This window comes from Roseomonas gilardii subsp. gilardii (genome assembly GCF_023078375.1).
GTDB classification, from domain to species: domain Bacteria; phylum Pseudomonadota; class Alphaproteobacteria; order Acetobacterales; family Acetobacteraceae; genus Roseomonas; species Roseomonas gilardii.
Map to the genome: position 1 here is coordinate 487318 of NZ_CP095554.1, position 55397 is coordinate 542714.

53 protein-coding genes, 1 tRNA gene and 3 pseudogenes (2 of these 57 only partly in view) are annotated in these 55397 nt (G+C 70.9%); 17 read left to right on the top strand and 40 right to left on the bottom strand.

Annotation, left to right across the window (positions count from 1 at the left end; genetic code table 11):
• The 9 genes in view from coxB to MVG78_RS02330 are tightly spaced (each overlapping or abutting the next) and all read right to left on the bottom strand, a layout consistent with a single transcriptional unit that may run on beyond the window.
• A protein-coding gene (gene coxB / locus MVG78_RS02290; protein WP_247557851.1) for a cytochrome c oxidase subunit II crosses the window boundary here: on the bottom strand, positions 1–694 show its 5' portion. The gene continues 251 nt to the left of window position 1, outside the view; only the first 694 of its 945 coding nucleotides appear in the window; the start codon lies at positions 692–694; the stop codon falls past the left edge of the window.
• Positions 691–1530, bottom strand: a complete 840-nt coding sequence (locus MVG78_RS02295; RefSeq protein ID WP_247557853.1) for a thioredoxin domain-containing protein — start codon at positions 1528–1530, stop codon at positions 691–693. The genes coxB and MVG78_RS02295 overlap by 4 nt, the downstream gene beginning before the upstream one ends.
• Positions 1527–1943, bottom strand: coding sequence for a hypothetical protein (locus tag MVG78_RS02300; RefSeq protein WP_247557854.1), 417 nt, complete (start codon positions 1941–1943; stop codon positions 1527–1529). Before MVG78_RS02300 ends, MVG78_RS02295 begins: the two co-directional genes overlap by 4 nt.
• On the bottom strand, positions 1936–3012 hold the full coding sequence (locus MVG78_RS02305; RefSeq protein ID WP_247557856.1) for a hypothetical protein: 1077 nt from the start codon (positions 3010–3012) through the stop codon (positions 1936–1938). The genes MVG78_RS02300 and MVG78_RS02305 overlap by 8 nt, the downstream gene beginning before the upstream one ends.
• Positions 3009–3539 carry a c-type cytochrome gene (locus MVG78_RS02310; protein ID WP_247557858.1) on the bottom strand — a complete coding sequence of 177 codons (531 nt, stop codon included), beginning with the start codon at positions 3537–3539 and terminating at the stop codon, positions 3009–3011. The genes MVG78_RS02305 and MVG78_RS02310 overlap by 4 nt, the downstream gene beginning before the upstream one ends.
• Positions 3536–4060, bottom strand: coding sequence for a DUF3341 domain-containing protein (locus MVG78_RS02315; protein WP_247557859.1), 525 nt, complete (start codon positions 4058–4060; stop codon positions 3536–3538). Before MVG78_RS02315 ends, MVG78_RS02310 begins: the two co-directional genes overlap by 4 nt.
• Positions 4057–5406, bottom strand: a complete 1350-nt coding sequence (gene nrfD, locus MVG78_RS02320; protein ID WP_247557861.1) for an NrfD/PsrC family molybdoenzyme membrane anchor subunit — start codon at positions 5404–5406, stop codon at positions 4057–4059. The genes MVG78_RS02315 and nrfD overlap by 4 nt, the downstream gene beginning before the upstream one ends.
• Positions 5403–8285: a 4Fe-4S dicluster domain-containing protein gene (locus MVG78_RS02325; RefSeq protein WP_247557863.1), complete on the bottom strand. Its 2883-nt coding sequence runs from the start codon at positions 8283–8285 to the stop codon at positions 5403–5405. The genes nrfD and MVG78_RS02325 overlap by 4 nt, the downstream gene beginning before the upstream one ends.
• Positions 8264–8920: a cytochrome c3 family protein gene (locus MVG78_RS02330; protein WP_247557864.1), complete on the bottom strand. Its 657-nt coding sequence runs from the start codon at positions 8918–8920 to the stop codon at positions 8264–8266. The genes MVG78_RS02325 and MVG78_RS02330 overlap by 22 nt, the downstream gene beginning before the upstream one ends.
• Positions 8921–9344: 424 nt before the next feature.
• Between MVG78_RS02330 and purU the strand changes: the two genes are divergently transcribed.
• From purU to MVG78_RS02345, 3 genes are all read left to right on the top strand, one after another.
• Positions 9345–10208 carry a formyltetrahydrofolate deformylase gene (gene purU / locus MVG78_RS02335; protein ID WP_247557866.1) on the top strand — a complete coding sequence of 288 codons (864 nt, stop codon included), beginning with the start codon at positions 9345–9347 and terminating at the stop codon, positions 10206–10208.
• A gap of 104 nt (positions 10209–10312) precedes the next feature.
• Entirely contained in the window at positions 10313–11731 is a 1419-nt protein-coding gene (locus MVG78_RS02340; protein WP_247557868.1) for a GDSL-type esterase/lipase family protein, read from the top strand.
• 93 nt (positions 11732–11824) lie between these two features.
• On the top strand, positions 11825–12367 hold the full coding sequence (locus MVG78_RS02345) for an META domain-containing protein (protein ID WP_247557870.1): 543 nt from the start codon (positions 11825–11827) through the stop codon (positions 12365–12367).
• Between the two features lie 58 nt (positions 12368–12425).
• On the opposite strand, the gene dnaJ is transcribed toward MVG78_RS02345, so the two are convergent.
• The 4 genes and pseudogenes from dnaJ to MVG78_RS02365 form a co-directional block, all read right to left on the bottom strand.
• The gene (gene dnaJ / locus MVG78_RS02350; RefSeq protein WP_247557872.1) at positions 12426–13586 is read right to left on the bottom strand and encodes a molecular chaperone DnaJ; all 1161 of its coding nucleotides are present in this window, start codon (positions 13584–13586) and stop codon (positions 12426–12428) included.
• A gap of 197 nt (positions 13587–13783) precedes the next feature.
• Positions 13784–15738, bottom strand: a pseudogene (gene dnaK, locus MVG78_RS02355) (molecular chaperone DnaK).
• A 185-nt stretch (positions 15739–15923) separates the two neighbouring features.
• Positions 15924–16352 (bottom strand): GNAT family N-acetyltransferase, encoded by a 429-nt coding sequence (locus MVG78_RS02360; RefSeq protein WP_247557874.1) that lies wholly within the window; start codon positions 16350–16352, stop codon positions 15924–15926.
• Positions 16353–16489: 137 nt separating this feature from the next.
• Entirely contained in the window at positions 16490–17122 is a 633-nt protein-coding gene (locus MVG78_RS02365) for a nucleotide exchange factor GrpE (RefSeq protein ID WP_247557876.1), read from the bottom strand.
• A gap of 100 nt (positions 17123–17222) precedes the next feature.
• Between MVG78_RS02365 and MVG78_RS02370 the strand changes: the two genes are divergently transcribed.
• The gene (locus tag MVG78_RS02370) at positions 17223–17687 is read left to right on the top strand and encodes a hypothetical protein (RefSeq protein ID WP_247557878.1); all 465 of its coding nucleotides are present in this window, start codon (positions 17223–17225) and stop codon (positions 17685–17687) included.
• A gap of 41 nt (positions 17688–17728) precedes the next feature.
• On the opposite strand, the gene MVG78_RS02375 is transcribed toward MVG78_RS02370, so the two are convergent.
• The 6 genes from MVG78_RS02375 to MVG78_RS02400 all read right to left on the bottom strand — a co-directional run bounded on the left by MVG78_RS02375 (position 17729) and on the right by MVG78_RS02400 (position 21803).
• Complete coding sequence (locus tag MVG78_RS02375; RefSeq protein ID WP_247557880.1) at positions 17729–18649, bottom strand: protein-methionine-sulfoxide reductase heme-binding subunit MsrQ; 921 nt, start codon at positions 18647–18649, stop codon at positions 17729–17731.
• Between the two features lie 9 nt (positions 18650–18658).
• A complete protein-coding gene (locus MVG78_RS02380; protein WP_247557882.1) occupies positions 18659–19333 on the bottom strand; it encodes a hypothetical protein in 675 nt (224 codons plus the stop codon).
• 215 nt (positions 19334–19548) lie between these two features.
• Positions 19549–19980: a gamma-butyrobetaine hydroxylase family protein gene (locus MVG78_RS02385; RefSeq protein ID WP_247557884.1), complete on the bottom strand. Its 432-nt coding sequence runs from the start codon at positions 19978–19980 to the stop codon at positions 19549–19551.
• Positions 19977–20171 (bottom strand): Trm112 family protein, encoded by a 195-nt coding sequence (locus tag MVG78_RS02390; RefSeq protein WP_019459276.1) that lies wholly within the window; start codon positions 20169–20171, stop codon positions 19977–19979. The genes MVG78_RS02385 and MVG78_RS02390 overlap by 4 nt, the downstream gene beginning before the upstream one ends.
• 14 nt (positions 20172–20185) lie before the next feature.
• Positions 20186–20785, bottom strand: coding sequence for an LON peptidase substrate-binding domain-containing protein (locus MVG78_RS02395; RefSeq protein ID WP_247557886.1), 600 nt, complete (start codon positions 20783–20785; stop codon positions 20186–20188).
• Positions 20786–20864: 79 nt separating this feature from the next.
• Entirely contained in the window at positions 20865–21803 is a 939-nt protein-coding gene (locus tag MVG78_RS02400) for a tetratricopeptide repeat protein (protein ID WP_247557888.1), read from the bottom strand.
• Positions 21804–22014: 211 nt separating this feature from the next.
• On the opposite strand from MVG78_RS02400, the gene MVG78_RS02405 reads away from it, so the two are divergent.
• The 3 genes and pseudogenes from MVG78_RS02405 to dnaE2 form a co-directional block, all read left to right on the top strand.
• A tRNA-Gly gene (locus MVG78_RS02405) sits at positions 22015–22089 on the top strand.
• 196 nt (positions 22090–22285) lie between these two features.
• A complete protein-coding gene (locus tag MVG78_RS22160; protein ID WP_486969867.1) occupies positions 22286–23110 on the top strand; it encodes a DUF7986 domain-containing protein in 825 nt (274 codons plus the stop codon).
• Between the two features lie 87 nt (positions 23111–23197).
• Positions 23198–24009: pseudogene (gene dnaE2, locus MVG78_RS02415) on the top strand (error-prone DNA polymerase); the annotation flags it as partial.
• A gap of 18 nt (positions 24010–24027) precedes the next feature.
• Here dnaE2 and MVG78_RS02420 read toward each other — a convergent pair.
• From MVG78_RS02420 to MVG78_RS02455, 8 genes are all read right to left on the bottom strand, one after another.
• On the bottom strand, positions 24028–25185 hold the full coding sequence (locus MVG78_RS02420; protein ID WP_247557890.1) for a hypothetical protein: 1158 nt from the start codon (positions 25183–25185) through the stop codon (positions 24028–24030).
• Between the two features lie 205 nt (positions 25186–25390).
• Positions 25391–25699 carry a GyrI-like domain-containing protein gene (locus MVG78_RS02425; RefSeq protein ID WP_247557892.1) on the bottom strand — a complete coding sequence of 103 codons (309 nt, stop codon included), beginning with the start codon at positions 25697–25699 and terminating at the stop codon, positions 25391–25393.
• A 16-nt stretch (positions 25700–25715) separates the two neighbouring features.
• The gene (locus MVG78_RS02430; RefSeq protein WP_247557894.1) at positions 25716–26639 is read right to left on the bottom strand and encodes a CPBP family intramembrane glutamic endopeptidase; all 924 of its coding nucleotides are present in this window, start codon (positions 26637–26639) and stop codon (positions 25716–25718) included.
• Between the two features lie 266 nt (positions 26640–26905).
• Entirely contained in the window at positions 26906–29266 is a 2361-nt protein-coding gene (locus MVG78_RS02435; protein WP_247557896.1) for a glycoside hydrolase family 31 protein, read from the bottom strand.
• On the bottom strand, positions 29263–30360 hold the full coding sequence (locus MVG78_RS02440) for an ABC transporter ATP-binding protein (RefSeq protein WP_247557898.1): 1098 nt from the start codon (positions 30358–30360) through the stop codon (positions 29263–29265). The genes MVG78_RS02435 and MVG78_RS02440 overlap by 4 nt, the downstream gene beginning before the upstream one ends.
• 18 nt (positions 30361–30378) lie before the next feature.
• On the bottom strand, positions 30379–31440 hold the full coding sequence (locus tag MVG78_RS02445; RefSeq protein ID WP_247557899.1) for a carbohydrate ABC transporter permease: 1062 nt from the start codon (positions 31438–31440) through the stop codon (positions 30379–30381).
• A 2-nt stretch (positions 31441–31442) separates the two neighbouring features.
• Positions 31443–32498: a carbohydrate ABC transporter permease gene (locus MVG78_RS02450; RefSeq protein ID WP_247557901.1), complete on the bottom strand. Its 1056-nt coding sequence runs from the start codon at positions 32496–32498 to the stop codon at positions 31443–31445.
• A 26-nt stretch (positions 32499–32524) separates the two neighbouring features.
• Positions 32525–33805 carry an ABC transporter substrate-binding protein gene (locus MVG78_RS02455; RefSeq protein ID WP_247557903.1) on the bottom strand — a complete coding sequence of 427 codons (1281 nt, stop codon included), beginning with the start codon at positions 33803–33805 and terminating at the stop codon, positions 32525–32527.
• Positions 33806–33954: 149 nt separating this feature from the next.
• Here MVG78_RS02455 and MVG78_RS02460 point away from each other — a divergent pair, with 149 nt between their 5' ends.
• Positions 33955–34974, top strand: coding sequence for a LacI family DNA-binding transcriptional regulator (locus tag MVG78_RS02460; protein ID WP_247557905.1), 1020 nt, complete (start codon positions 33955–33957; stop codon positions 34972–34974).
• A 173-nt stretch (positions 34975–35147) separates the two neighbouring features.
• Positions 35148–35507: a CinA family protein gene (locus MVG78_RS02465; RefSeq protein WP_247560262.1), complete on the top strand. Its 360-nt coding sequence runs from the start codon at positions 35148–35150 to the stop codon at positions 35505–35507.
• A gap of 64 nt (positions 35508–35571) precedes the next feature.
• Here the strand turns inward: MVG78_RS02465 and MVG78_RS02470 are convergent, their stop codons facing one another.
• Both MVG78_RS02470 and MVG78_RS02475 read right to left on the bottom strand, forming a co-directional pair.
• The gene (locus MVG78_RS02470) at positions 35572–36012 is read right to left on the bottom strand and encodes a DUF3597 domain-containing protein (RefSeq protein ID WP_247557906.1); all 441 of its coding nucleotides are present in this window, start codon (positions 36010–36012) and stop codon (positions 35572–35574) included.
• Between the two features lie 209 nt (positions 36013–36221).
• Complete coding sequence (locus MVG78_RS02475) at positions 36222–36920, bottom strand: endonuclease III domain-containing protein (RefSeq protein WP_247557908.1); 699 nt, start codon at positions 36918–36920, stop codon at positions 36222–36224.
• A gap of 204 nt (positions 36921–37124) precedes the next feature.
• Here MVG78_RS02475 and htpG point away from each other — a divergent pair, with 204 nt between their 5' ends.
• Positions 37125–38951: a molecular chaperone HtpG gene (htpG, locus tag MVG78_RS02480; protein ID WP_247557910.1), complete on the top strand. Its 1827-nt coding sequence runs from the start codon at positions 37125–37127 to the stop codon at positions 38949–38951.
• 34 nt (positions 38952–38985) lie between these two features.
• Here the strand turns inward: htpG and MVG78_RS02485 are convergent, their stop codons facing one another.
• Positions 38986–39474 (bottom strand): MarR family winged helix-turn-helix transcriptional regulator, encoded by a 489-nt coding sequence (locus MVG78_RS02485; protein ID WP_247557912.1) that lies wholly within the window; start codon positions 39472–39474, stop codon positions 38986–38988.
• A gap of 144 nt (positions 39475–39618) precedes the next feature.
• On the opposite strand from MVG78_RS02485, the gene MVG78_RS02490 reads away from it, so the two are divergent.
• Positions 39619–40626, top strand: coding sequence for a Bug family tripartite tricarboxylate transporter substrate binding protein (locus MVG78_RS02490; RefSeq protein WP_247557914.1), 1008 nt, complete (start codon positions 39619–39621; stop codon positions 40624–40626).
• Between the two features lie 126 nt (positions 40627–40752).
• Here MVG78_RS02490 and MVG78_RS02495 read toward each other — a convergent pair whose 3' ends face one another.
• Together MVG78_RS02495 and MVG78_RS02500 are read right to left on the bottom strand one after the other, a co-directional pair.
• Positions 40753–42351, bottom strand: a complete 1599-nt coding sequence (locus MVG78_RS02495) for an ABC transporter substrate-binding protein (RefSeq protein WP_247557916.1) — start codon at positions 42349–42351, stop codon at positions 40753–40755.
• A gap of 98 nt (positions 42352–42449) precedes the next feature.
• A complete protein-coding gene (locus MVG78_RS02500; protein WP_247557918.1) occupies positions 42450–43382 on the bottom strand; it encodes a dihydrodipicolinate synthase family protein in 933 nt (310 codons plus the stop codon).
• 164 nt (positions 43383–43546) lie between these two features.
• On the opposite strand from MVG78_RS02500, the gene MVG78_RS02505 reads away from it, so the two are divergent.
• Positions 43547–44227, top strand: coding sequence for a GntR family transcriptional regulator (locus tag MVG78_RS02505; protein WP_247557920.1), 681 nt, complete (start codon positions 43547–43549; stop codon positions 44225–44227).
• Positions 44228–44281: 54 nt separating this feature from the next.
• Here MVG78_RS02505 and MVG78_RS02510 read toward each other — a convergent pair whose 3' ends face one another.
• The 8 genes and pseudogenes from MVG78_RS02510 to MVG78_RS02545 form a co-directional block, all read right to left on the bottom strand.
• Positions 44282–45622, bottom strand: coding sequence for a hypothetical protein (locus MVG78_RS02510; RefSeq protein ID WP_247557922.1), 1341 nt, complete (start codon positions 45620–45622; stop codon positions 44282–44284).
• A complete protein-coding gene (locus MVG78_RS02515) occupies positions 45622–46284 on the bottom strand; it encodes a hypothetical protein (protein ID WP_247557923.1) in 663 nt (220 codons plus the stop codon). Before MVG78_RS02515 ends, MVG78_RS02510 begins: the two co-directional genes overlap by 1 nt.
• Before the next feature lie 10 nt (positions 46285–46294).
• On the bottom strand, positions 46295–47059 hold the full coding sequence (locus tag MVG78_RS02520; protein ID WP_247557924.1) for an NADH-quinone oxidoreductase subunit H: 765 nt from the start codon (positions 47057–47059) through the stop codon (positions 46295–46297).
• Entirely contained in the window at positions 47056–47220 is a 165-nt protein-coding gene (locus MVG78_RS02525; RefSeq protein ID WP_247557926.1) for a hypothetical protein, read from the bottom strand. Before MVG78_RS02525 ends, MVG78_RS02520 begins: the two co-directional genes overlap by 4 nt.
• 10 nt (positions 47221–47230) lie before the next feature.
• Positions 47231–49288 (bottom strand): proton-conducting transporter transmembrane domain-containing protein, encoded by a 2058-nt coding sequence (locus tag MVG78_RS02530; RefSeq protein ID WP_247557928.1) that lies wholly within the window; start codon positions 49286–49288, stop codon positions 47231–47233.
• A gap of 85 nt (positions 49289–49373) precedes the next feature.
• Positions 49374–49631 carry a hypothetical protein gene (locus MVG78_RS02535; RefSeq protein ID WP_247557930.1) on the bottom strand — a complete coding sequence of 86 codons (258 nt, stop codon included), beginning with the start codon at positions 49629–49631 and terminating at the stop codon, positions 49374–49376.
• Between the two features lie 130 nt (positions 49632–49761).
• Positions 49762–50591, bottom strand: a pseudogene (locus MVG78_RS02540) (aldo/keto reductase).
• Positions 50592–50943: 352 nt separating this feature from the next.
• Positions 50944–51756 carry an IS5 family transposase gene (locus MVG78_RS02545; RefSeq protein WP_247557933.1) on the bottom strand — a complete coding sequence of 271 codons (813 nt, stop codon included), beginning with the start codon at positions 51754–51756 and terminating at the stop codon, positions 50944–50946.
• A gap of 116 nt (positions 51757–51872) precedes the next feature.
• On the opposite strand from MVG78_RS02545, the gene MVG78_RS02550 reads away from it, so the two are divergent.
• From MVG78_RS02550 to trmB, 5 genes are all read left to right on the top strand, one after another.
• On the top strand, positions 51873–52535 hold the full coding sequence (locus tag MVG78_RS02550; protein ID WP_247557935.1) for a hypothetical protein: 663 nt from the start codon (positions 51873–51875) through the stop codon (positions 52533–52535).
• Between the two features lie 90 nt (positions 52536–52625).
• The gene (locus MVG78_RS02555; protein ID WP_247557937.1) at positions 52626–53117 is read left to right on the top strand and encodes an Lrp/AsnC family transcriptional regulator; all 492 of its coding nucleotides are present in this window, start codon (positions 52626–52628) and stop codon (positions 53115–53117) included.
• Positions 53118–53442: 325 nt separating this feature from the next.
• Positions 53443–53943 carry a cysteine dioxygenase family protein gene (locus tag MVG78_RS02560; RefSeq protein WP_247557939.1) on the top strand — a complete coding sequence of 167 codons (501 nt, stop codon included), beginning with the start codon at positions 53443–53445 and terminating at the stop codon, positions 53941–53943.
• 256 nt (positions 53944–54199) lie between these two features.
• Positions 54200–55387, top strand: coding sequence for a methionine adenosyltransferase (gene metK, locus MVG78_RS02565; RefSeq protein WP_247557940.1), 1188 nt, complete (start codon positions 54200–54202; stop codon positions 55385–55387).
• 1 nt (position 55388) lies between these two features.
• A protein-coding gene (trmB, locus tag MVG78_RS02570; protein ID WP_247557942.1) for a tRNA (guanine(46)-N(7))-methyltransferase TrmB crosses the window boundary here: on the top strand, positions 55389–55397 show its beginning. 750 nt of this gene lie beyond the right edge of the window; 9 of the gene's 759 nt are visible here — the first part of the coding sequence; the start codon lies at positions 55389–55391; its stop codon lies beyond the right edge, outside the window.

The following is a 55397-nucleotide window of genomic DNA, read 5'->3' on the forward strand; positions in this document are numbered from 1 at the left end:
AACCGGAGCAGCCGAGCGCGGTGAAGAGCACCCTGCCCTCCCCGGCCAGGTCGTCGGCCTCCGGCTGCGCCGCCAGCCATTTCGCGAAGTCGCCCGGTTCCAGCACCGTGACCGTGCCGCCCATGCGGGCATGCAGCGTGCCGCAGTACTCGGCGCAGAACAGCTCGTAGGTGCCGGGCTTGGTGGGGGTGAAGCGCAGCTCGGTCAGGCGGCCGGGAAGCACGTCCTGCTTCACGCGGAAGGCCGGGACGAAGAAGGAATGGATCACGTCCTGCGCGGTCATGATCAGCCGCACCGGCTGGCCCAGGGGCAGGTGCAGCGCGTCGATCTCCTGCGCTCCGTTGGCGTGGCGCGTCTTCCACATCCATTGCTTGGCCTGGACATGGATCTCCACCGCGTCACCCTCTTCCGCGCGGCCGAAGGAGAGCATGGTGGCGCCACCCCAGGCGAAGAGCACGAGGGCCAGCAGCGCCGTGGCCACGGTCCAGCCGACCTCGACCTCCCGCTGCAGGATCTCCGGCAGCGGCCCGCGCGGGGCCTTCGAGCCGCGGCGGTAGCGGATGGCGAAGCCGAGCAGCAGGCCGGCCACCAGCAGCAGGATGGCCCCCGAGAGCACCAGCATGATCACCACGATCAGGTCGGTGCGCTGCGCGACGTCCGAGGCGGCATCGGGCCAGAGGCGGAAGCCGCTCATGGCCGTGTCCCACGCTGGGCTTGGCCACCCCGGGCTTGGCCACCCTGGGCCCGGCGGCGCGAGAGCAGGGGGAGGAACAGCCCCAGTCCGGCCAGGGTCAGCAGCGTGCCTACGGTCAGCGCCCGCTTCACCAGGCCGTTGTAGATCCCGTGCGCCGGATCGAGCCCGTAGCAGAGCAGGTGGAGACGGTCCCCCAGCGTGCCGATCCGGCCATCGGAGGCCTCCACCAGCGCCAGCCGCAGCACCGCCGGATCGGGCGCCAGCCCGTCCAGCAGGCGCGACACCCGCCCGTCGCCCGTCAGCACCAGGATGCCGGTGGGATGGGCATAGCGGCCGGCCTCCTCGTCGAACTGCGCCCGGTAGCCGAGGGCGGACTGCGCCCGGGCCAGCGCGGCGGCCGGGCCGGTCAGGACATGCGTGGCGGCCAGCAGCGCGGGCGGCAGTCCGTCCAGATGCGCCGCCTTCATCGCGCGCGCCTCGGCTGGCCCGTCCCGGGTCCCCAGGGCGATGGCCAGCGACACGACATCCCGCCCCGGCCGCAGCCCGGTTTCCGCCAGGGCATGGGCGGCGATGCCGAGAGCCGGGCCGCAAAGCGTGACGCAGGTGTAGTCGGCCAGCACCAGCACCGCCGGCAGGCCGTGCTGGAGGGCGGCGGGCGTGACGGCGCGCCCGTCCTCGTCCCACAGCGGCAGGCCGGGCGGCAGGCGCGCGCCCGGCGGGGGCGCCAGCTCCACCTCGGCCAGTTGCGCCTCGGTCAGGACCGCCCGGGCCGGCCCGGGAAGAGCGAGCAGCAGAGCGGCGGACAGGAGCCCCGGACGGAGCGGGAAACGCCTCATGGCCCCGCCTCCCCTCGGCGGGCCGCCTCGGGCCGCACCGGCAGCGGCACGCCCGGCTCCGGCGCCTCCAGCGGCGCATAGGCGTCCATGCCACGCCCGGCCTGGATCTCCATGGCCCGCCGCACGGGGATGCGGACCAGGCCCTGCGCCCGGTCCACCCAGCCATAGCCTTCCAGCCCCTCGCGCTGCTCCGCCAGGAAGCGGGCGAGGTCGCCGCGCGGGTCGGCCTGGAGTTCCGGTGCCGGGAAGGGCTGCGGCGCGGGCGGCTGGTTGCCGCGGATGCCGAAGCGGTCATAGACCCAGAACAGCCCGCCCAGGCTCAGCAGCAGGAAGAGCAGCGTCCCGAGCCCCACCAGCAGCACCGCGCGGGGGTGGAGGTCCAGCGGCTCGCGCGTGCGGATCTCCTCAGCCATGGCGCAGCCTTTCCCGCGCCGGCGCATCGGATCGGCGGCGCAGCCGGGACGCCAGCACGCCCTGGACCAGCCCGGTCCAGGCCCCTCCCACGGCGAGGAGGCCGAGCGCCCCGCTCAGCAGGCTCCAGGCGCCGAAGCCCGGTCCGGCCAGCCAGAGCAGATGCAGCCAGAGTCCCGCCAGCACCCCCAGCCCGATGCGGGCCAGGGCCCTGGGGCTCCGCCGCCAGGAGCGCAGCATCGGCCCGCAGAGCGGCAGCAGGCCGGACAGCAGCAGCGCCGCCGCCAGCACCCAGGGCCAGGGAGCTGCCCGCTGCAGCAGGAACCAGGAAGCCTTGTCCGGCAGGTCGCCATACCAGGCGGTGAGGTACTGGGTGTCGGTGAGGTAGAGCGTGCCAAGCGCGGCGGCCACCAGCATCCCGGCGAGATCCCCGGCCCCTCCCTCCCCGTCGCCCCCGGCCCCGGGCCGGAGGCAGGCCGCCCAGGCGAGGGCCGCCAGGATCTGCATCACCATCAGCCCCAGGGCGAAGGCGGTGGAGTGGTAGCGCGGGTCGATGGACAGCAGCCAGTCCACCGACAGGGCGGTCAGCATCGCCACATGCAGCAGCAGCGCCACCGCCCCCAGCGCCGTGCGCGCCGCGCCGCGCAGCAGCACCAGCAGCGGCGCCAGGGCGGACCAGAGCAGCAGCGAGACCCCGCCCCGCAGCAGGGCGCCGGGCGGGTTCAGGTAGAGCGCCGCCACATCCGTGCGCATGGCGCGCGACGGGTCCGCCACCCAGGGATAGAGCGCGGGCATGGCGAAGGCCAGCGGCAGGGCGAGCAGCAGGAAGAGCGGCAGCGCCGCCGCGGCGGGCACCAGCGCCCCGTCCAGCGCCTCCCCCCAGGCGCCGCCGGTGAGGGCATGCACCGCCAGCAGCACGAAGGCGCCCAGGGAGATGCCCAGCCAGAAGAGCAGCCCGGCCAGCCAGCCCACCGCCGCCAGGCCGGGCGAGAGCAGCAGGCCCCAGCCGAGCAGCAGCAGCGCCGCGAGCAGGCCCGCCAGGACCGTCACCAGGATCGGGCGGGCGCTCACGGCCCCGCCTCCCGGATCGCCCCGGCGGCTTCCGGCGCCTCGGCCAGGGTGGCGTGGTGCGAGACCTGCAAGGTGCGGAGCCAGGCCACGATGGCCCAGCGGTCCTCGGGCGGCACACGGGCGGCATAGGAATACATCACGCCATAGCCCTCGGTGATGACGTCGAAGAGGTAGCGGGCGGGCACCGCGCGCAGGCGGCGGGTGTGGAAGGATGGCGGCGGCGGGAAGCCGCGCTGCACGATCATGCCGTTGCCCTCGCCGGACAGGCCGTGGCAGGGCGTGCAGAAGATGCCGTACCGCTCCTGCCCGCGCGCCAGCAGCGCGGGGGTGACGGGCGGTGGGGTGAGGGCGGCGGCGTCGCGCGCCAGATCGCCCCGCGCCACCGCGCCGGCCGGGATGGGGCGCGCGGTGGTGCCGTCCTTCCAGACCCCGGTCCGCTCATAGGTGTCCATGCGGCGCTGCTGCGCCATCTCCTGCTTGCAGCCCCCCAACAGGAGAAGCGGCAGGAGGAGGGCCAGCGGCCTCATGCCGCCACCACCCGCACGGACACCGGCCCGAGCCCGTCCAGCAACGCCGCGAGGCGTGCCTCGTCGGCCCCCGGATCGGCGACGGAGAGGAAGAAGCGGTCCTGGCTGGCGCGCTCGAAATCCTTCGCGGCGAAAAGCGGGTGGTGCAGGCGCGGCAGGCCGCTGGCGAAGAAGAACCCGGCCACGCCGGCCAGCACGGCGGCCAGGATGCCGCCCTCGAAGCTCAGCACCAGATAGACCTGCCAGGCATGGCGCGGCCGCCCGCCGACCGGCAGCGGATAGCCGTGCACCGAGGCGTACCAGCACATCAGATAGGCCAGCGCCGCCCCCGCCAGCCCGGCGGCGAGCATCAGCACCCGCAGCCGGGAGTGCGGCAGGCCGAGCGCCTCGGGCAGGCCCTCCACGGGGAAGGGCGTGTGCGCGTCGATCGGGTGCAGCCCGGCCTCCCGCGCCCGCCGGGCGGCGGCCAGCAGCGTGTCCGGGTCGCGGAACTCGGCGAGGAGCAGCGGCGGCGGGCTCATCCCTCCCGCCTCCGCCGGTGCAGCAGCCTGCCCATGTCGTGCATCGCCACCACCGGCAACAGGCGCGACACGGTCAGCATCAGCAGCGCGAAGAATCCCAGCGTGCCCGCCAGCAGCGCCCAGTCCCAGAGCGTCGGGTGGAAGACGCTTTCCGTCGCCGGCAGATGCGTGTGGGACAGGGTGTTCCAGATGATCAGGATGCGTTCCAGCCACATGCCGATGTTCAGCACCACCGCCACCAGCACCACGCACCAGATCCGCCGCCGCAGCGCGCCGATCCAGAAGAGCTGCGGCACCAGCACGTTGCAGGCGAGCATGGCGAGGTAGAGAGGCGTGTAGGTGCCGTGGAACAGGAAGTGCAGATGCGCCCGTTCCGCCGTGTCGCCGCCATACCAGTCGTTGAACCATTCGGTGGCATAGGACAGGCCCATGGCGAGCGCCCCGGCCAGCACCACCCGCGCCATCACCTCGAAATGCCGCGGCGTGATCACAGCCTGCAATCCCAGGCCCCGGCGCATCGCGGCGGCGAGCACGATCACCATGCCGAAGCCGGAGAAGAGCGCGCCCACCACGAAATAGGGCGGGAAGATCGACTCCTCCCAGCCCGGCATCAGGCTCGCCGCGAAATCCAGTGCCGCGACGCTGTGCACGGAGACCACCAGCGGCAGGGCGATCATCGCCATGGCGCGGTACACCGTGTCGTGCAGGTGCCAGTGCCGCGCGGAGCCGCGCCAGCCCAGCGCCAGCACGCCATAGATCCGCTGTCCCGCCCGCGTCTGCGCCCGGTCGCGCAGCGTGGCGAGGTCCGGGATCAGGCCCAGGAAGAAGAACAGCACCGAGAAGGCCAGATAGGCGACGATGGCGGCGGCGTCCCAGACCAGGGCGCTGTCCCATTGCGGCCAGAGGCCCATCGAGTTCGGATAGGGCAGCACCCAATAGGCGCGGTAGGGCCGGCCCAGATGCAGGATGGGGAACAGCCCGGCGATGGAGACGGCGAAGATCGTCATCACCTCGGCGAAGCGGTTGATAGCCGCGCGCCAGGGCTGCCGCGTCAGCAGCAGCGCCGCCGAGATGAAGGTCCCCGCATTGCCGATGCCGATCCACCACACGTAGTTGGCGATGGGGAAGCCCCAGACCACCGAGGTGTTGTTGCCGAAGATGCCGATGCCCTGGGCGAAGAGCCAGGTGATGACGGCGGCCATCATCAGCGTCACCAGCAGGGCGGCCAGGAAGGCGATGCGGTATCGTCCGCCCGCCTTCTCCCGCAGCAGCGGATCGGCGACGGTGCCGACCAGGGAGCCGTAGCTGGCCTCGCGCGGCAGCAGCCCGTCGGTGGCGCCGCTCATGCCCCGTCCTCCAGCCCCGGATGGGCGTTGCGGACGGCGCCGAGATAGGTGGTGCGCGGCCGCGTCCCCAGCTCACCCAGCAGGGCGTAGTGCTGCGGCTCCCGCCGCAGCGCCGCCACGGCGGAGCCTGCCGCCGTCAGGTCGCCGAAGCTGATGGCCTGGGCCGGGCAGGCATTCTGGCAGGCGGTGCGCACCTCGTCGGCGTGGAGCGGCCGGTCCTCCTTCTCCGCGGCGCGGCGGGCGGCGCTGATGCGCTGGGTGCAGTAGGTGCATTTCTCCATCACCCCGCGCGCCCGCACCGTCACCTCCGGATTGTGCTGCGCCGCCACCACCGGGTCGCCGAGGTTCTTGTATTCCTGGCCGTCGTTGTAGCCGAAGAAGTTGAAGCGCCGGACCTTGTAGGGGCAGTTGCCCTGGCAGAAGCGCGTGCCGATGCAGCGGTTGTAGACCTGCACGTTCAGCCCCTCGCTGTCATGCACGGAGGCGGCGACGGGGCAGACCGGCTCGCAGGGCGCCTGCTCGCAATGCATGCAGGGCACGGGCTGGAAGCCGGGGCGCGGGTCCGCCTCCGCCTCGCTCTGCCAGTAGGTGTCCACGCGCAGCCAGGCCATGTGGCGGCCCCGCGCCACCTCCTCCGGCCCGACCACGGGCACGCTGTTCTCCGCCTGGCAGGCGATGACGCAGGCGTTGCAGCCGATGCAGAGCGTCGTGTCGATCACCATGGCCCATTGCGGGTGGCTGGCCGGCACACTCTCCGCACGCGCCCCCGTGGGCCGGTTGCCGGGCAGCAGGCTGGGTGGCGTGGCCTGCGGCGGCGCCTCCCGCCCGGCCAGTTCCCCCAGGCCGAAGGCGCGGAACAGGCTGTGCCGGTCGCCTTCCAGCCCATGCGCGTCCAGCGGGCGCAGGACCTCGCCACGATGGCCGGTCTTCGCCAGGGCGAGGCCCGCCCCGCCCCAGGGCGCCGCGCTGTCCCGCAGCGCATAGGCATTCGCGCCCAGCCCGTCGCCGATCGAGCCCGCCCGCTGCCGTCCGTGGCCGAGGCTCAGCGCCGCCACGCCCGGCGCCATGCCGGGCAGCGGCAGGGCCGGTGCCTCCAGATGCCGCCCGCGCCAGTCCAGCGCCACCATGTCGCCCGCCTCCAGGCCGCGCCGCCGGGCTTCCTCCGGCGCCAGCAGCAGCGCATTGCCCCAGACCTGCCGGGTCAGCGGCTTCGGGCATTCCTGCAGCCAGGCATTGTTGGCGAAGCGTCCGTCCCAGCAGGCGGGGTCGGGTCGCAGCGCGAGGACCAGCCCGGCCTCCAGCGGCATGGCGCGCAGTTCCGGCAGGCGTGGCTCCGGCGGCATCACCGGGGCGGGCGCGCTGTCCGGCACCACCCCGTCATGCAGGGCCTGCCGCCACCAGGTCTCGAATTCCGCCTCGGGCACCACCCCCTGCCAGGTGGCGCGGAGTTCCGCCTGTGGGTCGCTGCCGAGCCGCCCGAGCAGCGCCGCCAGGGCCTGGACAGGCGAGACCGTGTCGTGGAGCGGCTTGATCAGCGGCTGCGCGAGGTTGACCGTGCCATCCGTGGCCCGGGCATCGCCCCAGTCCTCCAGCGGATGTGTCATCGGCACATGCCACCGGCAGGCGGCGGCGGTCTCGTCGAAAGAGCCGCCCAGATGCAGGGTGAAGGCACCGCTCTTCCCCAGCGCCTCCGCGAAGCCGAGATCGGCGGGGGCGTCATAGGCGGGGTTGCGGTCCAGGATCAGCAGCGTCTCCGCCGATCCGTCGCGCAGCGCCTCCGCCAGCGCGGCGAGATCCTCCGGCGCCTGCGCCCCCAGGGGTTCGCGGTACTCGACCGGGGCGCCGAGCCGGTGGTTGGCCCAGTGCACCAGCGCCTGCACCTCCGGCGGCTGCCAGGGGCCGGCCAGGACCAGCCCTTCCCCGGGCCGCGCCCGCAGATCCGCCAGCGCGGCCTCCAGCCAGCGCGCCATGGCGGGGTCCAGGGCCGGAGCCTCCAATGGGGCCCCCAGCCCGGCGGCCAGGGCGATGGCGAGGTCCCGCAGCCCGGCGGGCGGCAGGGCGAGGCGGTGATCCGCCTTGGCGCCCGTCAGGCTGGGCACGGATTCCGCGACATAGAGGCGCGAGAAGTCCTCGCCCCGCCCGCCCCGTGCCTGCCGGTGCCGGGCGAAGCCGCGCGCATGGCGCGGCTGGTCCGGCCCGGGGCCGAGCGGATCGGCATCCAGCGCCAGGATGGTGGTGGCCCGGTCCAGGCGCGGCAGGGCATCGAGCGGCCGCCCGAAGGCCAGTGCGGCGCCCGCGCGCGCGTTCTCCTCCCCCGCCGGTTCATGCGCGTGCCAGCGCAGGCCCGGGAAGCGGGCGCGCAATTCGCCGATCAGCCGCAGCAGGGTGGGCGAGGTGAGGTGCCCCGTCAGCAGGTGCAGCCCGGCGCCGCCCCGCGCCTCCGCCTTGCGGAGCTGCGGCAGCAGGGCGGAAAAGAGCGCCTCGCGCGGCGCGATCCGGATGCCCTGACGCACGGCGCGGGAACGGTCCGGATCGTAGAGCGACAGGATCGCCGCCTCGGTGAAGGCATCGGTGCCGCCGAGGCTGCCGGGATGCGCGGCATTGCCTTCCAGCTTCACCGGGCGGCCCTCGAAGCAGGTGGCGATCACGCCGCGCGCGTAGCCGTTCAGCGTCAGCGCCGTGGCATAGCGCATCGGCACGCCGGGGACGACGTTCTCCGGCTGCTCCACATAGGGGACGATCTCCTCCGCCGGCTCGCCACAGGCGGTGAGGCCCAGCGCCGTGCCCAGCAGCGCGAGCCCGGCCCGGCGCCGGCTCATCACCGGCCCGCCCTCGCGGGCCTCGGCGGAAATGCCGTTCAGCGGTGGCAGCGGGAGCATTCCGTCAGCCCCTCCGTCTGGATCATGTAATGGCGGATCAGCGCCTCCCCCTGCCGCCGCCGGTCGGCGGGCGGCGTCCAGTCCATACGGGTGATGGCATCCTCCGGCCGCAGGTTCGGCGCCGGGTCGCGGTGGCAGTCCAGGCACCAGCCCATGGTCAGCGGCGCCACCTGCCGGACTTGCGGCATCCGGTCGATCTCGCCATGGCAGGTGGCGCAGCCGACGCCGTTGCGCACATGCACGCTGTGGTCGAAGAAGACGTAGTCCGGCAGGCGGTGGACGCGCTGCCAGGCGATCGGCACATGCTTCGCGAGACTTTCGCGCACCGGCGCCAGGATCGCGGCATCGGTCCAGATCTGCGAATGGCAGGTCATGCAGGTTTCCGTCGGCGGCATGCCGGCGAAGCGGGATTCCGCGACGGTGGTGTGGCAGTAGCGGCAGTCGAGGCCAAGGCTGCCGACATGATGCGCGTGGCTGAACTGCACGGGCTGTTCCACCACCAGATCCTGCCGCGTCACATGCGCGGTGAAGGGCAGCCAGAGCAGCAGGCCGAGCCCGCCCAGGATGGACAAAAGGACAGACAGGAGCCCGGCACGGGCCAGCGTATCGGCCTGCGGGGAGAAGATCTGCGGCATGGCGCCGCTCAGGCGCCGCCGGACGGGCCGGGGCCGGAAAGGCGCACCCGCGCGGATGGTTGCGGGCAACAGCCCTTCGTGAATCGCATCGTGACGTTCGGAGACCTGTTGTTGCGGCGAAAGCTGAACCAGCCCTCGCGGGATGAGAACGGCCCCGCCCGCCCCAGCCGATCAACAGGGCGAGATGACATCCGGGAAGATCGGCCGAACTCGCGCTGTGGTGATCCGCGCCCCCGGCCCGGCACCTCGCAGGCTGCTCCACCCGCCCTCCCCTGGCCCGCCGGGGTGATGCCGGGCTATGAGGAAGCCAGGCCCCGGACAGCCGGCCAGCGGCCCGGCCCCCGGGAACGGGCGGGAACGGCCGCCACGGCGATGGGCGCCGGCGGGCGCGGCCAGCCGGCCCTCACCAGCCATCGGACCATACATGACAGCGACGCAATACATCCTGACCTTGTCCTGCCCGAACCGGCCCGGCATCGTGGCGGCGGTGGCCGGCTGCATCTTCGAACATGGCGGCAATATCCGCGAGGCGCAGCAGTACGACGACACGGAGAGCACCCGCTTCTTCGCGCGCATCACCCTCGACCATCCCGAGGACCGGCTGGACCTGGCGGCGCTGCGGCAGGGCTTCGGCAAGGTCGCGGAACGCTTCGGCATGTCCTGGAGCCTGCGCGACCGGGGCGAGCGGCAGCGCGTCATGCTGCTGGTGTCCCGCTTCGACCACTGCCTCGCCGACATCCTCTACCGCTGGCGCATCGGGGAGCTGCCGATGACCCCGACGGCCATCGTCTCCAACCATCCGCGGGAGACCTACGCGCATCTCGATTTCACCGGCATCCCCTTCCACCACCTGCCGGTGACGAAGGCGAACAAGCGGGAACAGGAGGAGCGGATCTGGTCGCTGGTGCGGGAGACGGGCACGGATCTGGTGGTCCTGGCGCGCTACATGCAGATCCTCTCCGACGACCTCGCCGGGAAGCTGGCGGGGCGCTGCATCAACATCCACCATTCCTTCCTGCCGGGCTTCAAGGGCGCGCGCCCCTATCACCAGGCGCATGCGCGCGGCGTGAAGCTCATCGGCGCCACGGCGCACTACGTCACCGCCGATCTCGACGAGGGCCCCATCATCGAGCAGGACGTGGAGCGCATCAGTCACAACGACACGCCCGAGGACCTGATCCGCCAGGGCCGCGACATCGAGCGCCGCGTCCTGTCCCGCGCCCTGCTCTGGCAGCTCGAAGGGCGCATCCTGCTCAACGGCAGCCGCACGGTGGTGTTCCGGGACTGATCCGGACGGACGCGCGGCGGGGCCGGGCCGGTTGCCGCCGCCCGGACTTCGCGGAACACTGGCCTCCGGACGGCTACCCAAGGCCGCCGGAGGAGAACGCCAGGATGAAACGCCGCACACTCGCCCTCGGGGCGCCGGGCCTGATCCTCGCCGCCACGGGCGTGGCGGAAGCGCAGGGCAGCGTTTCCGGGAATCCGCCCGCGCCGCGCCCGGATGCCGCCCGTCCCGCCTCGGCCGCCCTGCCGGCGCCGCCGGTCGCGGGCGGCGCGGGGTCCTGGGTGACGAGCTGGGCCGCCTCGGTCCAGGGACCCTATCCGGCGGGCAATCCCTCGGCCCAGCCGGACCAGCGCTTCGCCATCCCGGAACCGGCGCAGGGCCTGCGCGACCAGACGCTGCGGCTGGTTCTGCGGCCCACGGTCTGGGGCTCCCAGGCGCGGCTGCGCTTCTCCAACGCCTTCGGCACCCGTCCCCTGCGGATCGAGGATGTGCATGCCGGGCTGCAGCTCGGCGGCGCGGCGCTTCTGCCCGGCAGCAACCGCCCGGTGCGCTTCGGCGGCGAGACGGGCGTGACGATCCCGCCCGGCGGGCAGGCCTGGTCGGACCCGGTGGCGCTGTCCCTGCCCGGCGACGCGGCCTCCCCGCTGCTGGCCGGGCGCAAGCTGGCCGTCTCCCTCCACCTCCCCGGCCAGACCGGGCCGATGACCTGGCACGCCAAGGCGATGCAGACCTCCTACCTCTCCCCACCCGGCGCCGGATCGCGGGGCGCGGAGGAGGGCGAGGCCGCCTTCCCCTATTCCGTGGCCTCCTGGTTCTTCCTCGACGCGGTGGACATGGCGGCGCCGGCCGGCACGCCCGTGGTGGTCTGCCTCGGCGATTCCATCACCGACGGCACCGCCTCCACCATGAATGGCGACGACCGCTGGCCGGACGTGCTGTGGCGGCGCCTCGCCGCGGCGTCGGAGCGGCCGGTCGCGGTGGTGAATGCCGGGATCGGCGGCAACCAGGTGGCCGGCCCGCCGGAATACGGGCCGGAAAAGCCCTTCGCCGGCGGCCCCTCCGCCCTGTCGCGGCTGGAGCGGGACGTCATCTCCCTGTCCGGGGTGACGGCGGTGATCTGGCTGGAGGGCATCAACGACTTCAGCCGCAACGGCAATGCCTCGCTCGACACGGTGCGCGACGCGATGCGGGAAGGCGTGCGCCGGCTGCGCGCCGGCATCCCCGGCCTGCGGGTGATCGGCGCCACGCTGCCCTCCGCGCTGGGCAGCAGCAGCGCCGCGCATGGCCATGCCGAACAGGACGAGAAGCGGCGCGGGCTGAACGCCTTCATCCGCGATTCCGGCCTGTTCGACGCGGTGGCGGATTTCGAGCGCGTCACGCTCGACCCCGCGACCGGCGGGCTGCGGCCGGAGATGGTGCCGGAATCCACCACCGGCGGCCCGGGCGACAAGCTGCACCCGAACCGCGCCGGCTATCTCGCCATGGGGACGAGCATCGCGCCGGAACTGCTCCTGCCGAAGCGCTGACACGCGCGGCCCGCCGGAGGGCGGGCGGCGGGGTTCACGGGCGGGGAGACCGGGCTAGGCTCCCCTCCCCCATCACACGGAGGCCAGAAGACCATGACGAACCGATCCATGCCGCGCGGCCGCGCCGCGTTCCTGGCTGTCGCGGCGAGCGGGCTGCTCGGCCTCGCCGCCTGTGCCGCGCCGCCCTCCGGCACCACCCAATCTGGCACCACCCCGCCTGGGGCGCAGGCCGGTTCCGCGACATCGCCGGGAGCCCGCCCCGTGGCCGCCACGCCGGACCAGCCCCTGGAAGGCGTCGCCTGGCGCCTGACGCAACTGGACGGGCAGCCCGTCCCCCCTGCGCAGGACCAGCGCGCGCCCTATCTGCAGTTCGATGCGCAGAACAAGCGGGTCTCCGGCTCCGGAGGCTGCAACCGCCTGACCGGCGCCTATCTGTCCGGCCCGGGCACGCTGCGGATCGGCCCCGTGGCCAGCACCCGCATGGCCTGCCTCGGCCAGGGCGCGGGACAGCGCGAGACGCGCTTCTTCGCCGTGCTGGAAGCGACCACCGGCTACCGCATCACGGGGCGCGAGCTGACCCTGACCGATGGCAGCGGCCAGGCCCTGGCCGTGCTGGAGGAAGCGACGCTGCGCTGAGGCGGATACAGGCCGCTTTCAGGACCGGCCGGGCGTTTCCGCCCAGCCGGGTCCGGCCTTAGCGGCCCAGGCCGTCCCAGAACTCCTTCACCTTGGCGAAGAAGCCCTCGGATTCCGGCGAGGACCGGTCGCCCTCCCGCGCCTCAGCCTCGAACTGCTCCAGCAGCTCGCGCTGGCGAGGGGAGAGGTTCTGCGGCGTCTCGACGCTGACCTGGACATACATGTCGCCGCGCGCCGCCGAGCGGAGCACGGAGAAGCCCTTGCCGCGCAGGCGGAACTGATCGCCCGCCTGGGTTCCCTGCGGGATGGTGACGCGGGCGCGGCCGCCGTCGATGGTCGGCACCTCGACCGCCCCGCCCAGCGCCGCCTGGGTCATGCGCAGCGGCACGCGGACGAAGATGTTGTTGCCGTCGCGCACGAAGAGCGGATGCGTGCGCACGCCGATATCCACATAGAGGTCGCCCGAGGGCGCGCCACGCAGCCCCGCCTCGCCCTCGCCGGACAGGCGGATGCGCGTGCCGTCCTCGACACCCGCCGGGACGGTGACGTTCAGGGTGCGGTCGCGCTGCACGCGGCCGGCGCCCTGGCAGACCTTGCAGGGGTTCTTCACCGTGCGGCCGGTGCCGCCGCAGGTCGGGCAGGTGCGCTCCACCAGGAAGAAGCCCTGCTGCGCCCGGACCTTGCCCGCGCCATGGCAGGTCGCGCAGGTCTGCACGGAGGCCTTGCCGCCCTCGGCGCCCGAGCCGTCGCAGGCCTCGCAGGCCACGGAGCTGGGCACGCGGATGGTCTTCTTGACCCCGGCGAAGGCTTCCTCGAGGGTGATCTCGATGCTGGTGCGCAGGTCCGAGCCACGGCCCGCCGCCGCGCCGCCCCGGCCACGGGCGCCGCCGGCACCGCCGCCGAAATTGGCGCCGAACATCTGCTCGAAGATGTCCTCAAAGGGCGAGCCGGAGAAGCCGCCGCCGAAGCCCCCGGCCCCGCCGCCACCGCCGCCCTCGAAGGCGGCATGGCCATAGCGGTCATAGGCGGCGCGCTTCTCGGCATCCTTGAGGACGTCGTAAGCCTCGTTGAGCTCCTTGAACCGCGTCTCGGCGCTCTTGTCGCCCTGGTTGCGGTCCGGATGGTACTTCATGGCGAGCTTGCGATAGGCCTTCTTCAGCTCGTCCTCGCCCGCGTCACGGGCGCAACCCAGAATCTCGTAGTAATCGCGCTTTGCCATCGTTGTCCCGTTCGCAGGGCGTGCCCGGCCCGGTGATGCCGATCACCGGACCAGCCAATTTTCCCCATGGCCTGCCAATCCGCGGCTGCCGCAGGCAGGACACCAGGGGCGCTTCATAGCAAAACGCCCGGCCCGGGGGGCGAAATCCCCACGGGCCGGGCGCCGTGCCCTACAGCGCCAGCGGGCCTCCCGGCCCGTCAGCCCTGGTTCTTCTTGTTGTGGTCCACATCCTCGAACTCGGCGTCCACCACCTTGCTGCCGTCGCCCGGCTGGCCACCGGCCGCACTGGCGCCCGGGCCGGCCCCGGCGCGCCCTGGGAGGACGGGCCGGAAGCGCCCTGGGCCTCGGACTGGGCGCGGTACATCGCCTCGCCCATCTTCATGGCCGCGGCGGAGAGCCGCTCGGTCGCCTGCTTCAGCGTCTCGGCATCGCCGTTCTCGCGGGCCGACTTCGCCGCTTCCAGCGCGCCCTCGACCTCGCCCTTCTCCGCCGCGCCGACCTTGTCGCCGGCCTCGGCCAGCGTCTTCTCGGTCTGGTGGATCAGGGCTTCGAGGTTGTTGCGCGCCTCGACCGCCTCACGCCGCTTCTTGTCCACCTCGGCATTCGCCTCGGCATCCTTGACCATGCGCTCGATGTCGGACTCGCTCAGGCCGGAGCGGGCCTGGATCTTGATGTTCTGCTCCTTGCCGGTGGCCTTGTCCTTGGCGCTCACGGACACGATGCCGTTCGCGTCGATGTCGAAGGTCACCTCGATCTGCGGCACGCCGCGCGGCGCGGGCGGGATGCCCTGCAGGTCGAAATTGCCGAGCAGCTTGTTGTCCGCCGCCATCTCGCGCTCGCCCTGGAAGACCTTGATGGTCACCGCCGTCTGGTTGTCGTCGGCGGTGGAGAAGGTTTGGGACTTCTTGGTCGGGATGGTGGTGTTGCGGTCGATCAGCCGGGTGAAGACGCCGCCCAGAGTCTCGATGCCCAGGCTCAGCGGGGTCACGTCGAGCAGCAGGACGTCCTTCACCTCGCCCTTCAGCACCGCGCCCTGGATGGCGGCGCCGATGGCGACGACCTCGTCCGGGTTCACGTTGCGGGCGGGGTCCTTGCCGAAGAACTGCTTCACCGTCTCGATGATCTTGGGCATGCGGGTCATGCCGCCGACCAGGATCACCTCGTCGATCTCGTTGGCCGCGAGGCCCGCATCCTTCAGCGCGTTGCGGCAGGGCTCCAGCGTCCGCTGCACCAGATCCTCGACCAGCGCCTCCAGCTTCGCGCGCGTCAGCTGCAGCACGAGGTGCTTCGGGCCGGTCGCGTCGGCGGTGATGAAGGGCAGGTTGATCTCGGTCTGCTTGGCCGAGGACAGCTCGATCTTCGCCTTCTCGGCGGCCTCCTTGAGGCGCTGCAGGGCGAGCTTGTCGCCACGCAGGTCGATGCCGTTCTCCTTCTTGAACTCGTCGGCCAGGTAGTCGATCACCCGCTGGTCGAAGTCCTCGCCGCCCAGGAAGGTGTCGCCGTTGGTGGACTTCACCTCGAAGACGCCGTCGCCGATCTCCAGCACGGAGACGTCGAAGGTGCCGCCGCCGAGGTCATAGACCACGATCGTGCCGGAGTTCTTCTTGTCGAGGCCGTAGGCCAGCGCGGCGGCCGTCGGCTCGTTGATGATGCGCAGCACCTCGAGGCCCGCGATGCGGCCGGCCTCCTTGGTGGCCTGGCGCTGGGCATCGTTGAAATAGGCCGGGACGGTGATGACGGCCTGGGAGACGGGCTCGCCGAGGTAGTTCTCGGCGGTCTCCTTCATCTTGCCGAGGACGAAGGCGCTGATCTGCTGCGGCGCCATCTTGTCGCCGCGCGCCTCCACCCAGGCGTCGCCATTGTCGGCGCGGATGATGTGGAAGGGGGCGAGGCTCTTCTCCTTCTGCACCATCGGATCGTCGAAGCGACGGCCGATCAGGCGCTTCACGGCATAGAGCGTGTCGGTGGGGTTGGTCACCGCCTGGCGCTTCGCGGCCTGGCCGACCAGACGCTCGCCATTCTTGGTGAAGGCGACCATGGAGGGCGTCGTGCGCGCGCCCTCGGCATTCTCCAGCACCCGGGCTTCGCCGCCTTCCATGATGGCGACGCAGGAATTCGTGGTGCCGAGGTCGATGCCGATAACTTTGCTCATCCGTCTCTCCTCTGCGGCGGATCGGGACGGCCCTGCTCAGGCGCCGTGCCGGTCCCCATTTTCTCGGATGTGGGGAATTGGTTCGGACCGGGGCCGGTCCGCGACCCAGGATGTATTGTTCCAGGGCTTTGGCAACAAGAGGGCAACACCCGCAAAGCGGCCCCTCTTCGCGCGCTCCCCGCGAGTCAGCCCCCCGGATTCCGCCGGGAAACCGCCGGTCCGGGCCGGGGCGGCACCCCGGAAGGCGGGGAAAGGGCCATGCCGGGCCCGGCCTCGCGGAACAGGTAGAGGACGCGCTTGCCGTTCCGCGGGTCCCGCGCCTCCCCCACCGGGCGGAAGCCCAGCCTCGCATGGAAGGCGAGGCTGCCGGGGTTGGGCGGGTCCAGGTTGACCTCGCAGGCCAGCCCGCCGCGTCCGGAGGCCAGCACGGCCGCCGCCAGATCCTCGTAGAGGCGGCGGGCGATGCCCTGGCCGCGGGCGGCGGCGGCGACGGCCACGCGATCGACATAGACCGCGCCCCGCCGGTGGCGACGCACCCAGCCATGGTTCGGCCCGCGCAGGGGCAGGCCGCCGAAGGCGAGGAGGAAGCCCAGGCACCTCCCCCCATCCTCCACCGCGGCACGGGCGCGGAAGGCGCCCCGGGCCAGCGCCGCGAAGCCCGCCTCCCCGACCGCGTTCAGCTCCGCCGCATGGGCGTCGTTCAGCGCGGCCAGAACGGGGATGTCGGCGGCCCGGATGTCGCGGAGGCGGATCAGCCCGGCTTGCCCGCGACCACCACCATGGCGGGGCGGAGCAGGCGGCCGTTCAGCGTCCAGGCGGGGGTCCAGGCCTGGATCACCGTGCCCGGCTCCACGCCCGGCGGGGCGGGCTGCTCGGCCATGGCCTGGTGCAGCGCCGGGTCGAAGGGCTGGCCGGCCGCCTCCACGCGCTGCACCCCATGCCGCTCCAGGATGGAGAGGAAGGAGCGTTCCACGCCCTCGAAGCCGCCGCGCAGCTTGCTCAGCAGCTCAGGCTCGCCCGGCTCGGGCTGCGGCAGGGCGTCGAGGCCCCGGCGCAGGTTGTCGGCGGCCTCGGCGACGTCGGTGGCGAATTTCTGGATGGCGAAGTTGCGGGCGTCCTCCACCTCCTTGCGCTGGCGGTTGCGGGTGTTCTGGGCCTCGGCCTCCGCCCGCATCCACTTGTCGCGCAGGGCGGCCAGCTCCTCCTCCAGCGCCGCGACGCGCTCCGATTCCGGCTGGGGCGCGAAGGCTTCCACCGTCTCCCCGGCCTCCGGGGCGGTGCCCTGGGCCGGCGCTTCGTGGGCAGGAATGGCGATGTCGTCCTCGGGGTGGGCCGGGCCGGGCCGCTCAGCCTCGGAAGGGTGCTTCCAGTTCGAATTGTTCATGAAGAATCCAAGTCATCCGTGTGGGGCACCGGTCCATGCGGGACCGGAAACATGTCCCGTCCCACCTAGGGTCCGGAAGCCTTCGCGGCAAGGCACGGGCTTGGCGGAGCGGGGTGGCGGGCTCATCTTCCTGGTCCGCATGACCGAGCCTTCCCCCGAGATTTCCCCGATGGCCGAGCAGATCGAGGCGAGGCTGGAGCGCCTGGACCTCGACCCCGCCAGCGCCACGAAGAAGGCGGGCCTGCCGCCGGGGAGCATCGAGCGCATCCTGACGGGACAGGCGCCCAGCCCGCGCGGCACGCCGCTGCGCAAGCTGGCGGAGGTGCTGGAATGCTCGGTCTCCTACCTCGTGGGCCTGGACCCGGACGTGCCGCCCCCGCCCGAGCTGCTGGCGGAGGAACAGGGGGATTTCGGCCTGCTGTCCGGCGACCAGGAGGCGCTGCTGCGGGCCTATGGCCGGCTGGACATGGCCTCGAAGCAGGCCCTGCTGCGCGTCGCCCAGAAGATGGCCGGGCCGGAGCCGGAACCGGAGGCGAAGCCGGCCAGGGGGAAGCGCAAGGGCTGATCCCCAAGGGCTGAACCACTGGCCGCCCCGTCGGCCATCTTTCAGGCCGGGCGGAAGCGCCGGAGGAGGCGGGCCAGGACCGGCAGGACGGCGGCGGCCAGGGCCGCCACGGCCACCCACTGGGCGGGGCGCGGGCCATGGTCGATGCCCAGATTGGCCCGCAGCACCAGCGCGGCCGGGACACGGGTGGCCAGGGCGTACCAGCCATATTCGATCGCGGCGGCCCCGAGGGCGGACAGGGGCACGAGGGCGAGCAGGGCCAGGAAGCCGGTCCGCCGCGTGGCGGGCAGCAGGCGCCAGAGGATCAGCCAGAGCAGGAAGCCGGCCATCAGCACGGCCTCCGAGACATCGACCTTCGACTGCATGAAGAAGTGCAGCGCGCCGAGGGCGGCGATCGGGAAGACCAGCCGGTGCAGGCGCTTCCAGTTCCGGCCCATGCGGCGGATCGCGCCGTCGGTGGAGGTCCAGCCCAGGACGCAGAGGCCGAGCACCGCCGCGAAGCCGATGGTGAGGTAGGTGCGCCGCAGGATCTCCCCGGCCACGTGGAGCAGGTCGAAGCGCTGGTCCACCACGTAGAGCAGCAGATGGGCCAGGGCATAGGCCAGAGCGGCGAGGCCCAGCATCCGCCGCAGCACCACGACCCCGGGCCAGTCGAGCAGATGGCGCAGCGGCGTGACCGCCAGGGAGATCAGCAGGAAGCGGATGGCCCAGAGCCCGGTCTGGTGCGTCGCCTCCATATAGGGCTCGGCCCCCAGCGTGCCCGTGCTCCAGCGCAGCCCGGCGATCAGGCCGGGCAGCAGCGTGGCCAGGAAGACGGCGGTCTTGAAGGGCGAGACGCGGCCGCCCCGGTCCAGCCAGGGCCAGGGTCCCGGGCGGGCCGCCCCGGAACGGTTGCCCCCCGGGCCACCGCCCGCGCGCGGGCGGCGCGGGCGGGTGGCGCCGGAGGAAAGGTCGGAGGGCATGAGGCGGTCTCAGTTCGGCGGGGAGACGCCATCCTTGGCGACCATGACGCGGGTGGCGGTGAGGTGCCCTTCGGCGTCGCGGGTGGCGGTGAGCATCACGGCCGCGCCGGGTTTCAGGTCCGCGCGCGAGGCCGGGACCGGGGTGACGACCGGCGTGCCGGGCGGCACATGGATGCGGAGCGTCTGGCCCTTGTAGGACATGGTGAGGTCACGGCCGGAGGTGGCGGCGACCGCCGCATCGACCGTGGCATTGGTCATGCTGGTGCCGGGCAGGTCCCAGGGCCGGTGGCCCTCGCCGACGCCGCGCATCGCCTCGGGAAAGACCTGGACCGCGCGGGCCTCCAGCCCCCCGCCCTCGGCCGGCGCGCCGACGATGCCGAGATAGTCGCCGGGCTTGATGTCGGACAATTCGACCGGTTTGGGGGATACGACGGCCACGTCGCCGGACAGGGTCACCGGCAGTGTTTCGCCCTCCCGGGTCTTCACCACCATCACGGAACCATCGATTGAGGCGATCGTGCCACGGATGCGGGCGGACGCGGCCTGCGAGGCGGGGTTCTGGGTTGCCCCCTGGACTGTCCCCTGGTTTGTCCCTTGGGCCAGGGCCGGCAGCGGCAGGGTCTGGGCCAGGGCGGCCAGCGAGGCGGCCAGGACCATGGGCAGGATGCGGGAGGGATGGGTCATCGGGCTCAGGGCTCCAGCGGCAGGCGCCGCGCATGCCGGCCCGGAGGTTCCGGCGGGATGCCACGGGTCGGCCAGGCCGCGCCACCCGCCGGGGATCGGCGTGCTTCGCGGACCAGGCGTAGGTGTTGGGAACCCCGCGGGATGCAAGGCCGGTTTCCCGGGGCTGTCGGCTTTTTCACCTTCCGGCCGGCCCGCCGGCCGGAAGGGGCGGCGGGTCAGCCGCAGCCGCACCCCCCGGTCCCGCAACCGCCCTTCGGCGCATCCTGTTCCGGCCGGGCGGAGGGATCGCGCGAAAGCCCCCTGGCCGCCAACTCGGCCTCGTAGGCGGGCCACCAGGCTTCCTGCTCCTCGCCCATCCGGCGCAGCACCGTCCAACTGTAGATGCCGGTGTCGTGCAGGTCGTCGAAGACGATCCGGACGGCGTAATGGCCGACCGGCTCCAGCGCCATGATGCCGACATGGCGGCGGCCCGAGACCAGCTTCTTCTGCCCCGGCCCATGGCCCTGCACCTCGGCGGAGGGGCTTTCCGCCCGCAGGTACTCGGCCGGCAGGCTGTGGCGCACCCCGTCGGGCCAGGCGACCTCCAGCCGCCGCTCGGCCCGGCGGAGGCGCAGCTCCGTCGGGACCAGGGACGCGGTGACGCTCATCCGTCGAGCCGGCGCGCCTCGTCCGGCAGCATGATCGGGATGCCGTCGCGGATCGGATAGGCCAGCCCGGCCTTGTCACTGATCAGTTCGCCACGCTCGCGGTCATAGCGCAGCGGGCCCTTGGTCACGGGGCAGACCAGGATCTCCAGCAGGCGGGGATCGACCGGGGCGGATGTCTTGGTGTCGTTCATCGTCTCGTTCTCGTTCAGCTCGGCCTGCCGGACGGCGAGGCGTCCGGCCCGCCGAGGGCATTCATCTGCAACAGGGTCACCAGCGTCCTTGCCCGGTCTTCCGGGGTCGGGGCCTCCAGCAGCGCCTGCTTCTCGCGCGGATCGAAGGGACAGACCATGGCCAGGGTGGTGACCAGCATCGGATCGGGCAGTTTCCCGATCGCCTCCCAGTTCGCCTCGATCCGCCGCGCCTGGAAATAGGGGCGCAGGGCCGACATCAGCGCCGGGCGGTCGATCGGAGGCTCCGCGCCGCCGCCCAGGTCGGCGAGCCAGCGGCTGTAATCCGCCCGGACCCGCCGGTAGCCGCCCGGATGCAGGGGCAGTTCCTGCCGGACCTGGAAGCGGAGGAGGCCGGTGAGGGTGATCAGCAGGCGTCCGTCCTCCGTCTCGGCGAAGGAGGAGACACGGCCCAGGCAGCCCATGCCATAAAGGACGGACGGGCTGGCCTTCGCCGCGGCGGGGTCGGGCTGGATCATGCCGAAGAACCGTCCCTGGCCCAGGCTGTCCTGCACCAGGGCGAGGTAACGGGGCTCGAAGATGTTCAGCGGCAGCCGGCCTTGCGGCAGCAGCAGCACGCCCGTGAGCGGAAAGACCGCGATCTCTTCCGGCAGGCTGTCGGGCCTGGGATGGAAGGGGGCACGGGCGCGCCACCGGTCAGCTGAACAGCAGGGTCGAGAGCTTGCGCCGCGCCGCGACCGAGGCCGGGTCGGCGAAGCCCCAGGCTTCCAGGAACTTCAGCAACTGCTTGCGGGCCGCCTGCTCGTTCCACTCGCGGTCGCGCTTGATCGAATCGATCAGCGCATCCACGGCGGCAGCCTTCTCCCCGGCGGCATTCAGCGCCACGGCGAGGTCGATCCGGGCGGCATGGTCGTCCGGATCGGCGGCCACGCGCTGCTCGAACTCTGCCAGCCGGGCCCGGGCCTCGCGGCCCTGCCGCGACAGTTCCAGGGCGGAGCGGACCGAGGCAATCTCGGCATGCGCGGCGATCTTGGCCGGGATCTGGCCCAGCACGGCCTCCGCCTGGTCTTCCTCCCCCAGGGCCATGAGGGCGCGCACCAGCCCGGCATAGGCGTCCGGATTCTCGGGCTCCGCCTGGACCAGCTCGCCAAAGAGCTGCAGGGCGCCGGCATGGTCGCCCTCCTCGGCGGCGGCCTTGGCCTCGCCCAGCAGGTCGGCCGCGGGCATCTGCCCCCCGGCCATCTTCAGCAGCGCCTCGACGAAGCGCTTGACCTCGCTTTCCGGCAGGGCGCCCTGGAAGAGGTCGGCGATCTGGCCCTTCCAGAAGGCCACGACCGTCGGCACCGACTGCAGCGGCAGGCCCATCTGGGCGAGTTGCCGGACCAGGGCCTGGTTCTTGTCGATGTCGATCTTGACCAGCTTCACCCGGCCGCCGGCGGCGCGGATGACCTTCTCCAGCGTGGGCGTGAGTTGCTTGCACGGGCCGCACCAGGTCGCCCAGAAATCCACCAGGATGGGGGTCTGGCGCGAGGCCTCGACCACATCCTGCATGAAGCTGTTCTGGTCGCTGTCGCGGATGATATCGGCGTCACCGCCGCCCGCGGCGGGGCGGTTCGGGTCCAGGATGGTATCCATGCGGGCGGGTTCCCCAACTTCGGTTGTGTTCATAGATGCTCCTGTGGCGCCTGGACGCAATGGCCCCCGGCGCAGATCGCCCTCCCGCCCCTGGGTTCCGGGTGGCGGAACATCGCGGGGAAATGGCCGGATGGCAGCCTTGCGAAAAACTGGGAGGAGGGCCCTTGTCAGCCTGTCACCGGCATGTCAAAAGCCCGCTCACCGACGGAGCGCGGGCGTAGCTCAGGGGTAGAGCACAACCTTGCCAAGGTTGGGGTCGAGGGTTCGAATCCCTTCGCCCGCTCCAGTCTTCTCTCTCACAACCTGTCTCTCCTAGTCAGGACACCGTGCTGAGGCGCAGGTTTCCTGCGGTTTTCGGCCGCGACTTCGATGGTGCAAGGCCGGAACGAGGGCGGCTTTTCTCTCCGAGATGCCGGAGACTCTCCCCGCGTTGAGGGTAGGCTGATTTAACCTTCAACCTTTATCGCATTAAATAAAAATGCATGATCTTTGGACGGGGCACCGGCTCTTCGTTCAGTTTGTCCACCGCCTGCCGGTCAAAGCTGCGAACAGAATCGGTGTCTCCGCGCCCAAGCTCTTGCCAATCGCGGATCCACGATAGACCACGCGGCCCCCGATGGGAGGCGGTCGCCCTGCCCACGCCGCATGACATCGCCGGACTGATCGCCTGGGCCAAGCGAGAGGAGTGTCGCGGGACTCTGGCCGAGCTGCTGGACCGCCACAGTGCCCAGGCTTGCGCGGCCGCAGATATCGAAAGGCAGGAGATCGCGGATGTCCTCGGCGACGATGCCGTCACGGTCCTTTTTGGTGCCGCCTTCGAGGACCTGGTTGCCACCGACCTGCCTGGCGGCCGCAACATCGCGGACGACTACCTTCGCCGGCGCGGGTGGAAGGAGAGCGCTTCCACGCGCGAGTACATTGCCGGGCTGCGCCGATCGGTCATCAGTCTCTATGAGGTGAGCGGGCTCGTGCCGGGTCAATCCATGCAACTGCGCGACCTGGTTCGCGGCGGCGAACCGGTGCGCGTATCCGAGAAGCTCGGCTCCCAGAGGCTGCGGCAGTGGGACCGCGTCGCCACGCGGGTGATCCCGCTGCGCGAGGGGGCCGTGATCAGCGGCACGCTGATGCTGTTCGAGCACGAAGGCGCCCAGGGAGGTCGCTGCGGCCGTGCGCGAGTTCGGCGTCGAGACGGACGCCAAGGCCCTGGCCGACATGGTGACGCCGGACCTGCTGCTCGCCCAGGCTGCCTTCATGTTCACCAATGCCTGGCTCGATGCGGCACTGAGGGCGGAAAAAGGGCGGGATAGGGCGATTGCGCCCAGCACGTAGACCAGGGCCGCCACGTCGAAGGCGCCGATCTCGCGCTGGACGAGCAACGCGCTGCTGGCGACCCCGAGCTCAACCTGGACCGGACCGATCGACGCCTGCGGCTGGCGCTGAACCTGGCCCGAGAGCTGATCGGCTTTCCGCGCCAGCTCGGCACCCATCCCGGCGGCTTCGTGCTGACCAGCGACCGTCTCGACAGCTTGGTCCCGATCGTGCCCGTCGCCATGGCGGACCGGCAGGTCGTCGAGTGGGGCAAGGACGATATCGAGACGCTCGGCTTCATGAAGGTGGATGTGCTCGGCCTCGGCATGCTGGGCTGTCTGCGCCGCGCCTTCGACCTGTTGGAAGACCACAAGGGCATTGCCCTTGGCCTGGCGTCGGTCCCGCCCGAGGATCCGGCGACCTATGCGATGATTCGAAAGGCCGACACGCTCGGCACCTTCCAGATCGAAAGCCGGGCGCAGATGGCGATGCTGCCACGCCTGCGCCCCACCACCTTCTATGATCTCGTCATTCAGCTGGCGATCGTCCGGCCCGGGCCGATCCAGGGCGACGTGGTGCCCTCTACCTGCGGCGGCATGAGGGGATCGAGGCGGTGAACCACCCCCGCCCCGAGCTGCGGCGCGTGCTCGGCAAGACGCTGGGTGTTCCCCTGTTCCAGGAGCAGGCGATGCAGGTCGCGATCCACTGCGCGGGCTTCAACCCGGGTGAGGTCGACCAGCTCCGGCGCAGCATGGCCACCTTCCAGTTCAAGGGGGCGTCTCGGTGTTCCGTGACAGGCTCGTCAAAGGGATGATCGCGCGGCTCCGACCACGACTTCGCAGAGCGCGCCTTCGCCCAGATCGAGGGCTTCGGCAGCTACGGCTTGGCCGCCGGCCATGGCCGCGGAGGAGAGCGACTACCGATCCAGGATGCCGCTCAGCAGTCCCCGTATCGCGACACGCGGGTCGGGCAGGCCGTCCTCGTCACCCTCCCGGTCAGCATCGTCGAAGAACTCGGACCAGCCCTGAGCCTGGGCGGGATCCACCAGGGCCGCCAGTATGGCATGTGCCATGGCCGTTGCGAGATCCCGCCGCCTGACCAGCCCCTGGAACCTGACCTCCGGCCCGTCGCGGTCGGTCGCCAGCAGCAGCAGGAGATCCCCCTCGCCGGTGGGAAGCGCCGTGAGGGCGACGACGCTGCCTTCCTCGTCGATCTCGACCTGCAGGGGCAGGTCGCCTCGCGCGATCAGCGCCGTCCATTCCGCCAGGTCTTCCAGCGGCGGGTAGACGTTCGAGAGGGCGATCCGCGCCTGCTGCGCCTCGTCGCCCAGCACCAGCTCCGCCCAGCCATAGCGGTCGGCGGTCACCCGCACGGACACCGTCCCCCGGGCGACGTCGGCCCGCGGACGCAGGAGCTGGTCGAGCCGAAGCTCCGGCCGGCTGAGGCGCGAGAAGGGCTGGTCGGACAACGACCACATCCCGATCGCAGCCGCGCCATCGCGCAGGAGGTAAGGGACAGGGAGCCACCACTGCCTGTGCTCCGGCGCGTGGAGCCACTCCATGAAGTCCACGGGCCGGGGCCAGCGGAAGGGGAGCGTCTCGGCGATGCCGGGGACACCACCGGGGTCGTCCATGACCGCCGAAACATAGCGGAAGCCGGCCGAGAGCATGCAGAAGAGGCCGACATCGGGGTTCAGAACGACGCGACCACCCGGCGGCCCCAGTTCCTGCGCCAGGAGAGGCAGGCCACTGCCGGCCATGGCCGCCCTCACGCGCGCCGCATCCGCCTCGGTCACGGCCTCTCCGTAACGCGGCAGCGCCTCCGCCACCCGGCCCAGGGCCGCGGCGAGCGGCGCATTGGTGCAGGCGGACAGCGGCAGGATCAGGCCCTGCACGGCACCGGAGCCCCTCTGGCCGTCGCGCAGGCCGAGGGCGAAGACGCCGTCACGGCCTCGCCGCCGGTCCTCGGCGTGGCGCGCCATATCCCACCCGACCTTCGCCAGCAGGATCATCGGTCCGATGGCGTCGAGGTTGCCACTGATCGCGCCCGCCGTCAGGCGGCGGCGAGCGGCCACGCGCCACGGACGTGCCGGCAGGTCTTCCAAACTCGTCGCCTTCCGTGGTTTTCGCAGTGGGGCGCGCTACTCGCTCAGCTCAGCGTTCAGCCGATCCGCGTCCATAGGACCCAGTTGCGGGTTCCGCAACGGATCGTGGCGCCAGCCCTGGCCGAGAGGCGGGTCGTCGGCTGCGAAGCGACGCAGCTGCAAGCCGGCCCGCCTGTCAAGCGCCCAGTCCGATTTGGATCTCGATCCGATTGTCCATGGCCTCCGGATCCTGCCAGCGGTGGTACACTTCGCGGCTTTCTCCGCTGGCCTGTAGCCCAGCGGCGGCGATGGCTTGGAGCAGCGGTTCGTAGCCGTGAATGAACAGCCCGCTGATCGGCCCTTCGTAGATGGCTGCGGCACAGCGCAGCGGCGGCAGCTCGTGGTCTCCGCCAGCCACCGGCAGGCAGAAGGCCAACTCGAACTCGGTCTGGGCGTCCTGGGGCATGCCCCAGGCCTGGAAGATCGGCGGTCCGTTCAGCTTCAAGCCGCGTGCAGAGGCTTCAGCGTGCAGCTCGGCATAGGCGGGAGCGGCGCGCCCTGCAATCTGCGAAATGCTCAGGCGCTGGCGTCTTTGCAGCACGGTCAGGGGTTCCACGGTGCGGATATGCATGTCGCCCTCTCTTGAAGGTGGTGGATGGGACCTGGAGTGTCAGAACCCTGCGCTGCGCAGCAAGGCCCAGATGCGTGCTGGCGTGGGCGGTCATCGCCGCTTCCAGGTGGTGGCGCCAGAACAGCCAGCCATAAGCGATGCCGCCCAGGCCGTTGAGCAGCAGGGTGCGCATGACCAGGGGGGTATCCATCTCGAACCGGGTCGCCAACAGCGGCAGGTGGGCTGCGCCAAAGGCGAGTGCCGACAGCGCGATGGCGCATGGTACCGCGATGTTTCGTGTCGCCCGACTGCCGCGGGGCGTCAGGAGACGGAGCAGCAGGACCATCAATCCCCAGCGACACAGGATCTCCTCGCCGATGCCTCCATAGAGCAGGTTCATCAGCAGTTCGCGCCAGCCTGGCCGGCTGGACGCGCCATGGCGCCAGGTCTCGCCGAGCCAGAGGGCCAGAGCTGCATCCAGGCCAAAGACCATCACGGCGACGAGCAGACCCGGACCGCATCCCGAGGCCAGCAGAGGGCGCAGACCCCGCCATTCCGCGGTGCCGGCCAGCAGACTGTGCAGGCCGACCCGATGGGCGAGGGCCGCACCTGTCAGGCTGGCGATCAGCATCAGCGCCAAGGGGTTCATCGCCAGCATCAGGCGCTGCAAGCTCACCGGCAGACCGGCCAGGGAGGGAGCCTGTTCCAGCAGAGCGGGAGGCAAAGGTTGCAGCAGCAAGGTGGCAACGCCAAGCAACCCGCAGGTCAGGACAGGAAGCAAGCGACGGGTGAAACCCGGAGGACGGGCGGCGTTTGAAGAATCGGGCCTATCCATCGGAAAGGTCTCATTGAATCGCCTCGGCTTTGGCGGAGGCTGCTTCTCGTGGGTTAAGCCACCATGGCCCCGGCTTCAAGACCTGTGGGGGGAGCATGCCTTGGCGTCGGCAGGCAGGAAGGCACCGCTAAAAGGCCCGCTTCGCCATGCGGATCAAGAGGGCCGGAGAATCAGCGACAAGGCACGGGACAGGAGGCACAATGAGCACCCCCTGCACGACCGGAACGAGATCCCGCTCCCTTCCGCCTACGGGCGCATCTGGATCCTCACAGATGCAGATGCGCACCACCATCCATGGACTGGACCGCCGTTCCTGGCCCGACCCGCCGCAGTGCCATCCCGGTGAAGGCGGGCTTGTAACGCCCTTCCGTCCGCAGTCTCAGCACGGTCTTGCCGCCTTCCTCGCGACGCGTCACATGCAGCCGCAGCCCGGTCTCGCGCCAAGCCATGGTGTCGCCGTTGTCCTCGTAAAGGACAACCTCGCCCTCCCCTTCGCCGAAGACGAGGAGGCCGCGCTCGCTGTCGTGGGCCGGATCGACGCGGTCGAGCTGCCCGGTGACCGGCACCATGGCGCCGGCGCGGACGAAGACCGGCAGGTGACCCAGCGGTGCCTCCACCGTGATCTCCTCGCCGCCCGGGAAGGCCGCTCCGGTGCGGAAATCATGCCAGCCGCCGGGATGCTGCGGCAGATAGACGCGCCGCGACACCGCCCCTTCCTCCAGGACAGGCGCGACGAGCAGATCGCGGCCGAGCAGAAAGACGTCGTCCTGGCCCCTGCAACGCGCATCGGCGGGGAAGTCATAGAAGGTCGGCCGGATCACAGGCTCGTTCTCCGCTGCCGCGCGCCACATCTGCGTGTAGAGATAGGGCATCAGGCGATAGCGGAGCGCCATCGCCTCGCGCACCTGCGGCAACACCTCCGGGTGCATCCAGGGCAGGTTGACGATGCCGTCGTCGTTCCAGGAATTCATCACGAAGCGCGGCCAGAGCGAGCAGAACTCGACGAAACGGCAGAACAGCTCCGGCCCCGGGCTGGGTCCGTGGAAGCCACCCACGTCGTGCCCCGTGTTGTACATCCCGGACAGGCTCATGGTGATGCCCTGCGCCAGGTTGAAGCGCAGTGTCTTCCAGGCCGTCTCGTTGTCACCCGTCCAGCTCTGGCCATAGCGCGCGATGCCGGCGCAGCCGCCGCGCGTGACGGCATAGACCCGCTTGTCCGGCGTGCGTGCCTGCTGGGTCTCATGCGACAGCTTGGTCATCAGCAGGGCCTGGGACGGCCGCGCCAGGGCCTGACGGTAGGGCCGCCCGTCGCCGTTGCAGAGCGCGTCCTCGTCCCAGATCTCGTACTCGTTGTTGTCGTTCCAGACAGTGGTGACGCCATAGTCGAGCAGTGCCGTTTCCAGCCCTTTACGCCACCAGGCACGACCCTGCGGATGGGTGAAATCGAGGTGGTAGCCGAGCCCGTCCCAGAATTGCGCCACGGCAGGCTTCCCGGTGTCGCCATCCTGCACCAGGAAACCACCTTCCAGCGTTTCCGCGAGGCGCGGGTGATCGTCCAGCAGACAAGGCTTAAGGTTGGTGACCGGCTGCATGCCTGCTTCCTTCAGCCGGCGCATGGTCGCCGCCGGGTCAGGGAACTTGCTGCGGTTCCAGTTGAAGGCATAGCGCTTGCCGTTGATCGAGGTGTAACCCGAACCGAAATGGAAGCTGGAGCAGGCGATGCCTTCCTGACGGCAGCGCTCGATGTAGTCCATGATCCGCGCATCCGCGTCATCCGCATCGGCGATGGCCATGGAGGTGGTGGCGAAGCCCAGCGTCCATTTCGGTGGAAAAGCCTGGCCGCCCACCATCCAGGAGAAGCGCCGCACCACATCCGGCACGCCGGGTCCGGCGAGGACGGTATAGTCGAGATCCCCGTCCTGCGCCGCGTAGGAGCGGAACAGGCCGTGGTAGTTGTCGATGGTGCAGCCGAGATCGACCTCCGCCACAGCGAGGTTGTCGTAATAGACACCGTGCGCGCCGCGCGGTCCGTCCACGATGAAGAACGGCACCATCTTGTAGAGCGGATCGCTCAGCTCCGCGTCGAAGCCGCACGGGTCCACCGCATCGATGCGGAAGCGGCGACCGGTATGGTCCACGGGTCCGGCCTTGTCCCCCAGCCCGTAATGGCTTTCGCCCTCATGGCGCAGCATGAAGTGCTGCAGGGCGCCCGTGCGGGGAGAAACGGCATAGGCCTGGGTCGGGCGGTCGGCCAGGAAGGGATCGGCCTCGCCGGGGCGGTGCCAGGCGATGCCGAAGGGTTCCAGTCTCACCAGGGCGGTCAGGCCGCCCTCGGCGGAGACGGTCACGGCCCCCGCGCCTTCCTCCACCGTGACGGAAGGGCATGAGAAGCCGGAAAGATCCTCGCGCGGGCGGCCCTCATAGGGCGGCTCCAGCCCTCCGGGGGCGATCGACCAGCCGCGGTCGAGGCGGTAGCCCTCGGCGCCCTTCAGGATGACGCGGCCCATGTCGCACTCCGGCATGGCGATCCGGATCTGGGCGGACACCCGCCCCAGCCGTTCCGCGACCTCGAAGACCGCCCAATCCCCATCCCGGCCGATATAGCGGCCCTTGGTCAAAGCCTTCATGCGAGATGTCCGGTCCCTTGCATGGCCCGCAGCGCGAGGCCGTCGCTGTTGAAGAGATGGATGGCGTCACGGCGGGCCCGCAGCCGCACCGTGTCGCCACGCGCGAGGCCGAGCTGGCCTTCCTGCCGCACGCAGATCTGCGGCAAGCCGGGCGCGGAGGCATAGAGATAGGTCTCGGAGCCGAGCTGCTCCAGCAGATCGACACGCGCCTCCAGATCGCCGCCCTCGTCGGTGGGCTCCAGATGCTCCGGCCGCACGCCGAAGGTCACCGTCTCGCCCTCCCGCAGCTCGCCCGGCAGGTCGAGGTGGATCTCCCGCCCCTCCACCGCCAGGGCACCGGCGCTGCCGGCCCGCGCCACGCGCGCCGGCAGGGCGTTCATCCTGGGCGAGCCGATGAAGCCCGCGACGAAGAGGTTCGCCGGGTTGTTGTAGAGCTCAAGCGGCGTGCCGATCTGCTCGATCAGCCCACCGCGCAGGACCACGATCCGATCGGCCAGGGTCATCGCCTCGACCTGGTCGTGCGTCACGTAGATCATCGTGCCACCGATCTCGGCATGCAACGCTGCCAGCTCCTTGCGTGTGGCGACGCGCAACTCGGCATCGAGGTTCGAGAGCGGTTCATCGAAGAGAAAGATCTTCGGGTCGCGCACGATGGCACGGCCGATGGCGACGCGCTGCCGCTGCCCGCCGGACAATGCGCGCGGCTTGCGGTCGAGATAGGGGGTGAGCTGCAGCATCTGCGCCGCGCGTTCCACCCGCGCCGTGACCTCGGCCTGCGGCAGGCGCATGTTCTCCAGCGCGAAGCCCATGTTCTGCCGCACGCTCATATGCGGGTAGAGGGCGTAGGACTGGAACACCATGGCCAGGCCGCGATCGGAGGCCGGCAGGCGCGTGACGTCCTGGCCACCGATCAGCACCTGCCCGTCCGTGACCATCTCCAGCCCCGCGATCAGGCGCAGAAGGGTGGACTTGCCGCAGCCGGACGGGCCGACGAAGACCATGAACTCGCCGTCGCGGACCTCCAGGTCCACACCGCGGATCACGGAGGTGTCGCCGAATCTCTTGGTGACGTTGCGGAGCCTGAGCTCAGCCATGGGCGGATCTCCCAATGCTCATTTCATTCCCGTCGAACCGATCCCGGTCGTGATGAAGCGCTGAAGGAAGACGAAGACGAGCGCGACCGGCAGCAGCGTTACGACCGTCATGGCGAGGAGGTAGTGCCATTGTGTCTGCAACTCGCCCTGAAAGGCATTGAGCCCGATCTGGAGGGTGTAGCTCTCGGTCTTGGTCAGCACGGCCAGCGGCCAAAGGAACTCGTTCCAGCGCCACATCACCGAGAAGATGCCGAGTACCGCCAGAGCCGGCGCCGTCAGCGGCATGACGATGCGCCAGTAGATCTGCCATTCGGACGCCTTGTCCATGCGTGCCGCCTCCACGAGGTCGCGCGGCAGGGTCAGCATGTACTGGCGCAGCAGGAAGACGCCTGTCGGCGTGGCGGCGCCGGGCAGGATCACCGCCCAGAGCGAATTCACCAGCCCGAGCTTCGTGATCACCAGATAGACCGGGACCAGCACGATGGTGATCGGAATCATCAGCGTGCCGATCACCGCCAGGACGGCGAGGCCCTTGCCGCGGAACTCGTAGAGCGAGAGGGCATAGGCGGCCATGGAGTTGATCAGCAGGGTGATCAGCGTCGCCACCACGGTGACGAAGACCGAATTGCCAAGGAAGCGCAGGAAGTCGAACTGCCGCAGCGGCTCGATGTAGTTGGAGATGGCGAGCGAGAAAGCGCGCACCGGTTCGCGCCGGTCCACCGGCACGCGGACGGTCTGGCCCGGATCGGCCGGGTCCACCATCTGCGCCTGCAGCCCGACGCGGCGGACCTGCGCCATCTCTTTCACGCTGCCGTCCGGCAGGGTGACCTTGAAGAGCGGCAGTGGGTTGGGCTGCCCCGGCACCGTCACCTCGACCTGCGAGAGCGGAAGCAGGGTGGGCGGGAATTCCAGCAGCCCCGCCGGGGTCTTGAAGGAGGACAGCAGCAGCCAGAGCACGGGACCGAACATCAGCAGGGTGCCGAGGGCCAGGTAGAGATAGCTGGCAACGTCGCTCCAGTGCAGCGGCTGCCCGGGGTTGCGGCGGCGCGCGAGGAAGCGCAGGGCGCGGGTGGCCACCATGGTCAGTCCCTCCGCCGCCCGGCGACGCCGAGCTGGATCAGGGTGAGGATGAAGAGCACGGCGCCCAGCAGCACCGAGGCCGCGGCGGCAAGGCCGAAATTCTGCACCTGATTCGCGAAGGCGGTTTCGTAGATGTACTGCACCACCATCATCGTCGCCGTGCCGGGGCCGCCGCCGGTCAGCACGAAGACCTCGTCGAAGGTCTGCACGCCCTTGATCAGCGCGAGCACGATGACCACGATCATGTTCGGCCAGAGCAGTGGCAGGGTGATGCGCCAGAAGATGCGGTGCGTGGGCGTGCGGTCCATCGCCGCCGCCTCGTAGAGATCGGCCGGAATGGCCTGCAGCCCGGCGAGCAGGATCAGCGTGTAGAAGCCCATATGGGCCCAGACGGACACGAAGATCGCCCAGAACATCGCCCAGCCGGGCTCGTTCAGGAACAGGACGCGGTCGCCACCCAGCCCCATGATGATGGCGTTCAGCAGGCCGTCGCGCTGCAGGATCCATTTCCAGATCAGCGCCACCACCACCGGCGACAGCAGCACGGGGAAGAAGAAGACCGCGCGGAAGAAGCCCCGGGCCCGGATCTTGCGGTTGAGCACCAGCGCGGTGACCAGAGAGGCCAGCACCGTTCCCACGACGTTGAACAGCGTGAAGGTGCCGGTATTGGCGACGCCGCGCCAGAAATGGTCCTCGCGGCAGGAGCCGGGATCGATGAAGGAACCGCAGTCGAGCAGGTAGGCGTATTGCTGCGTCCCCACATAGGGCCGCTCCGCGGGGAACAGCGCGGCGCCGCCGGTCAGCGAGAACCAGAGGTTGATCGCCAGCGGCAGGAAGACGAAGAGCCCGAAGAAGGCGGCGTTGGGGAGGAGGAAGACATAGGGCATGCCCCGCTCGCCGATCAGCCTCTGCACGCCGCGCATCGGCGCGTCGATGAGGCGCAGCGGCAGCGCGGCGGCCCAGCCCAGGGCGCGCAGGGCGCCTCCTTCCTCCAGGCGCGGCACGGCCGGGGCGGTTGCCGTGCCCGCGGCGGGCACAGCGGTCTCGACGGAGCTCATTCTGGCGATCCCGGTCCGGGGAGGGGCTATTTCTTGTCGCGCTCGGCGATCTGCTGCGTCACGTCATCCGTGATGCGGCGATAGGCTTCGTCCAGCCCGATCTCGCCGGCCACGGCCTGGCCGAGGCGGCTGATGGCGGCGTTGAAGATGATGCGCGACCCGGAATAGCCCTGGAGGCGATAGGCCGCCGGCGAGATCTGCCTCACCTCCTCGGTGAAGACCTTCAATGCCGCCCGTGCCGCCTCGGAGCCGGACTTGTACTCCAGACCTTTGGCCGCGATCCCGACATGACCGGGCACGAAGAGGGCGCGGCTATAGAACTCCGTCATCACCTCCTCGCTGGCGAGGTATTCCATGACCTTCGCCACCTCGGCGGGATGCTTGCTGGACTTGAAGGCCATCAGGGCGGCGCCGCCCGGCATGGGGGAGCAGTTGGCCGGTCCGCAGGGTGTCGGCACCGCCACCCAGTCGAAGGCATCGCCGATGGTCTTGTCGAACTGGGCGATCTGCCAGGAACCGGACAGGTACATCACGACCTGCGCGTTCTTGAACTCGTCATTGGCACCGCGATAGGCCGAGCCCGCCACCGAGCCCCAGATCTCCTTGGACATGATGCCCTTGCGGTGCCAGTCCACGACCAGGGAGGCGGCTCGCTTGAATCCTTCATCCACCACGGCGGGCCTGCCGGCCTCGTCGATACCCGTGGCGCCCTGTGACACGGCCAGACTGAAGAAGCGGTGCCCCGAACGGTCCAGCGCCAGCGGGAAAGGCGCGCCCACCTTGGCCGCCACCGCCTTGACCGCTTCCGCCCACTGCTCCCAGGTCGCGCCGGGACCGGGCATCGCGATGCCGGCCTGCTCAAAGAGGGTCTTGTTGACGAAGGGGCCCGTGATGGTGAGCTGGGTCATGAAGCCGGGGATGGAACCCGTGTCGCCGGCGACCCGCATCCAGGGCAGGAACGGGCCGTAGCCTGCCTCCCAGGCTGCCGCATCCTTCAGATGGGGTCTGAGGTCCAGCCCGTAGCGCGCCAGCCCGCCCATGTCGGCGACGCGCGCCATGTCCGGTCCCTGCCCCGAGGCGAGCTGCACCGGCAGGTTCTCGCTGATCGCCTTGAACGGCACCTGGTCCAGAACCACGCGGATATCGGGATTCCGGCTTTCGAAGCGGCGAAGCAGGTCGTTCATGACCTCGCCCTCGTTGCCGTCCGAGTACCAGGCCATGCGAAGGGTGGTCTGGGCCATCGCCGGCCCGAAGGCCGTCGCCGCGAGGCTCAGCCCGGCGGCGAAAGCATAAGCAAGCACCTTCATGAACTTCCTCCCTGATGCGGTAACGGGCACATCCCAGTCGGCGCCTCTTGTTCCGAGATGGTTTGGCAAACGTTTGCCCAACCTGTCAAACGGTTTTATAAGACAGAGATGTGGTGGGATAATCCCGGGTCAGTCCTCAGGGGAACCAAGTGAGAGATCCCGATAACGACGCATCGGGTGAGGTTCGGCCGGTCTCCCTGGCGACCATCGCCGCCGCTGCCGGAGTCTCGATTTCGACCGTCTCCCGGATCGTCAATGGCGAGACCCGCAGAGCCTCGGCAGAAACGGTGAAACGGGTCCGGAAAGCGATCGAGGCGACCGGCTATCGGCCGAATTCCATCGGGCGGGCCCTCCGCAGCGGGGAAAGCCGCCTTGTGGCGATGCTTGTGGCCAATCTGGACAATCCAGCCATGGCGACCATTGCGGCTTCCACCGAGGCCGCATTGCGGACGGCAGGCTATGTGATGATCCTTTGCGACACGCATGACCGTGCCGCGCTCCAGGATGAATATCTTGCGGCCATGCGTGCACAGGCGGTCCAGGGCTATGTGATGGTGGTGGCCCGTTCCAGCCCCGGGCTCGCCGAAATGATCGGCCACGGCACGCCGATGGTGTTCGTCGGGCGGCGCAACCCCCTGGGTGGCGGCGCCTTCGTCGGGATCGACAACACCGGGGCGGGTGCGTTGGTCGCCGATTATCTGTGGCAAGCCGGAATCCGGGAACCCGGCATCCTTTCCCCGCTGGAAGGCTCATCCTCTGCCACACGGGAGCGGATGGAAGGTTTTCGGTCCCGCTATGCCGCGCTTGGCCTGGACCCGGCGAGAATCCCGGAGTGGCGGGCGCCGGGCCTGGCTCATGTCGAAATCGGCTATCACGCCGCCCGGTTGATCGGGCGCCGTGATGCCTGGCCCCGTGGCCTGCTCTGCGTCAGCGATCAGCTGGCCTATGGCGCCTACCGCGCGGCACGCGAAACGGGGTTGCATGTGCCGGATGATTGCCGCCTGGTGGGAATCGATGGCAGCACGCTCAATCCCTGGCTTGCACCATGGCTTGCATCTGTCCGTGTCCCTTATGACAGATTTGGTCCCGCGATCCTGCAACAGCTTCAGCGCATCTGGTCTGGCACACGTCCAGCAGAGCAGCTTCTGACTTACGGTCCCGTCCTGTGACCATGGCCACAATCACGATTGTTTAGTCCCGGGATTTGGTGGAGCGGGTTGAGTCTGAATCGTTCCGGCTCTGCGGCCCACTGTTTGCAGATGAACTCGTAAGGGTTCAGGCCCTGTTGCCAAGGGCGGAGCGGCTCGGCGGGTTGCTCAAGCGCCGTGGGGAAACCATCGCCGTGGCCGAATCCTCTGCCGGCGGCCTGGTGTCGGCGGCCCTTCTCGCCATCACGGAGAAGGGGATGGCTGGCCTTCGCCCCGCCACCGAACCTTATGCCACGCTGCTGGCCCGCACCGCCCGGGAGCGCTTCGCCGTGGATTGGGGCATCGCCGAAACCGCTGCGGCCGGACCGGGCGGCAACCGCTATGGCGATGCCGCTGGCCATGTCTGCCTTGCCATCGCCGGCCCGGAGAGCCTGACGAGGACGCTGGCAACCGGGGACCAGGACCGCAAACAATATGCGGGCCTTCGCGGCCGCCCTGCTGGATCTCCTCGCCGAAGCCAAGGAGAGGGATCAGGCGCGGGCGACCGGCCCTGACCGCCCGGTCCTGCACACGGCGAAGGAGGGAGAGGCCCGCGCCTCTCTCCCCTTCGTGCCTTCGTCAGTTCCTCAGGCTGTCGGGCACCTTTCCGCCATTCTGGGCGAGCTGCTGCCACACGGCCTTCGACAAGGCGATGTTCTGCTCGGCGCTGCCATCCGCGCCCGCATGCACGTTGAGCTCGTTGGCGAGCTGCTTGCGCGCATCCAGGCTGGAATCGAGGTCCAGCATCTTCAGCAGATCGACGATCGAGGTCCGCCAGTTGCCGCCGCCGCCCTTCCGCGCCGCGATGCCCTCCAGCACCGACTCGACATCCACCTCCTGCCCAGAGGCCGGGGCACCGCCGGCACCCGCTGGCGTGCCGGCCGTGCCCGGATTGCCCCCCGGCGCTGCGTTCGGGGTGGCATTCGGGTCTGGCGCCTGATCGGAACCGGCCGGGGCGGCAGGCTGCGCCGCGCCGGCGGGATGGAAGATCTTGTTCAGGATCGAGCTGAAAATGCTCATCTTGCTTCCTTTCGAGAAGACGGACAGGGAACGGGCAGGCCCGGCCGGAGTTCCGCCGCCCTGGACGGAGCCGGCGCCGCATCCCGGGGAAATCCACCGCCTCAGCCCGCTCCGGCCAAACGGCTGCGACGGGTAACGCAGGATTTCCGGCCGTGTTGCGACGGTCACACCAGGAAAGGGCGCATCAGGAAGCTCTCCGCGGCGCGGCGTCAGCGATGGCTCGTCACCCCGGCCTGCTGGCACAGGCTCAGCAGCAGGCAGGCCGAACAGCGCGGCCGCTCGCCCGTGCAGACATGCTTGCCGAAGGGCACGAGGCGCTCGTTGATCTCCACCCAGTAGCGGCGCGGCAGGATCGCGGCGAGGGCGGCCCGGGTGCGGTCCGGCGTGCTGGTCGCGACGATGCCCCAGCGGTTGGTCACGCGATGGACATGGATGTCCACGGCGATATGCGCCTGCCCCAGCGCCACGCCGAGGGCGAGCGAGGCGATCTTCGGCCCGACGCCGCGGAAGGCCATCAGCCCCTCGACCGTGTCGGGGACGGCGCCGCCGAACTCCTCCACGATCCGCCGCGACAGGGCGATCAGGTCGCGCGCCTTCGGTTCGGGAAAGGTGGCCCCGTGCAGGAGCCGCACGAGCTCCGCCTCCTCCAGCGCCGCCAGCGCTGCCGGAGTGCGCGCCACGGCGAAGAGCCGGAGGCAGACCGGGATCGTCGTCTCGTCGCGGGTGCGGGCGGAGATGAGGCTCGCCACGAGCTGCTCGAACAGGCTGCCATAGCCCCGGTCCCGCAGTTCGAACATCGCCGCCTTCGGCACGTCGGCGACGGCCCGCCGGAGGCGCCGGAAGGCCTCGTCGAAGTCGAAGGGTTCCTTCGGCGCGGCTTCCGCCGCGATCGGGGCTGCGAGGGGCATGACCACAGGAACGCCGTCCAGCCGCGCGGGTTCGCCGTCCGGCCCGCCACAGCCGGGGTGCCCTTTGGACCCCCCCTGGGGAAAATCCCTGGGGAAAACCCCTGGGAAAACCCCTGGGAAAACCCTTGTCCCAACCCGTTGAAACGATCCGCTATTCCCCGCATATCGCGCGCCAGCTTGAACCCCCGACCGAGAGGACTGACGGTGAGCGAGACGCTGGAGCGGCACGAATTCGGCGCCGAGGTGGGGCGCCTTCTCGATCTGGTCGTGCACGCGCTCTATTCCGACCGCGAGATCTTCCTGCGCGAGCTGGTGGCCAATGCCGCCGATGCCGTGGACCGGCGCCGCTTCGAGGCGCTGACCGACAACAGCCTGGGCCTGCCGGCCGAGGCCAAGGTCCGGATTGTGCCGGACAAGGCGGCGCGGACGCTGACCATCTCCGATCCCGGCATCGGCATGAGCAAGGCCGAGCTGGCGCAGCACCTGGGCACCATCGCCCGCTCCGGCACGCTGGCCTTCACCCGCTCCCTCGCCGAGGCCCCCACGGCGGAGAAGCCCAGCCTGATCGGCCAGTTCGGCGTCGGCTTCTACTCCGCCTTCATGGTGGCGGAGCGGGTCGAGGTGACCTCCCGCCGCGCCGGCGGCGAGGAAGCCTGGTGCTGGGCCTCGGAGGGCCAGGGCAGCTACACGCTCGCCCCCGCCGAACGGGCGGAACCCGGCACCGACATCGTGCTGCACATGAAGGCGGATGCGGAGGAGTTCCTGGAGCCCTTCCGGCTGCAGGCGATCATCCGCAAATGGGCGGACCACATCACCATCCCCATCACCGTGGCGCGGGACGGCCAGGACGAGCCGGCGAACGAGGGCACCGCGCTCTGGCGCAAGCCGAAAGCCGAGGTGACGGAGGAGCAGTACACCGAGTTCTACCGCCACGTCGCCCATGCCTTCGACGAGCCCTGGGCCACGCTGCACTGGCGCGCGGAAGGCACGCTGGACTACAGCGCACTGCTCTTCATCCCCGGCATGAAGCCCTTCCAGGCGGTGGAGGACGAACGGCAGAGCCGCGTGCGCCTGCATGTCCGGCGCATGTTCATCACCGACGAGGCCGGGCTGCTGCCGCCCTGGCTGCGCTTCGTGCAAGGCGTGGTGGATACCGAGGACCTGCCGCTGAACGTCAGCCGGGAGATGCTGCAATCCACCCCCGTCCTGGCGCGCATCCGCAAGGCGGTGACGAACCGCGTCCTGTCCGACCTCAAGGCGCGCGCCAGGGATGAGGAGGACTACGCGAAGTTCTGGGAGAATTTCGGCCCGGTCCTGAAGGAAGGCGCCTGGGAGGATGCCGGGCACCGCCAGGAGGTGGCGGCGCTGCTGCGCTTCCGCTCCTCGGCGGTGGAGGGCTGGACCTCGCTCGCCGATTATGTCGGGCGGATGAAGGAGGGGCAGGAGGCGATCCACTTCCTGCTCGGCGACGATCCGGCCGCCCTCGCGCGCTCGCCGCAACTGGAGGGCTTCCGCGCCAAGGGCGTGGAGGTGCTGCTGCTGTCCGACGGCATCGATGCCTTCTGGCCGGAGCGCCTCGCGGAGTTCGAGGGCAAGCCGATCCGCAGCATCACCCAGGGCGTGGTGGACCTCTCGAAGATCGCGGGCGGCGCGGAGGCGGGCGAGGCCGCCGATGTCGCCGAGCTGCTCGCCCGGCTGAAGGAGGCGCTGAAGGACGAGGTCGGCGAGGTCCGCGCGACGGACCGGCTGGTGGAAAGCGCCGTGGTCCTGGCCGCCCCGCCATACGGCCCCGACCTGCAGATGCAGCGCATGCTGCGCCGCGCCGGGCGGGGCAGCGGCGCCGGCCTGCCGGTGCTGGAGATCAACCCGCGCCATCCGCTGATCCGCAGGCTGGCCGAGGGCGCGGCGACGGACACGGCGCTGGCGGAGAAGGCTGGCCTGCTGCTCGACCTCGCCCGGGTGCAGGATGGCGACACGCCCCGCGATCCGGCCGGCTTCGCCCGGCGCGTCGCCGCCGCGCTCGCCTTCTGAACGCGGCCCGGCCCGTCTCCCGGCGGGCCGGCCCTCACCGCGGCAGTTGCGCGGCGTGCCGGTGCAGCTTGGTCAGGATCGCATCCAGCGCGGCCAGTTCCGCCGGGTCGAGCGCCTCGGCCAGCTCGGCCTGCAACGCGCAGGCGCGCGGCACGATGCGGCGGTACAGCGACAACCCGCGCGGCGACAGGCGCAGGCTCTGCGCGCGCTGGTCGCCCGGCAGCGGCTCGCGCAGCAGCAGGCCCTTGTCGTCCAGGCGGATCACGGCGCGGCTGACCTTCACACGGTCCATCTCCGTCCGTCCGATCACGGCCTGGGTGGACAGGCGTTCGCTCTCCCCCAGCACCGCCATGACGCGCCATTCGGCGACGCCGAGGCCGAACTCCTCCGCATAGCGCGCCGCGAAGGCCTGGCTGACGCTCTCCGCCACCACCGAGAGGCGATAGGGCAGGAACTCGGCCAGCCGCAGCGGGCCACATTGCTGGCACAGCGCCGTCGCGGCACAGGAGTTCGGGTCCGGCATCGGGAATCCCCTATATCATGTCATATGATATCATATAGAAACCCCGGCAATACCGCACCCGCCCTCCGCCGTGACGGAGCGGCCAACGATCCCGGCACCAGGAAAGGGCCGGGCCAGAAAAACGGGCCAGAAAAGAGGATGTCCATGAACGACCACCGCATCACGCGCCGGACCGCCCTGAGGGCAGGGCTGGGAGGCGGCCTCGCCCTGCTACCGCTGGGTATGCTGCCGCTGGGACGCGCCTTCGCCGCCTATCCCGACCGGCCGATCAAGTGGATCGTGCCCTATGCCGCCGGCGGCGGGTCCGACGTGATCGCGCGGCTGGTCTCCACCGGCCTGTCGCAACGGCTCGGGCAGTCCTTCGTGATCGACAACCGTCCGGGCGGCGCCACCAATATCGGCGCCGAGGCCGCGGCGAAATCGGCGCCGGACGGCTATACCGTGCTGACCGCCGACAACGGCACGCTGGTCTTCAACCCGGCCCTGTTCAGGAAGCTGCCCTATGACGTGGACCGCGACTTCCGCCCCGTCGGGCTGCTCGCCCGCTTCCAGATGCTGCTCGCCGTCACGAAGGAAGCCCCGGCCCGCAGCGCCCGCGACTTCATCGGGCGAGCCAGGGCCATACCGCGCGGCATCAACTATGGTTCCGCCGGGATCGGCTCGCCGCACCACCTGACCATGGCCCGCCTGGCGCGCGAGACCGGGATCGAGCTGACCCATGTCCCCTATCGCGGCATCGCGCCGGCGCTGAACGACCTGCTGTCCGGCAATGTGGAGGCGATGGTGGTGGACTACGCCGCCGGCGGCGAATACCTGCGCTCCGGCCAGATCAGGCCGCTGGCGGTCTTCTCGGACACCCGCATCCAGGGCCTGCCGGACGTGCCGACGGCACAGGAGGCACTGGATCTGCGCGGCTTCGAATCCTATGCATGGCAGGGCCTCGTCCTGCCGAAGCGCACGCCCGACGCGGAAGCCATCCGCCTCTCCACGGCGCTCGCCGCGACGCTGCAGGACCCGGCGACCGCCACGCGCATGCGGGACATCGGCGTCGAGCCGCTTCCGGGCGGGCCGGATGCCTTCCAGTCGCTGCTCGCCAGCGAACGGAAGATCTGGGTGCCGCTGATCCGTGAACTCGGCGTCTCGCTCGATTGATCCGGACGAACGGTGCTGGGGCGTTGCTCCTGGTGGCCGGCCCCGGGCGGAGGCGGAGCCTTGCTCCCGGGAGCGACGAATGCTCCAAAGCCAAGGCTCCAGCCTGTCCCGCCGTCGTGGCGCAGGTCAGACCGTCTTCTCCATGTTCCAGAAGAACTGCACCGGCGAGAGCACCATGCCCTTGAGGTTGTCGCGATAGGCCATGGGCTGCTGCACCAGGCCGCCCGGGGCATAGGGCACCACCTCGAAGGCGCGGCGCTCGATCTGTGCCGCGATCTCCTTCTGCTTCGCGGCATTGGCGGTGGCGATCCACTGGTCGCGCAGCCCTTCCAGCGCCTCATCCTTCGGCCAGCCGAACCAGGCGGCCTCGCCATTGGCGCGGATCAAGGGATGCAACGCCGGATTCAGCACATCGGCACCGGACCAGAGCGTGTGGAAGACCGACCAACCGCCCTGCTCCACCGGGCCGCGATTGGAACGGCGGCCGATGAAAGTGGCCCAGTCGGTGGAGACCAGGTCCACCGTCATGCCAAGATTCTTCAGCAGTTCCTGCGTCACCAGCGACTGGTTGTAGGCGATGGGCTGATCCGCCGGGGCGAGCAGGACGACCTTCTCGCCCTTGTAGCCCGCCTCCTTCAGCATGGCCCGGCCCTTCTCCAGATCGCCCCGGATCGCCTCGGCCCCGCCGGCGCCGGTGGACATGGGGGAACCCGGGGTGAAGAAGGTCTTCGCCTCCTTGTAATATTCCGCGCTGCCGACCACCGCCTGCATGTAGTCGTCCTGCTTCATCGCCATCATCACGGCGCGCCGGACCCCCGGATTGTCGAAAGGCGGCTGCTGGTGGTTGAAGCGCATCAGCAGGATCAGGCCGAGCGGCACGTTCTGGATGCGGATGTTCCGGTTCTGCTTCAGCACCGGCAGCAGGTCGATCGGCGGCTGCTCGTACCAGTCCACCTCGCCCTGCATCATCGCGCCCACGGCGGCGGCGGGCTCGGTCAGCGCCAGCCATTCGATGCGGTCGATCTTCGCCACCTTGCCACCCGCGGCCCAGGAGGGCGCTTCCTCGCGCGGGCGATAGGCCGCGTTGCGGGTGTAGATGGCGTTCTGCCCCGGGATCCACTCCTTCGCCTCGAAGCGCCAGGGGCCGGAGCCGGTGGCGTCGGCGATGGGCTTGCTGGCATCCGTCAGGGCGACACGCTCGGGCATGATGAAGGGCACGTTGGAGGACAGCTTGCCCAGCGCCGCCGGCAGCATCGGGAAAGGCTTCTTCAGCCGCACGGAGAAGGTGCGCGCGTCGTCCGCACCGTAGCCCTCGACGAAAGCGGCGAAGGTCTGGCCGAAGGCGTCGCGCTTCGACCAGCGCTGGATCGAGGCGATGCAATCCTGCGCCCGCACCGGCTGCCCGTCATGGAAGGCGAGGCCGTCGCGCAGGTGGAAGGTCCATGCCAGGCCGTCCGGCGCGGTCTGCCACTCGCTCACCATCTGCGGCCGGATCGCGAACGTCTCGTCAGTGGCGAAGAGCGTGTCGTAGATCAGGTAGCCATGGTTGCGGATGACATAGCTGGTCGCGACGACCGGATCGAGCGAGGGCAGCGGGGTCGAAGGGATGAAGCGCAGCGTGGCGCTCTTCCCGCCCTGCGCCCGCGCGAAATGCGGCCGGGCAAGGCTGGCGGCGCCGGCGAGGCCGGCGGCACCGGAAAGAAGCGTACGGCGGTGCAGTGTCATGGCGGACGGCTCCTTCGCGGCCGGTCCGTCCCGGCACGCGCCTGATCTGGGCTGTGTCGGGGGCTGTGTCGGGGGCTGTGCCGGGACGGGGCGGCGGATCAGGCTGCCTGGGGCAAGGCGAGGTCCGCCGGCAGCTTCGGCCGCTTCGCCAGCGCCGCCCGCATCAGCGCCTCGACCTCGGCGCGCTCGCCCTCCGGCAGTTCCAGGCGCGGCGGCCGCGTCAGATGGGTGCCACGGCCCATGATATGCTCGCAGAGCTTGATGCACTGCACGAGGTCGGGGCGCGCATCGAGGTGCAGCAGCGGCATGAACCAGTCGTAGAGCGCCCGCGCCTCGTCATAGCGGCCCGCCTTCGCCAGTCGGAACAGCGCCTCACCCTCGGCCGGGAAGGCGTTGGACATGCCGGAGACCCAGCCCTCGGCACCAAGCATCACGCTTTCCAGCACGGTGTCGTCGAGCCCCGCGAACATGCGGAAGCGGTCGCCCACCATGTTGCGCAGGTCGGTGAAGCGGCGCGCGTCGCCCGAGGATTCCTTGAAGCAGACGATGGTCTCGCAATCCGCCAGCGAGGCCAGGATCGCGGGCGTCACGTCGTTCTTGTAGATGGGCGGGTTGTTGTAGACCATCACCGGCAGGTCGGTGGCCTTGGCCACGCCGCGGAAATGCGCAGCCGTCTCGTGCGGCTTGGAGGAATAGACCAGCGCCGGCATCACCATGATGCCGTCCAGCCCAATCCGCGCGGCCTCCTTCGCCATCTCCGCCGCGAAGGGTGTGGTGAACTCGGCGATGCCGGCGACCACCGGCACGCGGCCGACGGCGGCATCCTTGGCCGCCTCCATCACCGCCACCTTCTCCTCCTTCGAGAGGGAGCAGTTCTCGCCCACCGTGCCGCAGACGATCAGGCCGGAAACGCCGTCGCGGATCAGCGCCTGCATCACGCGATGCGTCGCCTGGACGTCCAGGCTGTAGTCATCGCGGAACTGGGTGGTCACGGCGGGGAAGACGCCCTGCCAGTCGATCTTGGCGGTCATGGCTTGGTTCCGGCGGTCGCGGGATTGCGGGTGGCGTCTTCGTAGATTTTATACAATATCCGAGTCAATAGGTTTCTGTACCGGATGACAGGCCCCCGCCCCGGTGCCACATCCGGCACTCCACCCGCCGGGTGTCAGGCCAGGGCGGTGGGAGAGGAGAGTGGATGAACGCGCCGCTGAAGCACCGCACCGTCTCGGCCGCCGTGCTGGAGGAGATCCGCCGCCGCGTGCTCGATGGGCGCTACCCGGCCGGCGCGCAGCTTCGCCAGGACAGCTTGGCCGAGGAATTCGGCGTCAGCCGCATCCCCGTGCGCGAGGCACTGTTCCAGTTGGAGGCCGAGGGCTTCGTGCGGATCTCGCCGCACAAGGGCGCCACCGTCGCCGCCCTCTCGGCGGAGGAGGTGGGCGAAGCCTTCGAACTGCGCGCCCTGCTGGAACCGCGCCTGCTGGAACATTCCGCGCCGCGCCTGACGGAGGCGGATTTCGCCGCGCTGGACCGCATCCTGGCCGAGTATTCCCATGCCCTGGCACAGGGCGAGACCGGCCGCTGGGGGGAGCTGAACACCCAGCTCCACCGCCTGCTCTACAGCCGCGCCGGCAAGCCGCGCACCGAGGCGCTGGTCGCCAACCTGCTGCAGGAATGCGACCGCTACACGCGGTTGCAGCTTTCCGCCGACCCGTCGGAGCTGGCGCGTGCCGACCGCGAGCACCGCGAGATGGTGCGCCTCTGCCGCGAGGGCGCGGTGGCGGAGGCCGTCACCCTGCTCCGCGCGCATGTGGCGCATGTGGCCGAAGCTCTGGAAGACTTCCTGCGCGAACGCCCCCTGCCCGCCGCCCCGGCCTAAGCGCCTGACCCTTCCAGGATCGGCGCATCTGATCCCACCGGGCCGGACCGTCGCTCAGACCGCCACGCCCAGCCCCAGCAGAGCCGCCAGCACAAGGCCACCCCAGAGCGGCAGCAGGGCCGGGCGGCCGGAAGCATTGGGCAGTTCCCCGGCCAGCCGTTCCGCCTGTCGCGCCAGGGCGGGCAGGGCCAGAGCCAGGGCCAGGCCGAAGGGGAGCAGCAGCAGGGGATGCTGCCGCGCCAGCGCCATGGCCACGGCGAGGATGGCGGCGAAGCCCGGAAAGGGCGGCAGCCCGGCCAGCCCCGCCAGGGCGAGGAGCAGCCCCCAGCGCCCGGCGCGAAGACCCGCCGCGTCACCCGGTGCCGTGCTTCGTGGCGCCCCACCTTCCAGAGTCAGACTCGCCGCGCAGCGTGACAGCGCCTGCCCTGCCAGCGCCAGGAGGCCCGCCAGCGGCAGGTCCAGCCCGAAGCAGAGCGCGGCCAGCCCGGTCTGGCCGAGGCCGGTCCAGCCGAGCAGCCGCCCCGGCTCCTGCCGCCGCCACAGGGCCAGGGCCGCCGCCAGCAGCGACAGCAGCCCCGCCGCCACCAGCAGGCCGCCCAGCGGCAGGCCCCCGGGGGCGGCCCCCGTCACCCGCCCGGCGCGCCACAGCATGGGCAGCACCATGCCCGGCAGCAGGCCCAGGCACAGTGCGGAAAAGACGGCCGGCCCGCGCGCCGAGGCGGCCATGCCCCAGCCCTGCCAGGGCACCAGTCCCGACAATGGCCCATAGCCGGCCAGCAGCAGCACGGCCCCCAGCCGCAGCAGCCCCGCCTCCCCCATGGGGGCGGACAGGATCAGCCCCGGCCAGGACCCCGTCCCCACCCCGCCCGAGGCACTGCCCAGGAGAAGCAGCACCACCCCCAGCAGCGCGGTGGCGAGCCCGGCGCCGCAGGGCAGCAGCATCCGCCAGGACAGGGACCAGGATGGAACCCGCCCCTCCCCCACCCCCGACAGGATCGCCGCCGCGGCCAGGAGGGCGGGCACGAAGCCGATCCAGCCCAGCACGGGGCCATCCGCCAGGACCGCCAGCTGGTATCCGCCCAGGAAGAGCTGCACGGCCAGCGGCAGGCCCGGCGAGAGAGGGCCACGGCCGGCCAGCGCGCCGGACACCAGCAGGCCGACAGCCCCGCCCAGGGCCGGCAGGAGGCGGTTCACCGCATCCAGCCGCATCACGCCGTCGCCACCTTCCGGCCGCGCCAACAGGGCAAGGCCGAGCAGGAAACCCAGCGCCGAGGCCAGCAGCCCGGCCTTCGCCGCCATGCCGGGGCGGGACAGCGACAGGGCCAGCAGCAGCGCCGCCAGGAAGGGCAAGGCCACGGGGCTCCAGAGCGGCAGGGTGGCAAGCAGTCCGGTCATCACGCCCCCTCCGGCCCACGAGGCCGCCATCCCGCCAGGTCGAAGCGGAGGCGGAACAGGAAGGCCCCCGCCACCATGGCCAGGGCAAGGAGCAGGCTGGCCAGGGTGAGTTCCAGCACTTCCGGCAGCCCCGGCACCGCCAGGGCCGCCAGAACCAGCCCGTTCTCCAGGCTGAGGACCCCGAGCCCCTGGCTCAGCGGGTCGCCGCGCAGCAGCACCGTCGCCAGCCCCAGCAGCAGCAGCGCCAGCGCGACCGCCAGGGTGGCGCGCGCCGCCATGCCACCCGGCCCCATGGCGGCGGGCCAAACCACCACCGTGGCGAAGCCCAGCAGCACGGTACCCAGGATCAGCGAGGCGCCGATGCCGAGACGCAGCTCCGCCTCTCCCGGCAGGCCGAGGCGGCGCGAAAGCCGTCGCAGCCCCAGCGGCACAGCCAGGGCCCGCCCCAGCAGCGCCACCGCGGCCACGGCCAGGAGCTCCGCGCTCCACATCCCCCCACGACGGGACAGGCAGCCGGCGAGCAGGGCCAGCAGCAGGGATTGCAGCGCATAGGCCAGGATCGCCCCACCGCCGCGGCGCAGGCAGAGCAGCGCGAAGCCGCAGAGCAGCATGCCGCCGGCCAGGAGCTGCGGCAGATCGCCGGACACCGGCTCGAACCTCATGGGTCCTCCCTCATGCGACGCGGGCGCCCAGGAAGAGCAGCACCGCCCCGAGCACCGCCAGCAGCAGCGCCGCACCCAGCAGTTCCGGCAGGCGCTGCCGCCGCATCCCGGCCACCAGCACCCCCGCCAGGGCGAAGACGGCGCCGACGGCCAGCAGCTTGGCGATCCAGGCCAGCAGGCCGAGCGGCCAGGCCAGCCAGGGCGCCTCCACCATGTCCGGCGCCAGGCCGAAGGGCAGGAAGACCGCCGCCAGCAGGTCCAGCCAGAACAGCAGCCAGAGATCGCGGGCCAGGGACCACAGGGCCAGATGCCGCCCGGAGGCCTCGGCCGGCAGCATGGCGCCGGTCTCGGCCCCGCATTCCACCTGCGCCACCGCCAGCAGCGCCCCCAGGCAGAGCAGCAGCGAGAGCTGCAGCCCCACCCCGCCATCCCGCACCCCGGAGGCGATGGTGGCGAGGCCGGTGCCGCCCGCCAGCATGGACAGGACCAGCACCACCGCCAGCATCGCCGGCCCGGCCAGCACCGCATCGGCCAGCAGCCGCGAGGCCGCCAGCCCGCCCTGGGCCCGCCCGGCCTCCAGCCCCGCCAGGGCCAGGAAGGCCCGCCCCAGCCCGACCAGCCCGGCGAGCAGGACCAGATCGGCCAGCGGCGCCAGGAGCATCCCGGTGGTGAAGGCGGGCACCAGCCCGGCCGCCGCCAGCGCCGTGGCGAAGCTGGCATAGGGGAGTAGGCGCGACAGGGCGGAGGCATCCTCCGGCAGGTTCGGCTGCTTCACCACCAGGCGCCGCAGGTCGCGCCATTCCTGCCAGGGCGGCGCCCCCGCCGCCCGGCGAGGCGCAGGCGCAGCCAGCGCGCCCCGCCGGCCAGCAGCGGCGCGGCGAGCAGGATGAGGGCCCCATGCAGGAGCTGCGCCAGCAGGGCGAGCAGCAGGCTCATCCAGGCCCCCTCATTCATGTCCCGCGGGCCAGGCGGCGAGCAGCAGCAGCACCAGGGTCAGCAGCAGGCCCAGCGCCAGCTCGCCCCGTGCCGAAAGGCGCCGGGGGCGGCGCAGGAAGGGGGCCGTCGCCAGCCAGGGGCCAAGGCCCGCCAGGGTGGCGGGAATCCGGCGCCAGCGCGCGAGACTGTCCGCGATCCCCGTCTCGCCCGGCGCCGGCGACAGGCCGAGCAGCCGGCGCATCGGCTGCGCGAAGCCGCGCCCGCCGGGCTGCGTGGCCGGATCGCCGAAGGGCAGATGCGGCGGCGGGGCCATGAAGCCGTCATCCCAGACCGGCCCGGTCACCGGCGCCGGGCCGAGGGCGCGCAGCGCCAGCGCCGCGATCCCACCCGGCAACAGCAGCAGCGCCGCCACCGCCAGGGGCTGATAGGAGGCCGCGCCATCCCCCGCCTGCACCGACAGCCACCCGGCCCGCCCATCCAGATCCGCCCGCACCAGCAGGCGCAGGGCCAGGCCCATCAGCTCCAGCAGCGGTCCCGGCAGCAGGCCGCCCAGCAGCAGCAGCCCCGCCAGCACCGCCAGGGTGCCGCGCATCGCCCCCGTCGCGTCGCCACCGCCCAGGGTCCGCGGATGCCGTGGCCGGCCCAGGAAGGCGAGGCCCAGGAAGCGCAGCGCCGCCAGCGCCAGCAGGGCCAGCACTGCCCCCGCCGCCGCCAGCACCGCCAGGGTCGCGAGTTGCGTCCCGATCTCCCCGACCCTCCAGGCGGCCAGCAGGGCCTGGAGCAGTACCCAGGCCGGGGCGAAGCCCGCGAAGGGCGGCAGGGCGGCGAGCGCCAGCACCGCCAGCGCCGCGCAGCCGGTGGCCCAGGGCATCACCCGCACCAGCCCGCCGAGCCGTTCCAGCGAGCGGAAGCCGGTCATCCGCCGCACCTCCTCCGCCACCAGGACCAGCACCAGCGTGGCCGGCAGGCCGAGCCCGGCCTGCAGCAGCGCCCCGCCCGAGGCCAGCGCCGCCAGCGCGCTCAGATCGGCGGCCCGGAAGACCGCGGCCAGGCCCAGGCCGAGCACGGCCAGCCCCGCCTGCCCGCCCGCCAGCCAGCCCGGCAGGAGGCGGAGGTCGTCCTCCAGGCTGGCCCGCAGGCCGCACCAGAAGGCCATCGCCGCCCCGGCCAGCAGCGGCGGCAGGCCCCACCAGCCCGGCTGGGCCGGCCCGGTCAGGTCCAGCAGCAGCCGGGCCAGGAGATAGAGCCCGGTGGCCACCATCAGCGCCGGCATGGCCGCACAGGCCCGCCCCGGCCGGGCCGTGGCCAGCAGCGGCATCCAGCCCAGGGCGGAGGCCGCGCCCAGCAGCGGCGCGGCCCCGGCCAGGGCCAGCACGAGCAGCAGCCCGGCCCGCCAGCCCTCGGGCGGCGTCTGGCGCAGGACGTCGAAGGACCAGCCGTCCGGTGCTGGCGATGTCGCGGGCAGCAGCAGCGCGAAGGCGAGCAGCAGCGCCACCCAGCCGGCCAGGGCCAGGGCCAGGACCCGCCGGGCCGCGCCCCGCCCCCCGGGATGGGCCAGATCCGCGCTGGAGAAGACCAGGACCGGCAAAGCCAGCCCCAGGGCCAGAAGCAGCCCCGCCGAATCCGCCGCCGAAAGCGCGAGGGCCAGGGCCGCCGGGCCGACCGGGGAAAGGGCACGCCGCAGCGCATCCGGCTCCTCCGGGTCCGGGCCGGAGGCGGCGGCCAGCAACCCCAGCAGCATCAGAAACCACCCCGACAGCCCGTCGGGCCGCAGCAGGACCACGCCGCCCGGCAGCACCGGCAGCGCCAGGGCCGGAGAAGGCTCTCCCCGGAGAGCCATCGCCCCGGCCGCCATGAGCAGGAGCCCGGCCAGCAGGCCCAGGAACGGCGCCATCCGGGCCAGCAGGGTGACGGGCGAGGCCGGGGGAGCCAGAGTGCGGGAGGCACGGCCGGGCGGAAACGGCGGCAACGGACCCGGCGCGGAGCCGGCCGCCGTGGCACGCGGCAGCGCCCCGGCCAGGACGGCGAGCCCGGACAGGGCCAGGAAGGCGAGTAGCAGGATGGTCACGGCGCCGGACGATAGCAGCCGGACTCCTCGCGACCAGGGGCCGGCGCCGGGAGAATCCCGTGGTGGCGAGGACCGCGGCCGGGTGTCAGGCCGTGGCGAACATCACGTTCAGGCGAAAGCGCTCCGCGACACCGGGCGGCATGGCGACCCGGCCATGGTAGCGGGCGCGGCGCAGATCCTGGGGCGACAGCACGGAGAAGCCATCCCGCCAGCCATGGCGGTCCACCGCATCCGGCCAGTCCTCGCCCCGCCACATCAGGGGGCGCAGGCCGTCGCCATCCTCCACCCAGTGCCAGCCGCTTTCCTCAGGGTCGTCGGGGATACCGTTCCAGGTCTCGCTCATCGACCAACTCCTCAACCGGACAAACCATATCGTTTGCGAGATAATGCCGCCTTTCTAGACGAAGCCACGGCCATGTGTGCGATTTTTTCCGGCTCCGCCATCCGGCACCCGGCCTGTTCCGTGTTCCGGGTCACAGCATCTCCAGCGCCTGCTTGCGTTGCGGCGGCGGGAAGACCCGGTCCAGCGCCCGCAGATCCGCCTCGTCCAGCGTGATCTCGGCGGCCCCCGCATTGTGCCGCAGATGCGCCGGGTCGGCGGATTTCGGGATGGCCACCACGCCGGGCTGGCGCAGCACCCAGGCGAGCGCGATCTGCGCCGGCAGCCGCCCGTGGCGCTCGGCCACCTGTTGCAGCACCGGATGGCGCAGCAGCCGCCCACCCTGGCCCAATGGGGAATAGGCCATCACCGGCATGCGCCGCTCGCCGCAGAAGGGGAGCAGGTCGAATTCCACGCCCCGGGCGTCCAGGTTGTAGAGGACCTGGTCCGTGGCGCAGTCCGCCAGCGCGCCGCCCAGTTCCCGCAGATCGGCCACGTCGAGGTTGCTGACGCCCCAGCGGCGGATCTTCCCGGCTTCGCGCAGCCGCTCGAAGGCCTCCACCGTCTCGGCCAGGGGCACGCTGCCGCGCCAGTGCAGCAGATAGAGGTCGATGCTTTCCACCCCCAGGCGCCGCAGGCTCGCCTCGCAGGCCGCCGCCATGCGGGTGCGGGAGGCGTTGTGGGGATAGACCTTGCTGACCAGGAAGACCTCGTCGCGGCGCCCGCGATGGCCTCCCCCACGACCTGCTCCGCGCCGCCTTCCGCATACATTTCCGCCGTGTCGATCAGCGTCATGCCGAGATCGAGGCCGAGGCGCAGCGCCCGGGCCTCGGCCCCGCGATCCGCCCCACGTTCCCCCAGATGCCAGGTGCCCTGGCCGAGCACCGGGATCTCCGTCTCGTCCGCGAGCCGCAGCTGCCGCATGCGCTTCTCCTTACTTTCGGTCCTGTGCCGCCCCTGTCGCGCTCCCTGCCCCGTCGGAATAGGGAGGCCGGAGATGGCCGCCCCGGCCGGGCATGCTTTCGGATGCGCCCTCCATCCCCTGTCGGGCCGGATGCACCGGCCGGTGGCAGACCAGGAGGCAGGCCGGCAAGGCACTAGAGCGGATCGGTCCCCGGTGAAAACTCGCAACCCCGTGAGGCAGACCAGCGGCCCATGATGTCCTCTCCGGCCCCCCCCACACGTCTCCTGGTAGCTTCCGGTCAATTCGCTGGCGACTCGCGCCCGCCAGAGATGCGTCACCAGATGCGCCACTCCCATGTTGGGGCGGGAACTTCTAGAGGCTGTTGTGGACCTGGGCGATTGAGGTGAGGTGCTTGAGCATGAGGCAAGCGAAGGCGACGAGGTGGAGGCCTGCGAGTGTTTCGGGGAGGCGTTCATAGTCGCGGACGAGGCGTCGGAAGCGGGTAGCCCAGGCGAAGGAGCGCTCAATGACCCAGCGCCTGGGCAGGAGGACGAAGCCGCGCTTGGCCTCGTGGTGGCGGACGACCTCAAGCTGGATGCCGTGCCTGGCGGCAGCCTCGGAGGGCTTCGGACCGGTATAGCCCTGGTCCACGAAGGCGATCTCGACGCTCTCGCCGGTGGCATTCTGGACGGCGTCGGCCAGGCGCCCGACCTCGGCACGGTCGTCGGCGGTGGCGGGCGTGACGTGCAGCGCCAGCAGGTGGCCGAGCGTGTCGACGGCCGCATGCACCTTCGAGCCCCGCTTGCGCTTGGCCCCGTCGTAGCCCGCCCTGGCTCCACTCTCGGGGGTGGAACGGAGCGTCCGGCTGTCCAGCACCGCCGCCGTCGGCTCGGCCGCGCGGCCTGCCTCCAGCCGCAGCACGACCCGCAGGTCGTGCACGATCGCCTCGAACACCCCGGCCGCCAGCCAGCGCCGGGCCTGGGCGTAGACGATGTCCCATGGTGGCAGGTCATTGGGCATCCAGCGCCAGGGCGCGCCCGTCCTGACCACATAGCGCAGCCCGTTGAACACCTCGCGCAAGGCGTGGCGCCGCTGCCCCGCCGCCTCGGGCAGCAGCACAAGATAGGGCGCAACCAGCGCCCATTCCTCATCAGATACGTCGGACGGATAGGACTTGCGGGTCATCCCGCAAATCTGGCCCTCCCATCAGTCCACAACAGCCTCTAGATAATGCCGGGATGCGCCCGCCCGCCCCGCTTTTCCCCCGCCTCGCATCCGGCGCCGGATTCGCCACCCGGCCCTTGCCCACCGCGCTCCTGCTTCTCTCCTTCCTGTCGGCTCCCTTTGCCGCGGGCAAGGCCGGGGCGCAGGGCCAGCTCCAGAACCAGCCCCAGAACAGGCCGGAGGCAGGCGCGGAGGAGATCGGCTCCTGGATCCTCACCTGCGCCGCCGACCGGATGACGGACCAGACGAGCTGCCGCCTGCTGAACCGGCGCCCGGCGGTGCCGGCCTCCGCGGGGCAGGCCGCCCTGACGCTGGAGGTGGTGCGGCGTGGCGGCAGGCTGGTGCCGGCCGTCACCGCGCGGGACCTGACGATCGAGGGGATCGGGCGTGGCCTGCTGGCCTTCACCGGCACGGCGCAATTGCGCTTCCCGCCGAACCGCTTCTTCGAGATGCCCTGCGGTCTGGAGGGCCGCTCCGTGGTCTGCGCGCCGCGGGCGGAGGATGTGGAGCGCGCGGCCGCCGAACTGCCGGCGGCGGAGCGCGCCCTGGTGCGGATCGCCGGACTGGTGCCGGAGGAATCGGACTCGGTCGAGCCCACGGATCTGCACCTGTCCCGCACGGGCGAGGCCCTGGCCCGCTTCCGTGCCCGTGCGCCGGAAGGACCGGGCACGGCCGAGCCTTCCGGCGGCTTCGACCTGCGGGACATGCTGGGCCGCGTGATGCGCTTCCTGAATCCCTGATCCGCCCGCTCGCCCCCCTGCTTGCCCTGGGCGGGGCCGCTTGCGAGCCTCTTGTGACGCCTCAGCCCTCAGCCCATGGAACCTCGCCGAATGAGCTCTCGTGACAGGGTGGTGCTGGACGCCTTCGACAAGCGGATTCTCGCGGCCTTGCAGGCCGATGCCACCCTGCCCGTGGCCAAGGTGGCGGAGATGGCGGGGCTTTCCCCCACCCCCTGCTGGCGGCGCATCCAGAAGCTCGAACAGGCGGGGGTGATCCGCAAGCGGGTGGCGCTGCTCGACCGCCGCAAGCTGAATGTCGGCGTCACGGTCTTCATCGCCATCCGCACCAGCCAGCACAACGCCGCCTGGCTGGAGCGATTCCGCCGCGCTCTCGCGGACATACCGGAGATCGTGGATTTCTATCGGATGAGCGGCGAGATCGACTACCTGATCCGGGCCGTCGTGCCGGATATCGAGGCTTATGACGGCGTCTACAAGCGGCTGATCTCCGCCGTGGACCTCACCGACGTCACCTCCATGTTCGCCATGGAGGAGCTGAAATCCACCACCGAGGTTCCACTGGACTACGCCGCCGAGGAGTGAGCCGCCGGCGCGCGGTCCGGGACGGGACGCGAGAACGCAGCGCCGAAAGAAAAGAGAGGTGTTCACCGCCATGGCGTGGGGAAGAAAAACCCCATCCATATGCCGCAACCGGGATCATTTTCGCTGACATTCCGACCGATTCGATATTTACATCCAAATTCCGGCCTTTTGTGGGTACAATTTTCCAGGACACTCCCTATTCGGGCGGAACTTGGCAAAAATCCACCCTTCCGCTGCGCCTAGGATCACTCGTCCGGGTTGTCCCGCGCCGTCGGCTCGCGTCCGACGGCATGGGACGTCCGATGCCGAGCAGGATCACCGCCACATGTTCATCGCCCAGACCCGCACCGCCCTGGACCGTCTCCTGGCCGAGATCGCCCTGGCCGCGCGGGCGCCACTGGAAGCGCGCCCCGCCGCGGTGGCGGAGGTGCTGGGCGAGGCGATGGCCGACCCGCAGCTCCTGCTCGGCCGGCACCTTCCGGGCCGGGCCGAGGGCTATACCCGGCATCTGCTGCAGGCCGATCCCGCCGGGGAATACGCCGTGGTGGCGCTGGTCTGGCGCCCCGGGCAGATGAGCCCGGTGCATGCCCACCGCACCTGGTGCGCGCTCGGCATCCATGGCGGCATCCTGACCGAGAGCTTCTACACGCTGGAGGAGGATGGCGACCCTGTCCCGGCGGCGACCTTCCTGCGCCGCCCCGGTGAGACCAGCCATGGCCCGGCCGACCCGAAGCTGGTGCACCGCCTGGCCAATCTCGGCTGCCGGGACGCTCCCTGTCCATCCATGTCTATGGCGTGTCCTTCGACCGCTTCGGCGATGGGGTGAACCTCGTCTACGCGCATTGATGCGGCGCAGCGTGAAAACGTCCTTTTTTCTGGACAGATCGACGCTTTGAGGACAGTTTGCGCCCAAGGCCCGGCTCCAGCCGAGCGGCTGCCGGGAATTTGACGCGCATCCGACGCAGGACTGCCCGCCAAGCTTTCGGTTGACCCCTCCTGGGACGGCTGCGAAACACACTCGCCCGCCGGTGACCCGGGGTGGCGCCGTGCAACCAATCGCGACAAGAGGACGAATCCACGCCATGCGCGACAAGGGCGAATACCTTTTTACCTCCGAATCCGTTTCGGAAGGCCACCCCGACAAGGTTGCCGACCGCATCAGCGACACCGTCCTGGACGCCTATCTCACGGCGGACCCCTACGCGCGCGTCGCGTGCGAGACGCTGGTCACCACCAACCGCATCATCCTGGCCGGCGAGACCCGTGGCCCCGGTTCGGTGACGCCGGAATACCTGATGCACCTCGCCCGCCTCGCGGTGCAGGACATTGGCTATGACCAGGAAGGCTTCTCCTGGCGCAACGCGCATGTCGAGTGCCACCTGCATGCCCAGTCCGCGCATATCGCGCAGGGCGTGGACGCCTCCGGCAACAAGGACGAGGGCGCCGGCGACCAGGGCATCATGTTCGGCTATGCCTGCACCGAGACGCCCGACCTGATGCCGGCCCCGCTGTACTACGCGCACCTCATCCTGCGCCGGATCAGCGAGCTGCGCCGCAACAACGACAAGTCGGTCGCCGGCCTGCTGCCGGACGCCAAGTCCCAGGTCACGCTGCGCTATGTCGATGGCAAGCCGGTCGGCGTCACTTCCGTGGTGGTCTCCACCCAGCATGAGGATGGGCTGACGCAGGAGCAGGTCCGCGAGCTGGTCGCGCCGATCGTCGCCTCCTCCCTCCCCGCCGGCTGGACGGTGCCCGAGGACGAGCTCTACGTGAACCCGACGGGCACCTTCGTGATCGGCGGCCCGGATGGCGACTGCGGCCTGACCGGCCGCAAGATCATCGTGGACACCTATGGCGGCGCGGCTCCGCATGGCGGCGGTGCCTTCTCGGGCAAGGACCCGACCAAGGTGGACCGCTCGGCGGCCTATGCCTGCCGCTACCTGGCCAAGAACGTCGTCGCCGCCGGCCTGGCCGACAAGTGCACGATCCAGGTCTCCTACGCCATCGGCGTGAGCAAGCCGCTCTCGGTCTATTTCGACCTGCACGGCACCGGCCGCGACATCGACGAGACGAAGCTGGCCAAGGTCGTGAACGAGATGGTGAACCTGACGCCGCGCGGCATCCGGGAGCACCTGCAGCTCAACCGGGCGATCTATGTGCCGACCTCGGCCTATGGCCATTTCGGCCGCACCCCGGACGAGGACAAGGGCACCTTCACCTGGGAGCGGACGGATATCGCCAGCGACCTCAAGCGCGCCTTCGGCCGCTGAGATGACGGCC

Bases quoted from the DNA above. Each gene is read 5' to 3' on its own strand.
- MVG78_RS02295 (WP_247557853.1), bottom strand. From the start codon at position 1,530: ATGAGGCGTTTCCCGCTCCGTCCGGGGCTCCTGTCCGCCGCTCTGCTG.
- MVG78_RS02300 (WP_247557854.1), bottom strand. From the start codon at position 1,943: ATGGCTGAGGAGATCCGCACGCGCGAGCCGCTGGACCTCCACCCCCGC.
- MVG78_RS02310 (WP_247557858.1), bottom strand. From the start codon at position 3,539: ATGAGGCCGCTGGCCCTCCTCCTGCCGCTTCTCCTGTTGGGGGGCTGC.
- MVG78_RS02315 (WP_247557859.1), bottom strand. From the start codon at position 4,060: ATGAGCCCGCCGCCGCTGCTCCTCGCCGAGTTCCGCGACCCGGACACG.
- nrfD (WP_247557861.1), bottom strand. From the start codon at position 5,406: ATGAGCGGCGCCACCGACGGGCTGCTGCCGCGCGAGGCCAGCTACGGC.
- MVG78_RS02325 (WP_247557863.1), bottom strand. From the start codon at position 8,285: ATGCTCCCGCTGCCACCGCTGAACGGCATTTCCGCCGAGGCCCGCGAG.
- MVG78_RS02330 (WP_247557864.1), bottom strand. From the start codon at position 8,920: ATGCCGCAGATCTTCTCCCCGCAGGCCGATACGCTGGCCCGTGCCGGG.
- purU (WP_247557866.1), top strand. From the start codon at position 9,345: ATGACAGCGACGCAATACATCCTGACCTTGTCCTGCCCGAACCGGCCC.
- MVG78_RS02340 (WP_247557868.1), top strand. From the start codon at position 10,313: ATGAAACGCCGCACACTCGCCCTCGGGGCGCCGGGCCTGATCCTCGCC.
- MVG78_RS02345 (WP_247557870.1), top strand. From the start codon at position 11,825: ATGACGAACCGATCCATGCCGCGCGGCCGCGCCGCGTTCCTGGCTGTC.
- dnaJ (WP_247557872.1), bottom strand. From the start codon at position 13,586: ATGGCAAAGCGCGATTACTACGAGATTCTGGGTTGCGCCCGTGACGCG.
- MVG78_RS02365 (WP_247557876.1), bottom strand. From the start codon at position 17,122: ATGAACAATTCGAACTGGAAGCACCCTTCCGAGGCTGAGCGGCCCGGC.
- MVG78_RS02375 (WP_247557880.1), bottom strand. From the start codon at position 18,649: ATGCCCTCCGACCTTTCCTCCGGCGCCACCCGCCCGCGCCGCCCGCGC.
- MVG78_RS02380 (WP_247557882.1), bottom strand. From the start codon at position 19,333: ATGACCCATCCCTCCCGCATCCTGCCCATGGTCCTGGCCGCCTCGCTG.
- MVG78_RS02385 (WP_247557884.1), bottom strand. From the start codon at position 19,980: ATGAGCGTCACCGCGTCCCTGGTCCCGACGGAGCTGCGCCTCCGCCGG.
- MVG78_RS02390 (WP_019459276.1), bottom strand. From the start codon at position 20,171: ATGAACGACACCAAGACATCCGCCCCGGTCGATCCCCGCCTGCTGGAG.
- MVG78_RS02400 (WP_247557888.1), bottom strand. From the start codon at position 21,803: ATGGATACCATCCTGGACCCGAACCGCCCCGCCGCGGGCGGCGGTGAC.
- MVG78_RS22160 (WP_486969867.1), top strand. From the start codon at position 22,286: ATGATCTTTGGACGGGGCACCGGCTCTTCGTTCAGTTTGTCCACCGCC.
- MVG78_RS02430 (WP_247557894.1), bottom strand. From the start codon at position 26,639: ATGGATAGGCCCGATTCTTCAAACGCCGCCCGTCCTCCGGGTTTCACC.
- MVG78_RS02435 (WP_247557896.1), bottom strand. From the start codon at position 29,266: ATGAAGGCTTTGACCAAGGGCCGCTATATCGGCCGGGATGGGGATTGG.
- MVG78_RS02440 (WP_247557898.1), bottom strand. From the start codon at position 30,360: ATGGCTGAGCTCAGGCTCCGCAACGTCACCAAGAGATTCGGCGACACC.
- MVG78_RS02445 (WP_247557899.1), bottom strand. From the start codon at position 31,440: ATGGTGGCCACCCGCGCCCTGCGCTTCCTCGCGCGCCGCCGCAACCCC.
- MVG78_RS02450 (WP_247557901.1), bottom strand. From the start codon at position 32,498: ATGAGCTCCGTCGAGACCGCTGTGCCCGCCGCGGGCACGGCAACCGCC.
- MVG78_RS02455 (WP_247557903.1), bottom strand. From the start codon at position 33,805: ATGAAGGTGCTTGCTTATGCTTTCGCCGCCGGGCTGAGCCTCGCGGCG.
- MVG78_RS02470 (WP_247557906.1), bottom strand. From the start codon at position 36,012: ATGAGCATTTTCAGCTCGATCCTGAACAAGATCTTCCATCCCGCCGGC.
- MVG78_RS02475 (WP_247557908.1), bottom strand. From the start codon at position 36,920: ATGCCCCTCGCAGCCCCGATCGCGGCGGAAGCCGCGCCGAAGGAACCC.
- MVG78_RS02485 (WP_247557912.1), bottom strand. From the start codon at position 39,474: ATGCCGGACCCGAACTCCTGTGCCGCGACGGCGCTGTGCCAGCAATGT.
- MVG78_RS02490 (WP_247557914.1), top strand. From the start codon at position 39,619: ATGAACGACCACCGCATCACGCGCCGGACCGCCCTGAGGGCAGGGCTG.
- MVG78_RS02495 (WP_247557916.1), bottom strand. From the start codon at position 42,351: ATGACACTGCACCGCCGTACGCTTCTTTCCGGTGCCGCCGGCCTCGCC.
- MVG78_RS02500 (WP_247557918.1), bottom strand. From the start codon at position 43,382: ATGACCGCCAAGATCGACTGGCAGGGCGTCTTCCCCGCCGTGACCACC.
- MVG78_RS02505 (WP_247557920.1), top strand. From the start codon at position 43,547: ATGAACGCGCCGCTGAAGCACCGCACCGTCTCGGCCGCCGTGCTGGAG.
- MVG78_RS02510 (WP_247557922.1), bottom strand. From the start codon at position 45,622: ATGACCGGACTGCTTGCCACCCTGCCGCTCTGGAGCCCCGTGGCCTTG.
- MVG78_RS02515 (WP_247557923.1), bottom strand. From the start codon at position 46,284: ATGAGGTTCGAGCCGGTGTCCGGCGATCTGCCGCAGCTCCTGGCCGGC.
- MVG78_RS02525 (WP_247557926.1), bottom strand. From the start codon at position 47,220: ATGAGCCTGCTGCTCGCCCTGCTGGCGCAGCTCCTGCATGGGGCCCTC.
- MVG78_RS02535 (WP_247557930.1), bottom strand. From the start codon at position 49,631: ATGAGCGAGACCTGGAACGGTATCCCCGACGACCCTGAGGAAAGCGGC.
- MVG78_RS02545 (WP_247557933.1), bottom strand. From the start codon at position 51,756: ATGACCCGCAAGTCCTATCCGTCCGACGTATCTGATGAGGAATGGGCG.
- MVG78_RS02555 (WP_247557937.1), top strand. From the start codon at position 52,626: ATGAGCTCTCGTGACAGGGTGGTGCTGGACGCCTTCGACAAGCGGATT.
- MVG78_RS02560 (WP_247557939.1), top strand. From the start codon at position 53,443: ATGTTCATCGCCCAGACCCGCACCGCCCTGGACCGTCTCCTGGCCGAG.
- metK (WP_247557940.1), top strand. From the start codon at position 54,200: ATGCGCGACAAGGGCGAATACCTTTTTACCTCCGAATCCGTTTCGGAA.